General features: G+C 74.6%; 49 protein-coding genes. 24 read left to right on the top strand and 25 right to left on the bottom strand.

Annotated features, from left to right (window positions below; all coding sequences use genetic code 11):
* From ACSNN9_RS11500 to ACSNN9_RS11490, 3 genes are all read right to left on the bottom strand, one after another.
* A partial coding sequence (locus ACSNN9_RS11500; protein ID WP_436673012.1) for a cysteine desulfurase family protein occupies positions 1-1,167 on the bottom strand: 1,167 nt, incomplete at its 3' end.
* A gap of 71 nt (positions 1,168-1,238) precedes the next feature.
* Complete coding sequence (locus ACSNN9_RS11495) at positions 1,239-1,895, bottom strand: class F sortase (RefSeq protein WP_436673011.1); 657 nt, start codon at positions 1,893-1,895, stop codon at positions 1,239-1,241.
* Entirely contained in the window at positions 1,892-2,722 is an 831-nt protein-coding gene (locus ACSNN9_RS11490; RefSeq protein WP_436673009.1) for a DUF4397 domain-containing protein, read from the bottom strand. The genes ACSNN9_RS11495 and ACSNN9_RS11490 overlap by 4 nt, the downstream gene beginning before the upstream one ends.
* A 230-nt stretch (positions 2,723-2,952) precedes the next feature.
* Between ACSNN9_RS11490 and ACSNN9_RS11485 the strand changes: the two genes are divergently transcribed.
* Positions 2,953-3,555 carry an RNA polymerase sigma factor gene (locus ACSNN9_RS11485; protein ID WP_436673008.1) on the top strand — a complete coding sequence of 201 codons (603 nt, stop codon included), beginning with the start codon at positions 2,953-2,955 and terminating at the stop codon, positions 3,553-3,555.
* A complete protein-coding gene (locus ACSNN9_RS11480; protein ID WP_436673007.1) occupies positions 3,509-4,306 on the top strand; it encodes an anti-sigma factor in 798 nt (265 codons plus the stop codon). The genes ACSNN9_RS11485 and ACSNN9_RS11480 overlap by 47 nt, the downstream gene beginning before the upstream one ends.
* 72 nt (positions 4,307-4,378) lie before the next feature.
* Here ACSNN9_RS11480 and ACSNN9_RS11475 read toward each other — a convergent pair whose 3' ends face one another.
* The 5 genes from ACSNN9_RS11475 to ACSNN9_RS11455 form a co-directional block, all read right to left on the bottom strand.
* Positions 4,379-7,078: an HAD-IC family P-type ATPase gene (locus tag ACSNN9_RS11475; protein ID WP_436673006.1), complete on the bottom strand. Its 2,700-nt coding sequence runs from the start codon at positions 7,076-7,078 to the stop codon at positions 4,379-4,381.
* 220 nt (positions 7,079-7,298) lie between these two features.
* Entirely contained in the window at positions 7,299-8,258 is a 960-nt protein-coding gene (locus ACSNN9_RS11470; protein WP_358091310.1) for an electron transfer flavoprotein subunit alpha/FixB family protein, read from the bottom strand.
* An 11-nt stretch (positions 8,259-8,269) separates the two neighbouring features.
* Entirely contained in the window at positions 8,270-9,049 is a 780-nt protein-coding gene (locus ACSNN9_RS11465; RefSeq protein WP_436673005.1) for an electron transfer flavoprotein subunit beta/FixA family protein, read from the bottom strand.
* Positions 9,050-9,500: 451 nt separating this feature from the next.
* Positions 9,501-9,908, bottom strand: coding sequence for a hypothetical protein (locus tag ACSNN9_RS11460; RefSeq protein WP_436673004.1), 408 nt, complete (start codon positions 9,906-9,908; stop codon positions 9,501-9,503).
* Between the two features lie 2 nt (positions 9,909-9,910).
* Positions 9,911-10,708: a GNAT family N-acetyltransferase gene (locus tag ACSNN9_RS11455; RefSeq protein WP_436673003.1), complete on the bottom strand. Its 798-nt coding sequence runs from the start codon at positions 10,706-10,708 to the stop codon at positions 9,911-9,913.
* A gap of 41 nt (positions 10,709-10,749) precedes the next feature.
* Here ACSNN9_RS11455 and ACSNN9_RS11450 point away from each other — a divergent pair, with 41 nt between their 5' ends.
* Genes ACSNN9_RS11450 through ACSNN9_RS11440 form a run of 3 tightly spaced genes read left to right on the top strand, consistent with a single transcriptional unit; the run spans position 10,750 to position 11,948 of the window.
* Complete coding sequence (locus tag ACSNN9_RS11450; RefSeq protein ID WP_358091318.1) at positions 10,750-11,142, top strand: YidH family protein; 393 nt, start codon at positions 10,750-10,752, stop codon at positions 11,140-11,142.
* Positions 11,139-11,486, top strand: a complete 348-nt coding sequence (locus ACSNN9_RS11445) for a DUF202 domain-containing protein (protein ID WP_436673001.1) — start codon at positions 11,139-11,141, stop codon at positions 11,484-11,486. Before ACSNN9_RS11450 ends, ACSNN9_RS11445 begins: the two co-directional genes overlap by 4 nt.
* A gap of 27 nt (positions 11,487-11,513) precedes the next feature.
* Positions 11,514-11,948 carry a PLD nuclease N-terminal domain-containing protein gene (locus ACSNN9_RS11440; RefSeq protein WP_436673000.1) on the top strand — a complete coding sequence of 145 codons (435 nt, stop codon included), beginning with the start codon at positions 11,514-11,516 and terminating at the stop codon, positions 11,946-11,948.
* Positions 11,949-11,993: 45 nt separating this feature from the next.
* Here the strand turns inward: ACSNN9_RS11440 and ACSNN9_RS11435 are convergent, their stop codons facing one another.
* Together ACSNN9_RS11435 and ACSNN9_RS11430 are read right to left on the bottom strand one after the other, a co-directional pair.
* Positions 11,994-13,616 carry an acetolactate synthase gene (locus ACSNN9_RS11435; RefSeq protein ID WP_436672999.1) on the bottom strand — a complete coding sequence of 541 codons (1,623 nt, stop codon included), beginning with the start codon at positions 13,614-13,616 and terminating at the stop codon, positions 11,994-11,996.
* A 121-nt stretch (positions 13,617-13,737) separates the two neighbouring features.
* Positions 13,738-14,511, bottom strand: a complete 774-nt coding sequence (locus ACSNN9_RS11430) for an enoyl-CoA hydratase-related protein (protein ID WP_436672998.1) — start codon at positions 14,509-14,511, stop codon at positions 13,738-13,740.
* 99 nt (positions 14,512-14,610) lie between these two features.
* Here ACSNN9_RS11430 and ACSNN9_RS11425 point away from each other — a divergent pair, with 99 nt between their 5' ends.
* On the top strand, positions 14,611-15,087 hold the full coding sequence (locus tag ACSNN9_RS11425; RefSeq protein WP_436672997.1) for a DUF6232 family protein: 477 nt from the start codon (positions 14,611-14,613) through the stop codon (positions 15,085-15,087).
* Here the strand turns inward: ACSNN9_RS11425 and ACSNN9_RS11420 are convergent.
* The gene (locus ACSNN9_RS11420; RefSeq protein ID WP_436672996.1) at positions 15,084-15,485 is read right to left on the bottom strand and encodes a nuclear transport factor 2 family protein; all 402 of its coding nucleotides are present in this window, start codon (positions 15,483-15,485) and stop codon (positions 15,084-15,086) included. The genes ACSNN9_RS11425 and ACSNN9_RS11420 overlap by 4 nt on opposite strands.
* A gap of 297 nt (positions 15,486-15,782) precedes the next feature.
* Here ACSNN9_RS11420 and ACSNN9_RS11415 point away from each other — a divergent pair, with 297 nt between their 5' ends.
* Both ACSNN9_RS11415 and ACSNN9_RS11410 read left to right on the top strand, forming a co-directional pair.
* Positions 15,783-16,262, top strand: a complete 480-nt coding sequence (locus ACSNN9_RS11415; protein ID WP_358091330.1) for a DUF6232 family protein — start codon at positions 15,783-15,785, stop codon at positions 16,260-16,262.
* A gap of 59 nt (positions 16,263-16,321) precedes the next feature.
* Positions 16,322-17,071 (top strand): hypothetical protein, encoded by a 750-nt coding sequence (locus tag ACSNN9_RS11410; RefSeq protein WP_436672995.1) that lies wholly within the window; start codon positions 16,322-16,324, stop codon positions 17,069-17,071.
* A 62-nt stretch (positions 17,072-17,133) separates the two neighbouring features.
* Here ACSNN9_RS11410 and ACSNN9_RS11405 read toward each other — a convergent pair whose 3' ends face one another.
* Both ACSNN9_RS11405 and ACSNN9_RS11400 read right to left on the bottom strand, forming a co-directional pair.
* Positions 17,134-18,030: a ribokinase gene (locus ACSNN9_RS11405; protein WP_436673013.1), complete on the bottom strand. Its 897-nt coding sequence runs from the start codon at positions 18,028-18,030 to the stop codon at positions 17,134-17,136.
* Positions 18,031-18,109: 79 nt separating this feature from the next.
* A complete protein-coding gene (locus ACSNN9_RS11400) occupies positions 18,110-18,916 on the bottom strand; it encodes an ABC transporter ATP-binding protein (protein WP_436672994.1) in 807 nt (268 codons plus the stop codon).
* 119 nt (positions 18,917-19,035) lie between these two features.
* On the opposite strand from ACSNN9_RS11400, the gene ACSNN9_RS11395 reads away from it, so the two are divergent.
* Entirely contained in the window at positions 19,036-20,046 is a 1,011-nt protein-coding gene (locus ACSNN9_RS11395) for an ABC transporter ATP-binding protein (RefSeq protein WP_436672993.1), read from the top strand.
* Positions 20,043-21,056: an ABC transporter permease subunit gene (locus ACSNN9_RS11390; protein WP_436672992.1), complete on the top strand. Its 1,014-nt coding sequence runs from the start codon at positions 20,043-20,045 to the stop codon at positions 21,054-21,056. Before ACSNN9_RS11395 ends, ACSNN9_RS11390 begins: the two co-directional genes overlap by 4 nt.
* A 143-nt stretch (positions 21,057-21,199) precedes the next feature.
* Here ACSNN9_RS11390 and ACSNN9_RS11385 read toward each other — a convergent pair whose 3' ends face one another.
* Positions 21,200-22,375, bottom strand: a complete 1,176-nt coding sequence (locus tag ACSNN9_RS11385) for an ROK family transcriptional regulator (protein ID WP_357883872.1) — start codon at positions 22,373-22,375, stop codon at positions 21,200-21,202.
* 166 nt (positions 22,376-22,541) lie between these two features.
* On the opposite strand from ACSNN9_RS11385, the gene ACSNN9_RS11380 reads away from it, so the two are divergent.
* Together ACSNN9_RS11380 and ACSNN9_RS11375 are read left to right on the top strand one after the other, a co-directional pair.
* Positions 22,542-23,999 (top strand): glycoside hydrolase family 3 N-terminal domain-containing protein, encoded by a 1,458-nt coding sequence (locus ACSNN9_RS11380; protein ID WP_436672991.1) that lies wholly within the window; start codon positions 22,542-22,544, stop codon positions 23,997-23,999.
* Between the two features lie 81 nt (positions 24,000-24,080).
* Entirely contained in the window at positions 24,081-25,283 is a 1,203-nt protein-coding gene (locus tag ACSNN9_RS11375; protein ID WP_436672990.1) for a PP2C family protein-serine/threonine phosphatase, read from the top strand.
* Positions 25,284-25,288: 5 nt separating this feature from the next.
* Here the strand turns inward: ACSNN9_RS11375 and ACSNN9_RS11370 are convergent, their stop codons facing one another.
* Positions 25,289-25,645 (bottom strand): STAS domain-containing protein, encoded by a 357-nt coding sequence (locus tag ACSNN9_RS11370; protein ID WP_436672988.1) that lies wholly within the window; start codon positions 25,643-25,645, stop codon positions 25,289-25,291.
* Positions 25,646-25,815: 170 nt separating this feature from the next.
* On the opposite strand from ACSNN9_RS11370, the gene ACSNN9_RS11365 reads away from it, so the two are divergent.
* Together ACSNN9_RS11365 and ACSNN9_RS11360 are read left to right on the top strand one after the other, a co-directional pair.
* Positions 25,816-26,814, top strand: a complete 999-nt coding sequence (locus ACSNN9_RS11365) for a DCC1-like thiol-disulfide oxidoreductase family protein (RefSeq protein WP_436672987.1) — start codon at positions 25,816-25,818, stop codon at positions 26,812-26,814.
* A complete protein-coding gene (locus ACSNN9_RS11360; protein WP_436672986.1) occupies positions 26,777-27,475 on the top strand; it encodes a TetR family transcriptional regulator in 699 nt (232 codons plus the stop codon). Before ACSNN9_RS11365 ends, ACSNN9_RS11360 begins: the two co-directional genes overlap by 38 nt.
* 204 nt (positions 27,476-27,679) lie before the next feature.
* On the opposite strand, the gene ACSNN9_RS11355 is transcribed toward ACSNN9_RS11360, so the two are convergent.
* A complete protein-coding gene (locus ACSNN9_RS11355; RefSeq protein WP_436672985.1) occupies positions 27,680-28,342 on the bottom strand; it encodes a GNAT family N-acetyltransferase in 663 nt (220 codons plus the stop codon).
* A 313-nt stretch (positions 28,343-28,655) separates the two neighbouring features.
* Here ACSNN9_RS11355 and ACSNN9_RS11350 point away from each other — a divergent pair, with 313 nt between their 5' ends.
* The gene (locus ACSNN9_RS11350) at positions 28,656-28,847 is read left to right on the top strand and encodes a DNA repair protein (RefSeq protein WP_436672984.1); all 192 of its coding nucleotides are present in this window, start codon (positions 28,656-28,658) and stop codon (positions 28,845-28,847) included.
* Between the two features lie 124 nt (positions 28,848-28,971).
* Entirely contained in the window at positions 28,972-29,490 is a 519-nt protein-coding gene (locus ACSNN9_RS11345; RefSeq protein WP_436672983.1) for a hypothetical protein, read from the top strand.
* Between the two features lie 6 nt (positions 29,491-29,496).
* Here the strand turns inward: ACSNN9_RS11345 and ACSNN9_RS11340 are convergent, their stop codons facing one another.
* Positions 29,497-30,222, bottom strand: a complete 726-nt coding sequence (locus ACSNN9_RS11340; RefSeq protein WP_436672982.1) for a Clp protease N-terminal domain-containing protein — start codon at positions 30,220-30,222, stop codon at positions 29,497-29,499.
* A 209-nt stretch (positions 30,223-30,431) separates the two neighbouring features.
* Between ACSNN9_RS11340 and ACSNN9_RS11335 the strand changes: the two genes are divergently transcribed.
* Entirely contained in the window at positions 30,432-31,400 is a 969-nt protein-coding gene (locus tag ACSNN9_RS11335; protein ID WP_436672981.1) for a peptidoglycan-binding protein, read from the top strand.
* Positions 31,401-31,409: 9 nt separating this feature from the next.
* Here ACSNN9_RS11335 and ACSNN9_RS11330 read toward each other — a convergent pair whose 3' ends face one another.
* From ACSNN9_RS11330 to ACSNN9_RS11295, 8 genes are all read right to left on the bottom strand, one after another.
* On the bottom strand, positions 31,410-32,015 hold the full coding sequence (locus ACSNN9_RS11330) for a response regulator transcription factor (protein ID WP_101411373.1): 606 nt from the start codon (positions 32,013-32,015) through the stop codon (positions 31,410-31,412).
* Positions 32,012-33,202, bottom strand: a complete 1,191-nt coding sequence (locus tag ACSNN9_RS11325; RefSeq protein WP_436672980.1) for a sensor histidine kinase — start codon at positions 33,200-33,202, stop codon at positions 32,012-32,014. Before ACSNN9_RS11325 ends, ACSNN9_RS11330 begins: the two co-directional genes overlap by 4 nt.
* Positions 33,199-34,023 (bottom strand): ABC transporter permease, encoded by an 825-nt coding sequence (locus tag ACSNN9_RS11320; RefSeq protein WP_436672979.1) that lies wholly within the window; start codon positions 34,021-34,023, stop codon positions 33,199-33,201. Before ACSNN9_RS11320 ends, ACSNN9_RS11325 begins: the two co-directional genes overlap by 4 nt.
* An 8-nt stretch (positions 34,024-34,031) precedes the next feature.
* Entirely contained in the window at positions 34,032-34,964 is a 933-nt protein-coding gene (locus ACSNN9_RS11315; protein WP_436672978.1) for an ABC transporter ATP-binding protein, read from the bottom strand.
* A 184-nt stretch (positions 34,965-35,148) separates the two neighbouring features.
* Positions 35,149-35,292, bottom strand: coding sequence for a hypothetical protein (locus tag ACSNN9_RS11310; protein ID WP_436672977.1), 144 nt, complete (start codon positions 35,290-35,292; stop codon positions 35,149-35,151).
* Positions 35,274-35,429: a hypothetical protein gene (locus ACSNN9_RS11305; protein ID WP_436672976.1), complete on the bottom strand. Its 156-nt coding sequence runs from the start codon at positions 35,427-35,429 to the stop codon at positions 35,274-35,276. Before ACSNN9_RS11305 ends, ACSNN9_RS11310 begins: the two co-directional genes overlap by 19 nt.
* A complete protein-coding gene (locus ACSNN9_RS11300) occupies positions 35,429-36,898 on the bottom strand; it encodes an amidase (RefSeq protein WP_436672975.1) in 1,470 nt (489 codons plus the stop codon). Before ACSNN9_RS11300 ends, ACSNN9_RS11305 begins: the two co-directional genes overlap by 1 nt.
* Before the next feature lies 1 nt (position 36,899).
* Positions 36,900-37,130 (bottom strand): hypothetical protein, encoded by a 231-nt coding sequence (locus ACSNN9_RS11295; protein ID WP_436672974.1) that lies wholly within the window; start codon positions 37,128-37,130, stop codon positions 36,900-36,902.
* Positions 37,131-37,361: 231 nt separating this feature from the next.
* Between ACSNN9_RS11295 and ACSNN9_RS11290 the strand changes: the two genes are divergently transcribed.
* From ACSNN9_RS11290 to ACSNN9_RS11260, 7 genes are all read left to right on the top strand, one after another.
* Positions 37,362-38,306 carry an ABC transporter ATP-binding protein gene (locus ACSNN9_RS11290; RefSeq protein ID WP_436672973.1) on the top strand — a complete coding sequence of 315 codons (945 nt, stop codon included), beginning with the start codon at positions 37,362-37,364 and terminating at the stop codon, positions 38,304-38,306.
* Positions 38,306-39,043 carry an ABC transporter permease gene (locus ACSNN9_RS11285; RefSeq protein WP_436672972.1) on the top strand — a complete coding sequence of 246 codons (738 nt, stop codon included), beginning with the start codon at positions 38,306-38,308 and terminating at the stop codon, positions 39,041-39,043. Before ACSNN9_RS11290 ends, ACSNN9_RS11285 begins: the two co-directional genes overlap by 1 nt.
* 79 nt (positions 39,044-39,122) lie before the next feature.
* Positions 39,123-39,944: a hypothetical protein gene (locus ACSNN9_RS11280; RefSeq protein ID WP_436672971.1), complete on the top strand. Its 822-nt coding sequence runs from the start codon at positions 39,123-39,125 to the stop codon at positions 39,942-39,944.
* 4 nt (positions 39,945-39,948) lie between these two features.
* Positions 39,949-41,739 carry a non-ribosomal peptide synthetase gene (locus ACSNN9_RS11275; RefSeq protein ID WP_436672970.1) on the top strand — a complete coding sequence of 597 codons (1,791 nt, stop codon included), beginning with the start codon at positions 39,949-39,951 and terminating at the stop codon, positions 41,737-41,739.
* Between the two features lie 2 nt (positions 41,740-41,741).
* Positions 41,742-44,726 carry a condensation domain-containing protein gene (locus tag ACSNN9_RS11270; protein ID WP_436672969.1) on the top strand — a complete coding sequence of 995 codons (2,985 nt, stop codon included), beginning with the start codon at positions 41,742-41,744 and terminating at the stop codon, positions 44,724-44,726.
* A 51-nt stretch (positions 44,727-44,777) separates the two neighbouring features.
* Entirely contained in the window at positions 44,778-45,773 is a 996-nt protein-coding gene (locus ACSNN9_RS11265) for a TauD/TfdA family dioxygenase (protein WP_436672968.1), read from the top strand.
* A gap of 755 nt (positions 45,774-46,528) precedes the next feature.
* A partial coding sequence (locus ACSNN9_RS11260) for an AfsR/SARP family transcriptional regulator (protein WP_436672967.1) occupies positions 46,529-46,789 on the top strand: 261 nt, incomplete at its 3' end.

Below are 46,789 nucleotides of genomic sequence, written 5' to 3'. Positions count from 1 at the left end.
GGTGCGGGGGGTGGCGGCGCGGCGGGCGCGCTCGACGGCGGCCGGGAGGGCGGCGATGAGGGCGTCGACGTCGGCGGAGGTGCTGGTGTGGCCGAGGGTGAAGCGCAGCGAGGAGCGGGCGCGGTCGTCGTCGGCGCCCATGGCGAGCAGCACGTGCGAGGGCTGGGCCACCCCGGCGGAGCAGGCGGAGCCGGTCGAGCAGGCGATGCCCTGGGCGTCCAGCAGGAGCAGCAGGGCGTCGCCCTCGCAGCCGGGGAAGGAGAAGTGCGCGTTGCCCGGCAGCCTGTCGGTCGGGTCGCCGTTGAAGACGACCTCGGGCACCGCGTGACGGACCCGCTCGACCAGGTCGTCACGGAGCGCGGCGATCCGGGCCGCGTACTCCTGCTGGCCCTTGACCGCCGCCTCCACGGCGACCGCGAAGGCCACGATGCCGGCGGTGTCGAGGGTGCCGGAGCGCACGTCGCGCTCCTGGCCGCCGCCGTGCAGCACCGGGGTGGCCGACACGTCGCGGGCGAGCAGCAGGGCGCCCACCCCGGTGGGGCCGCCGAGCTTGTGCCCGGTGACGGTCAGCGCGGCGACCCCGCCGACGGAGAAGTCCACCGGCACCTGCCCCACCGCCTGGATCGCGTCGGTGTGGAACGGCACCCCGTGCTCGGCGGCGACCGCGGCCAGCTCGGCGACCGGCTGGACGGTGCCGACCTCGTTGTTGGCCCACATCGCGGTCACCACCGCGACCCGGTCGCCGTGCGCGGCCAGCTCGGCGCGCAGCTCGTCGGGGCTGAGCCGGCCGGCCGCGTCGACGGAGAGCCAGCCCACGCCGGCACCCTCGTGGTCGGCCAGCCAGTCCACCGCGTCGAGCACCGCGTGGTGCTCGACGGCGCTGGAGACCACCCGGTCCCGCCGAGGGTCGGCGGACCGGCGGGCCCAGAAGATGCCCTTCACCGCGAGGTTGTCGCTCTCGGTCCCGCCGCCGGTGAAGACGACCTCGGAGGGCCGGGCGCCCAGCGCGGCGGCCACCCGTTCCCGCGACTCCTCCACCCGCCGCCGGGCACGGCGGCCCGCCGCGTGCAGTGAGGACGCGTTGCCGACCTCGCGGGCGGTGGCGACGTACGCCTCCAGTGCCTCGTCGAGCATCGGAGTGGTCGCCGCGTGATCCAGGTAAGCCATCGCGGTCCAGCCTACGACCGGCGCCCGACCCGCCGGAGGCCGGAGTACGCGGTGCGGGGCCCGGGGTGCGGTCAGGCCGGCACGGCGGTGACCACGATGTTGTCGCGGTACCGGCGCGCCTCGGCGTCGAACGGGCCGCCGCAGGTGATCAGGGTCAGCCGGGGCCTGCCGTCCCGGGCGAAGTAGCGGTCCAGCGGGATCTTCGTCTTCCGGTACTCCTCCCGGGCGACGACCCGGTACTCCCTGCGGACGCCGTCGCCGCCGGTGGCGGTGAGGGTGTCGCCGCGGTCCAGTTCGCGGAGCCGGAAGAAGGCCCCCTCGCCCTGGGTGGCGCTGTCCACGTGGCCGGCGACGACCACCGACCCGGCCCGTGCCTCCAGCCCGGGGCCGTGGCGGTACCAGCCGATCCGGTCCACGCTGGGCGGCACCGCGAACTCGCCGCTCGCGCGGTCGATGCCCACCGCGTCGACCGTGGCGGTCACGCCGATGGCCGGGATGACCAGCCGTACGGGCGGGACGGTCCGCGTACCGGCGGGCAGGTCGCCCCGGGTCACCGGCACCGACGGGCCGGGGGCCGGCGGTGCCGGGGCGGTGCCGGCCAGGTCGGCGGCCTCCGCCGCGCCGACGTCCCCGGCCGGCCGGGAGCCGCAGGCGACCACGGTGGCGACGGTGAGCGCGGCGACGCCGGCGGCCATCGCCGCCAGCGCCCCGCGGTGGCGCACCGTCACCTGCGGGCCGTCCGGGCCGTGGCCACCCGCACCCCGCCGCCGACCAGGAGCAGCGCGCCGGCGCCGGTCAGCACGTACCACCAGGTGTCCACGCCGGTGCCGGCCCGGCCGCCGTCGCCGCTGGGCACCCCGGCCGGGGCCGAGTGCAGGCCGGTGATGGTCTGTGCCACGACGCCGAGGGTCTTCGCCTCGGCCGAGCCGATGGCGTAGACGATCGTGGCGGTGCCCTCCTTGAGGTCGAGGTCCGCCGGCCCGATCGCCACGGTGTCGGTGCCGGCGAGCACCACGTCCGCCCTGACGGCGCCCGCGTCGACGTCGCCCTTGGCCTCGTTCGGGTTGGTGAGGTCCTCGAAGACCGGGGTGCCGCCGGCGCGCACGTCCACCGCCGGGGCCGCGGCGGTGTGCCGGACGATCAGCCGGGCCTTGCCGGCGGCGACCCTGCCGGTGTCGTTGACGAACGGCGTGATCTTCGGCTTGCCGGCGGCGTCGAGGTGGGCGGCGAGGCTGATGTTCGCCCCACCCGGCACCGCGGCGTCGTCGACGCTGAGGATGGCCTGGGCGATCGGCTCGCCGGGCTTGGTGAGGGCGATGTCGTACGCGCCCTCCGCCAGGTCCAGCGGGCCGGCCACGTCGCCGGGCTTGAGGTTGTCCAGCGTCTTCTCGCCGTTGACGTACACGTCGACCGGGGTGTCGGGGATGCCGTGCACGACGGAGACCTTGGCCGAGGCGGCGTACGCGGGGGTGGCGGTGAGGGCGCCGGCTCCGGCGAACGTCAGCGCGGCGACCGCGCCCCCCGCGGCGACCCGACGGAAGTACGAGAGCTGCATGTCTGCCTCCTGGTGGCTGGTGCTGATTCGTCAGGCCTGGTGTGCAAAACGAGTTACGCCCGGTCCACCGCCGCCGGATACGGCCGGGAGCAACTTCTTTTCGTCCGTCAGAGCCGCATCCGTCCGCCGTCCGCGGAGCGAAGAGCTGCTGAGACCAGACCGACCGGAGAGGTGGGGCGATGGCTGTGGGAGCTACAGTCGGGCATGCCCCCTGGAAGGCGAGCCGCCCTGTGACAGCGGCACGGCAGGAGCCGGACCCACCCGAGGACGACCTGGCCGCCCGCTTCCGCGCCGGCGACGAGTCGGCACTGCGGGAGGCGTACGACCGGTACGGCCGGGCGGTCCTGCACCTGGCCACCAGCACGTTGGCCAACCGCAGCGACGCGGAGGACGTGACCCAGACCACCTTCGTCGCCGCCTGGCTGGGGCGGGACACCTTCGACCCGGCCAAGGGCTCGCTGGTCGGCTGGCTGCTCGGCATCGGCCGGCGCAAGGTGATCGACCGGCTGCGGGTCTCCGCCCGGGAGACCCGGGTGGTCGAGACGGTCCGGCAGCTGCCGGAGGCGGCGCGCACGGCCCCGGGTCCCGACACGGTGGTCGACCGGCTGGTGGTCGCCGACGAGCTGGCCCGGCTCCCCGACGACCAGCGGCGCATGCTGGAGTTGGCGTTCTTCGACGACCTGACCCACCAGCAGATAGCGACGGTGACCGGGGTGCCGCTCGGCACGGTCAAGAGCCACATCCGGCGCGGCATGGCGAGCTTGAAACGCAGATGGGAGGTGGACGGTGCCACACCTGGAGCACGACCGGCTGGTCTTCCTGGCGCTCGGTGAGACCGAGGCGGACGCCGGAGAGAGCACCCACCTCGACAACTGCGCGCACTGCCGGACCGAGATGGACGCCCTCCGGCACGTGGCCGGTCTCGGCGCCGACGCCCAGGGCCTGCACGCCCTGCCCGACCCGCCGGAGCACGTCTGGCAGGGCATCGTCGCGGAGATCCGGGCGGCGGAGGCCCTCCCGGCGCTGCCCGGACCGCGCGCCGAGCCCGCCCTGGACGAGCGCCCCTCCGGCGGGCAACCGTCCGACCGGCGGAGCGACGGCGAGGGCGGGGTGGTCCTCGCGCCGCCGCGCGGTCGCTGGTCGCGCTGGGCCGTGACCGCCGCCACCGCGGCGGCCGCCGCCGTGCTCGGCGTCGTCGGCACCGTCGCCGTGCTCGACGCGACCGAGCCGACGCCGGAGCCCACACCGCGGCGGGTGGTGCTGGCCAGCGCGCCGCTGAAGGCGTACGGAGCGACGCCGCCGGAGGCCAACGGCGAGGCCCGGGTGTTCGACAACGGCAGACTGCACCTGCACGTGGCGAATCTCCCGGACGTCCCGGGGTACTACGAGGTCTGGCTCATCAACCCACGGAACATGGAGATGTTCTCGGTCGGTGTGCTCGGCGACGCGGCGGACGAGCTGCTGCCGTTGCCACCGAACGTCGACCTTGAGGCATACTCGGTTGTCGACGTCTCCGCCGAGGCGTACGACAACAACACCGCCCACTCCGGCAAGAGCCTGTTGAGGGGCACCCTGACGGGCTGATCGGCGGGCCGGCTCAGCTCCCCGGCCCGCCGATCAGCTCCCATCGCCGCCCCGCCCGCCGGCTCCCGCCGCTCAGCCCAGCCGGCGGCCGAACCGCTTGTCGAGCGCGACGATGGCGGAGACCACGACGGCGATGCCCAGGATCCGCAGCCACGCCTGCCCGTCGATGGGTGCGGTGCGGAACAGGTCGTTCATCACCGGCAGGTAGGTCAGGGCGAGCTGGCCGAGGGCCTGCACCAGCACCCCGACGACCAGCCAGCGGTTGCTGAACAGGCCCAGCCGCCACGGGGAGCGGGTCAGCGAGCGGCAGCTGAACAGGTAGAACGCCATCACGGTGACGAAGAGGTTCACCGCGGCGGTGCGCGCCTGCGCCAGGTCGGCCCCGCCGGAGCGTTCCCACTCGAACAGCCACCAGGCGCCCACCACCAGCAGCGCGGAGACCAGCAGGACCCGGACCACCAGCGCGACGGTCAGCAGGGGCTGACCGGGGTCGCGCGGCGGCCGGTCCATGATCCCGGGCTCCCTCGGTTCGAAGGCGAGCGTCAGGCCGAGGAACACCGCCGTGGTCATGTTGATCCAGAGGATCTGGCTCGGCAGGATCGGTAGCGCCGAGCCGAGCACGATCGCGACGAGGATGACCAGTCCCTCCGCCGCGTTGGTGGGCAACGTCCAGGTGATGAACTTGGTCAGGTTGGCGAAGACGCCCCGCCCCTCCGCGACGGCCGTCTCGATGGTGGCGAAGTCGTCGTCGGTGAGCACGACGTCGGCGGCCTCCTTGGCCACCTCGGTGCCGCTGCGCCCCATGGCCACCCCGATGTTGGCCTGGCGCAGGGCCGGGGCGTCGTTGACCCCGTCACCGGTCATCGCGACCACCTGGCCGTCGGCCTGCAACGCCTCCACCAGCCGCAGCTTCTGCTCGGGCGAGACCCGGGCGAACACCGACGCCCGCCGTACCGCCGCGGGCAGCTCCCCGGCGGGCAGCGCCGCCAGGTCGGCGCCGGTCAGCACGTCGCCCGGGCCGGGCTCGGTACGCAGCAGCCCGAGCCGGCGCGCGATGGCGCTGGCGGTGGCCAGGTGGTCCCCCGTGATCATCTTCACCTCGATGCCCGCGCGGTGGCAGGACCGCACGGCCGCCGCGGCGGCGGCCCGGGGCGGGTCGAGCATCGCGTGCAGCCCGGTGAAGACCAGGCTGCCGGCCAGTTCCTCCTCCACGAGCCCGTCCGCCGGGCCGACGGGCCGCATCGCGGTGGCGAGCACCCGCAGCCCCTCGGCGGCCAGCTCGTGGGCGGCGGCCAGCACGACCGGGGCGTCGAGCGGTCCCGTCGCGCCGTCGGGGCGCGCCGCCGAGCCGGACCACTCGACCACCCGCTCCACCGCCCCCTTGACGAGCACGATCCGCCCGCCGTCGGGACGGTCGTGCAGGGTCGCCATGAACTGCCGCTCCGAGGTGAACGGGACGGCGGCCACCCGGGGCAGCTCGGCGGCGACCTCGTGCGCGTGCAGCCCCATCTTGGCGCCCGCCACCAGCATCGCCCCCTCGGTGGGGTCCCCCAGCACGACCCACCGGCCGTCCTGCTCGTCCAGCCGGGCGTCGTTGCAGGCCACCCCGGCCAGCAGCGACCAGCGCAGCGGGCCCTCCCCGGTCGGGGCCGGGCCACCCCCGGGGTCCCGGATCTCGCCGGTCGGGGCGTAGCCGGTCCCGCCTACGTCGTAGCGGCCCTGCGGCGTCCAGAGCACCTGGACGGTCATCTGGTTCTCGGTGAGGGTGCCGGTCTTGTCGGTGCAGATCACCGTGGTGCTGCCCAGCGTCTCCACCGCCGGCAGCCGCCGGATCACCGCCCGGCGCCGGGCCATCCGGGACACGCCGATCGCCAGGGTGATCGTCACGGCGGCGGGCAGCCCTTCGGGGATCGCGCCGACGGCCAGCGCCACGGCGGCGGTGAACGTCTCCCCCGCGTCCTGCCCCCGCACCACGCCGACGCCGAAGGTCACCGCGGCGAGCAGCAGGATCGCCACGGTGAGCAGCCGGCTGAACCGGGCGAGCTTCACCGTCAGCGGCGTGTCCAGCACCCGCGCCCCGCCGACCAGGCGGTGGATCCGGCCCAGTTCCGTCTCCGCACCGGTGGCCACCGCGACGCCGACCGCCGTGCCGCCGGTGAGCAGGGTGCCGGAGTAGAGCAGGTTGCGGCGGTCGGCCACCGGCGTCTCGACCGGCACCACCAGCTCGTCCTTGCGTACGGGCAGCGACTCGCCGGTCAGCGCCGACTCGTCGGCCCGCAGCTCGGCGGCGCGGACCAGCCGCAGGTCGGCGGGGACCTTCTCCCCCGCCTCCACCAGCACCAGGTCCCCGGGGACCACCACGTCGGACGGCACGTGGCGCTGCCGACCGCCGCGCAGCACCCGGGCCTGCGTACGCACCATGGCCCGCAGCGCGTCGAGGGCCGCCTCGGCACGGGACTCCTGGAGGAAGCCGACGACGGCGTTGACGAGCACCACCCCGAAGATCACCGCCGAGTCGACGTACTCGGCGAGCACCAGGGTGACCACGCCGGCGGCGACCAGCACGTAGATCAGCGGGTTGTGGAACTGCCGCAGCAGGCGGCGCAGGGCCCCGCCCTCGGCCGCGCTGGGCAGCACGTTGGGCCCGTACCGCTGGAGCCGGGCCGCCGCCTCCTCGTCGGTCAGCCCGTGCTCGGTGTCGGTCCCGAGCAACAGCACGACCTCGTGCACGGCGAGCGCGTGGTGATCGCCCTCGGGCGTCCTGGCCGGCATCGGCACACTCCTGTTCCGCACGGGGCGGGCGCACCCGGTCACCCCGGGGAGAGCATCCCCATCGTCGCAGGCCGGCAGGGGGGCCGTGGGTCGTTCGGGCCGCGACCGGAGAACCGGCGAGGGCCGGGAACCGCCGAGGCGGCGAGGCCGGGAACTCCGGAAACGGCGAGGGCCGGGAACCGCGTCGCGGTTCCCGGCCCTCGCTCGGACGGGCGTCAGCTCACTTGCGCTTGCGGATCTCGTCCGCGGCCTGCGGGACGATCTTGAACAGGTCGCCCACCACGCCGAAGTCGGCCAGCTCGAAGATCGGCGCCTCGCCGTCCTTGTTGACCGCGACGATGGTCTTCGAGGTCTGCATGCCGGCCCGGTGCTGGATGGCGCCGGAGATGCCGAGGGCGACGTAGAGCTGCGGGGAGACCGTCTTGCCGGTCTGTCCCACCTGGAACTGGTGCGGGTAGTAGCCGGAGTCGACGGCCGCGCGGGACGCGCCCACAGCGCCGCCGAGCAGGTCGGCCAGCTCCTCGACCAGCTTGAAGTTGTCGGCGTTGCCGACGCCGCGACCGCCGGAGACGACCACGCCGGCCTCGGTGAGCTCCGGGCGGGAGCCCTTCTGCTCGGCGACCCGGTCGACGACCCTGGCCAGCTTGTCGGTGTCGGTGACCGCGACGGTGAGCTGCTCGACGGCCGGGGTGGCCGCCGCCGGGGTCGGGTTGACCGAGTTCGGCCGGAGGGTGACCAGCGGCAGGCCGCGGGTGACCTTGGACTTGACGATCGTGGAGCCGGCGAAGGCCACCTGGGTGGCGGTGCCGTCGGCGGCCAGGCCGACCACGTCGGTCAGGATACCGTTGTCCAGCTTGACGGCCAGCCGGGCGGCGATCTCCTTGCCCTCCTGGGACGAGGCCAGCAGCACGGCGGCCGGCTGCACCCGCGAGACCAGCTCGGCCACGACGGTCGCCTTGGGCGCCACCAGGTAGCCGTCGATCTCCTCGCTCTCGGCCGCGTAGATCTTCTCCGCGCCGTACTCGCCCAGCTTGGCGCTCAGCGCCTCGGCGGCGCCGGGGCCACCGAGCACGACCGCGCTCGGGGTGCCCAGCTCGCGGGCGAGGGTGAGCATCTCCAGGGTGACCTTCTTGACGCCGAATTCCCGGGTGGCTTCGACGACGACGAGAACCTCAGACATGTCCAGACCTCTCACACGAACTTCTCGGTGGCGAGGAACTCGACCAGCTTGACGCCGCCGTCGCCCTCGTCGGTGATCTTCGCGCCGCCGGAGCGCGGCGGACGCTTGGTGTGCTCCAGCACGGCGCTGGTCGCGCCCTCGAAGCCCACCTCGGCCGGAGCGACACCGAGGTCACCCAGGGAGAGCGTCTGCACCGGCTTCTTCTTGGCGGCCATGATGCCCTTGAAGGACGGGTAGCGCGGCTCGTTGATGGTGTCCCAGACGGAGACCACGGCGGGGGTCGAGGCGGTGACCACCTCGTAGCCCTCCTCGGTCTGCCGCTCGACGGTCAGGGTCGCGCCGTCGACGGTGAGCTTGCGGGCGCCGGTCAGCGCCGCGATGCCCAGCCGCTCGGCGATCATGTGCGGCATGACCTGCACCCGGCCGTCGGTCGACTCGCTGCCGCAGAGCACCAGGTCGGCGTTCAGCTGGCCGAGCGCGGCGGCGAGCACCTTCGAGGTGGCGACGGCGCAGGAGCCGTGCAGTGCGTCGTCCAGGACGTGCACGGCCTTGTCCGGGCCCATGGAGAGCGCCTTGCGGATCGACTCGGTCGCCCGGTCCGGACCCATGGTCAGGACGGTCACCTCGCCGCCGTGCGCCTCCTTGATCTTCAACGCCTCCTCGATGGCGTACTCGTCCATCTCGTTGATGACGTTGTTCGCCGAACCGCGGTCGACGGTGTTGTCGTCAGTGCGCAGGTTGCGGTCCGCGCCCGAATCGGGCACCTGCTTGACGAGTACGACGATGTTCATCGCGCTTCGACGACCCTCCTGTTGGTGTTGCGATCGCTCGCCCGGTCTGGGGCGCAGCCTCGCGCGTCCGTTGACACCGGTCAACCGCGCAATGCTGTGCAGTTGCCCACGGCGCAATGTTACCTGCCAGTAGCATCCACCTCCGGCGACCTCAGGGTGACACAGCTCACCGAGGGCCCCGCGGGCGGGTAATCTGACGAATCGGGAGGTGTCACGAAATGTCAGAAAACACCAGTAGCGCCCACCCCGACGTCCCCCGGCACCTCTGTCGCCGGACGCGACCCGAGGCGTACCGGTGCGCCTGCGGTCGGCTCCGCGACCGGTGCGTCCGGGCCACCGTCCGGGCGCTCTGGTCGCCGGCCCGGCGGGCCCACGGCGAGCCCACCCGTCCCGACGCGCCCCGCGCCGTCGCGCCCGAGGGCGGCCACCGGCACCGGGCCGCCGGTGCGGCTCACGCCGGCTGATCCAGCGCGCCCCTGATCCGCTCGATGACCGCCGCCTCGGCCGGGGCCACCCCCCGGTGCGCGCCGGCGACCCGCTCGGCCGCGGACAGCACCACCTCGCGGTAGCCAGCCACGTCCCGGGGCGACTTCTCGCGCAGGATCCGCACGGAGCGGCCCAGCGCCGGCAGCACCACCGACTCGATCTCCAGCGCCGAGTCCCGGGGCAGCTTCGGCAGCGGGCCGCTGGTCAGCGCCTCCTTCACCACCCCGCTGCTGTCGGCCATCGCACCGGAGGCGGCGAAGCTCTCCCGGAACAGCGCGAGCATCCCCGGGTCGGCGTTGGCCACCAGGAACACCGCCCCGAACGCGCCTGTCTTGAGGGTCAGCCGCTCCTCGGCCGTCAACCGCTGCTCCATGATCACGGAGTGTAGACGTAGGCGGTGGCCGTGGTGACCGCTACGAGCCCCAGCCGCTGAAGGATCGGCCGGCTGTCCGGCGAGCAGTCCACCTGGAGCAGCGTCCTGCCGCGCTGCTGGGCCAGGCGCGCCCGGTACGCGACCAGCGCCCGGTAGACGCCCCGCCGCCGCCACCGGGGCAGGGTCGAGCCGCCCCAGAGGGTGGCGAAGCTGCTGTTCGCCTGGTATCGCACCCAACCCGCGCTGACCACCTCGTCGCCCGCCTCGGCCACCACCACGGTGATCGACTGCGGATCGGCCTCGATCTCCTTCGCCAGGCCGGTCGCCAGGTGGCCGCGGTCGTCGTGCCAGACCGCCTCCTCCATCGCGGCGATGCGCTCCAGGTCCTCCCGGGCGCTGACCTCGCGCAGGCGTACCCCCTCGGGCAGGACGGGGACGGCGGCGGCCAGCGCCGCGACCGGACCGACCACGACGGTTTCCTCGTCCTCCGCGACGAATCCGGCGGCGCGCAGCCGATCGGGCAGGTCGGCCGGCTGGTCGTGGCCGTTGAGCTTCCACTCCACCGCCTCGCCGCGCCGGCGGAAGAACTCCACCTGCCGGGCGATCAACGCGTCCAGCTCGGCGCCGGCGAGCCCGTCCAGCGTGCGGTACGTGAGGAAGCCGCGCCGGTCGAGGCCGAGGACGCGGACCAGCGGGCCGTCCCGTTCCACGCTGACCCCGGCCGGCAACGGGTCCGGGATCTCCGGGCGGACCTGGGCGTCGTAGGCGTCCCGCAGCGTGCGGGCGTCAAGATCGGTCATCACCTCAGGCTACGGCCGGAAGGAAGCGGATAATCGGCGGCATGTGGCAGGTGATCAGGCGGTGGTTCGACCCGCGCGAACTCCGCGCGGTCGGCAGCACCCCCGACTACCGCTTCTCGCTGGCCAACGAGCGGACCTTCCTGGCCTGGCTGCGTACCGGGCTGGCGCTGGTCGCGGGTGGGCTGGCCGCCGCGCAGTTCCTGCCGCCGCTGCCGCTGGCGCACCTGCGCGAGGTGATCGCCGTCGCGCTGCTGCTGCTCGGCGGCACGGTCGCCGTGCGGGCGGTCGACCACTGGGCGCGTACCGAGCGGGCCATCCGGCTCGGCGAGGAGCTGCCCGCCTCCCGCTTCCCGGCGGTGCTCGCCCTCGCCGTCGGCCTCGGCGCGCTGCTGCTGGTGGTGGCGGTGCTGGCCCGGGCGGTCGGCGGCGCGTGAGCCACGGGGCGGAGCCGCCACGGCGGGACCGGCCGGCGCGCGACCCCGGGCTGCAACCCGAGCGGACCCGGCTGGCCTGGCGGCGGACGGCGCTGGCGCTCACCGTGATCATCGTGCTGACCGTGCGGCTCGCGCTCACCGGCCCGCCGGCCGGCCGGACGCTCGGCGCGCTGGTCGCCGGGGCCGCCGTGCTGGGCTGGGTTGCGGCGCTGGCGGTCTGCTGGCGGCGGGCCACCGGCGTCAGCCCGAGCCCCGGCTACGGACGGTCGCTGCCCCTGGTCGCCCTCGCCGCCGCCGGCTTCGCGCTGCTCGGCACCCTCCTGGCGGCGCGCGGACTGGGTTGACGGGAGCCGGTGCGCCATCATTGACCCATGGCCCGGCTCTACGTCCTCCTCTTCGTGGTGCAGATCGTGCTAGCCGTCTGCGCGCTGATCAGCTGCCTCTCCGCCGAGGAGGGCGAGATCAAGGCCCTGCCCCGGCTCGCCTGGGTGCTGATCATCCTGTTCTTCCCGCTGCTCGGCTCCCTCGCCTGGTTCGCCGCGGGGCGCGAGCGCGTCCCCGGGCGGCCCACGGGCGAGACGCCGAAGGGGCGGATCCTGCCGTCCCGGGGGCGGCCCCGCCCGGTCGCCCCCGACGACGATCCCGAGTTCCTCAGCTCGCTCGGCGAGCGCTCCCGCCGCGAGGACCAGGAGCTGTTCCGTCGCTGGGAGGAGGACCTGCGCCGCCGCGAGGACGACATGCGGCGGCGCGACGGCGAGCCACCGCGCGAGGAGGACCGCCCCGAGGGCTCCACGCCCGGCGCCTGAGTCCGGCGCCGTCGCCGGCCTCCCGGCGACGGCGGCGGGCCCGGCTCAGGCCAGGTTCGACGAACGGGGGTACGCGTCGGCCGGGTCGGTGAGCACGTTGACCAGGTACGGCACTCCGGCGTCGAACGCCCGCCGCAGGGCCGGCCCGAGGTCGCCGGCCTTCGCCACCGTCTCGCCGGCCCCGCCGAGGGCGCTCACCACGTGGTCGTAGCGCAGCTCCGGCTGGAGGTCGGCGGCGACGTCGTAGCCGTACATGGCGCGCATGGGGTGCTTCTCCAGGCCCCAGATGCCGTTGTTGCCGACCACGATCACCACCGGCAGCTTCTGCCGGGCGAGCGACTCGACGTCCATCAGCGAGAAGCCGGCCGCGCCGTCGCCCATGAGGACGCAGATCTGCCGGTCGGGGTGGCTGACCCGGGCGCCCATCGCGTAGCCCATGCCGGTGCCGAGGCAGCCGTACGGGCCGGGGTCGAGCCAGGTGCCGGGCTGCGCGGGCTCCAGGTAGCGGCCGGCGTACGAGACGAAGTCGCCGCCGTCGCCGATGGTGATGGCGTCGCGGGCGAGGACCCGGCGCAGCTCGCCGTAGACCCGGGCGGGCCGGATCGGGTCCGTCTCGGCGGACATCTCCTCGGCGTCGCGGGCCTTCGCGGCGTCCTCGGCGGTACGCAGGTCGGCGATCCAGTCGGCGTGCTCGGCCCGGTCGCCGCGGTGGTCGGCCAGCGTGGTGAGGATCAGCCGGAGGTCCCCGGCGGGGGCGGCGGCCGGCTGGACGTGCCCGGCCCGCTGGCTGGGCGCGTCGACGATGTGCACCACCGTGGCGTCGCCGAAGTCGCCGAAGCTGAGCCGGAAGTCGAGCGGGGTGCCGATCACCACGACCACGTCGGCGCCCTTCAGCGCCACGCGACGGGCCTTGGCGAAGGCGAGCGGGTGCTCCGGCGGCAGCGCGCCCCGGCCCATCCCGTTGGTGAAGACCGGCACCTGGAGCGACTCGGCGGCGGCCCGCAGGGCGTCGACCGCGTCCCCGGCGTAGACGTCGGAGCCGGCGATGATCACCGGACGGCGGGCGGCAGCGATCAGGCCGGCCGCCTTCGTCACCTCGTCGGGGTCGGGCTCGACCGGCGCGATGCCCGGCAGTGTGGGCAGCTCGGCGTCGGCGACCGAGAAGACCGCCTCCAGAGGGAAGTCGAGGAAGACCGGGCCCCGGTGGGGGGTGAGCGCGGTGGTCAGCGCCGCGGTCACCGCGCGCGGGATGTCGTCGGGGCTGAACACCGTCTCGGCGTGCTTGGTGACCGGGGCGACCAGGGGCAGGTGGTCCATCTCCTGGAGGCTGCCCGAGCCCCAGCGGAACTGCGGGGCCCGGCCGCCCAGCACCAGCACCGGCGAGGCGTTGAAGTACGCGCTGGTCAGCCCGGAGATGCCGTTGGTGACGCCCGGGCCGGCGGTGAGCACGGCGAGGCCGGGGCGGCGCTGGAGCTTGGCCACCGCCTCGGCGGCGAAGACCGCCGACTGCTCGTGCCGCACGTCGTAGATGGGGAAGCCGGTGGAGTGCGCGGCGTCGTAGAGCGGGAAGACGTGCCCGCCGGAGAGGGTGAACATCTCCCGCACCCCGTACGCGCGCAGCGCCGCGAGCGCGAGCTCCCCGCCGTGACCTTCGATCCGCTCCGTCATCGCCGCTTTCCCTTCGTCCGCATGGCCGGAGTCACACGCTACTCACCGGTAGGCGGAATGTGAACAGTTCTCGATTCGGCGCGCCGGAGGGCCGGCGGGTCGCCCCGCCGGCCCGGGCCGCTCAGCGGCCGGTGAAGTCCGGCTTGCGCTTCGCCACGAAGGCCGCCATGCCCTCGCGCCGGTCGTCGGTGGCGAACAGCGCCGCGAACAGCTGGCTCTCCCAGGCCAGGCCGGAGTTCAGGTCCATGTCCAGGCCGCCGTCGACGGCGAGCTTGGCCGCGCGCAGGGCCTGCACCGGGCCGGTCAGGTACGGGCGGACCAGCTCGACCGCGGTGTCGTAGACCTCGGCCGCCGGGGCGACCCGGTCGGCCAGGCCGATCCGCAGGGCCTCCTGGGCGTCGACCATCCGGCCGGACATGATCAGGTCCTTGGCGCGGGCCGGGCCGATGAGGCGGGCCAGCCGCTGGGTGCCGCCCGCGCCGGGGATGATGCCGAGCTTGATCTCCGGCTGCCCGAGCTTGGCGTCCTCGGCCACCACCCGCCAGTCGCACGCCAGTGCCAGCTCGCAGCCGCCGCCGAGGGCGTAGCCGGTGATCGCGGCGACGACCGGCTTCGGGATCCGGGCGATCGCGCCGAGGGCGCTGGACAGGTCGGCCGCCCGGTCCGCCATGTCCACGTAGGACATGTCGGCCATCTCCTTGATGTCCGCGCCGGCCGCGAAGACCTTCTCCCCGCCGTACACGATGACGGCGCGGACGCCCGGGTCGGCGGTGGCCGCCGCGGCGGCGGCGCGCAACTCCTCCTGCACCTGGGTGTTCAGGGCGTTCATCGGCGGCCGCTCCAGCCGGATGGTGCCGATGCCGTCCTTGGTCTCCAACCGCACGAACTCGCCCACGCTGGCCCTCACTTCCTCGTCGAAGTCGCGTGCCAACCTTACGGCCCGGATCGTTGGGGTAAGTAGTGTGGTGTCAGGCCCGCCACCGGGAGTATCGCCATGATCACGTACTACGACGACAGGTCCGTGCAGGTCACCTCGACCGCCGTCCGGGTGGACGGCCGGACCTTCCGGCTGGCCGACATCAGCATGGTCTGGCACCAACGCGGCAGCCGGTCCTGGCGGGTGCTCGCGGGACGCGGCGCGATCGGCGCGGCGCTCGCCGGTCCCCTGGTCGCCGCCGCCCTCGGCATCGCGCTCGCGCTCTGGCTGGACCGCTCCCTCACCGTGACCATCGCCGTCGTCGGCGCCTCGGTGCTGGTCGGGCTCGCGGTCGGCCCGGTCGCCGACTTCCTCTTCGAGCACCTCGACCGCTCGTACGCCCGGGGCAGCCGGCAGCTGGAGATCTGGGCCCGCTGGCGCGGCCAGCCGGTGCGGCTGCTGTGCACCGGCGACGCACTGCGCTTCGGCCAGATCTACCGGGCGGTGCAGCGGGCCGTCGAGGCGGGACAGCCGGTGTCGCCCCGCCGCCGCTAGAACTCGATCGGCCCGTCGGGCAGCATGCCCAGGCCGCGCAGCAGGCCGAACAGGTCCTGCTCGCCCCAGAACTGCACGATCCGGCCGCCGGCCAACCGGTACATCTTGCACGCGCTTTGCACCGCCGTCGCGCCGGTGGCGTCCCGGCGGTAGGTCTGCGCCAGCGACACCACCACGCGGTCGTCGGCGGCGAAGATCTCGACGATCTCCTGGTCGAGCACGGTCAGCCCCGGCGAGGCCACGGCCCCCTCGACGTGGTGCCGCCCCCGGACCCCGGCGCCGGAGCCGTAGATCAGCACGTCCTCGTCGACCACCGCGCGCAACTCCGCCAGGTCCTTGGTCACGAAGGTCCGCAGGTAGCGGCGGACCACCTCGACGTTGCGCTCCTGCTCCGTCATGACCGGTCACGGTACCCGCCCGCCGTCCCGGAACCCCCGGGACGACGCGCGGGCGAGCGGGGCCTGACCTCGCGCGCCCTTTGGAGCTGATGACGTGGCCGACTCACCCGACCGGCCCCCTCGACGAACGCTGGCGACCCCGGCGGCGATGTCGTAGACGATTCAGCTCCAAAGGGCCGACGCGACACCACCTCCGCCCGGCACCCGCCTCGCTCGGCAGAACCTCGCGCGGCACCGCCACCGACGGCGCGGACCGCGCGACCGGCGCAGCCCGCCCGGCAGTGGTTAGGCTTAGTGATGACCATCTATTACCGGGACGACGCGGTGCAGGTGACCTCGGAGTCGATCCGGATGGGCGGCCACGCCGTGGCGATCGCCGACGTGACGTACGTCTGGCACGCGCAGGGGCCGAAGACACTGGCGGTACGGGGGCGCGTGCTGGGTCGCGGCGTCCTGGTCCTGCTCCTGTCGCTGCCCCCGCTGATCGCGGTGGTCTGCGTGCTCTCGCTGGCCTGGTCGGCGCAGGACCGGGGCGAGTGGCAACTGGCGCTGATCATCCTCGCCGCGTGCGCGGTCGGCGCGCTGGCCCTGACCCCCTTCCTGGAGATCCCGCTCGGCTGGCTCGACCGCTCCTACGAGCGGGGCAGCAAGGTGCACGAGCTATGGGTCCAGCACCACGGCCGGGAGGTGCTGCTGCTGCGCACGCCGGACGCGCTGCGGTTCGGGCAGATCTACCGGGCGGTGCAGCGCGCGGTCGAGCAGCACACGGACTCCTGACCTCGGGGGCCCGCCGCGCTGTCCGGCGGTACGGGCGCGGGCGACGCACACTTGGTGCCATGGTGATTCCCCTCCCCCGGCCCGCCGCGGTCGTCGGTCTGACCCGCTCCGCCCTCGACCAGGCCCTCGGCTCGGCCGCCTCGTTCGCCGCCGTGCCGGCCCGCGCGTTCGCCGTGCTGGACTCGGTGGAGGCCCTGCTGCACCGGGTCGACGGCATGGTGGACCGGATCGGTGGCGTGGTGGACCGGATCGAGCAGACCCTCGACCGCACCGACCGGGTGCTCGCCGACGCCGAGGGCGCGGTCCGGGAGGTGGCCGTCATCAGCGCCGCCGCGACCACCGCGATCGAGACCGCCACCGAGGTGGCCGCCGCCGTGGCCGTCGTGGTCGGGGAGGCGGAGAAGGTGGCCCGCACCGCCGGTGCGGTGGTCGCCGAGGCCGACGCGGTGGCCGGCCGGGCCGCCGGCACCGTGGGCACGGCGGCGGAGGCGGCGGCCACCGCCGCCGAGCTGCTGACGGCGTACGAGCCGGCGCTGCGCCGGGCCGCCCCGATGGCGACCCGGTTCGTCGAACAGCTCAGCCACGAGGAGGTGACCGCCGCGATCCGCCTCGTCGACGAGCTGCCCAAGCTCAAGCAGCACCTGACGGCGGACATCCTGCCGATCCTGGCCACCCTGGACCGGGTCGGCCCGGACCTGCACGACCTGCTCGACGTCACCCGCGACCTGAAGCTCGCCGTCGCCGGCATCCCCGGGCTGGGCATGCTCCGCCGCCGGGGCGAGAAGCTCACCGACGACGTCGAGGCGTGACCGGCGACGTCGCAGCGGGCCCCGGCGGGCGTCAGGGGAGCGGCCGGCGTGGCCGATCCGGATCAGGCGGGAACGTACAGCTCGTCGATCTCGGCCCGGCTGGGCAGCGCCACGGAGGCGCCGAGCCGGCGGGCGCAGGCCGCCCCGGCCGCCGCCGCCCAGCGCACCGCGTCGACCACGTCGCGGCCCTCGCCCCAGGCCACCGCGAGCGCGGCGGTGAAGGCGTCCCCGGCGGCCGTGGAGTCCACCACGTCGACCTTGACCGCCGGCACGTGCACGGCGGTGCCGTCGCGGTCGCCGTACCAGGCGCCCTCCGCGCCGAGGGTCAGCACGGCCCGGGGCGCCAGGTCGAGCAGAGCCGACGGCTCGTCCCGGCCGCGCCCGGTCAGCGCCTGCGCCTCGGTCTCGTTGACCACCAGCAGGTCCGTAGCCGCCAACAGCTCCGGCGGCACCGGCACCGCCGGGGCGGCGTTGAGCACCACCCGGGTGCCGGCCGCCCGGGCGACGACGGCCGCCTCGGTCACCGTCCCGACCGGGATCTCCAGCTGCGCGAGCAGCACGTCCGCCCCGCGTACGGCGGTCAGCTCGGACTCGGTCAGGCTGCTCATCGAACCGTTGGCGCCCGGGCTGACCAGGATCGCGTTCTCGCCCTCGGCGTTGACCATCACCAGCGCCACCCCCGACGTGCCGTACGTCGTGCGGAGCTGCCCGGTGTCGACCCCGGCGGCGGTGATCCGCGCCCGCAGGGTGACGCCGAACGAGTCGGAACCGATCGCCCCGAGGAAGGCGCAGGAGGCACCGGCCTTGGCCGCGGCGATGGCCTGGTTGGCGCCCTTGCCGCCGGGCACCATGACGAAGTCGGTGCCGAGCAGGGTCTCCCCCGGCCGGGGCAGGGCGGGGGCGGTGCCCACCAGATCCATGTTGGCGCTGCCCACCACGACGACCCGGGTCTGCCGCATCGCCACCTCCTCGCCGCCGGACACTGCGGCGAAGTCTAGGACCCCGCCGGCGGCCGGCGCCCGGCCCGGGGAGCCCGGGTCAGGCGGCGCGGGCGGTGAACCGGTCGCCGGAGCGCTGCACGACCAGCGGCAGCCCGAAGGTCTTGGAGAGGTTGTCCCCGGTCAGCGTGTCGTCGAGGAGCCCCTGCGCCACCACCCCGCCCTCACGCAGCAGCAGCGCGTGCGTGAAGCCGGGCGGGATCTCCTCCACGTGGTGGGTCACCAGCACCAGCGCGGGGGCGTCCGGGTCGTGGGCCAGCTCGGCCAGCCGGGCGACCAGGTCCTCCCGGCCGCCCAGGTCGAGCCCGGCGGCGGGCTCGTCGAGCAGCAGGAGTTCCGGGTCCGTCATCAGCGCGCGGGCGATCTGCACCCGCTTGCGCTCCCCCTCGGAGAGGGTGCCGTAGGTGCGCTCGGCGAGGCCGCCGATGCCGAGCTGGCCCAGCAGGGCGCGGGCCCGGGCCTCGTCGCTGCTGTCGTAGCTCTCCCGCCAGCGCCCGAGCACCGACCAGGCGGCCGTGACGACGACGTCGCTGACCCGCTCGTCGGCGGGCACCCGCTCGGCGAGCGCGGCGGTGGAGAGCCCGATGCGGGTGCGCAGCTCGTTGACGTCGGTGCGGCCGATCCGCTCGCCGAGCACGTGGGCGGTGCCGGTGGTCGGGTGCAGCCGCCCGGCGGCGAGGTTGAGCAGGGTCGTCTTCCCGGCGCCGTTGGGCCCGAGCACCACCCAGCGCTCGTCCAGCTCGACCCGCCAGTCGACGTCGTGCAGCAGTGCCGTGCCAGCCCGGCGTACGCCGACGCCGTCGAGGCTGACCACCAGATCCTCGTCCCCAGTCACCCGCCCATCCAACCACGCAACGCCGGGGCGCCCCCCACGGGCGGCGCCCCGGCCATAGGGTGGGGCGCCGTGTCGTTGGTCACCACAACCGGAGGACGATCCATGCCCGGTCGGAGCACGGAGCCGCGCGGATGAGCGGGGTCATCGAGATCGAGGGTCTGCGCAAGACCTTCCACAGCGTGCGGCAGGGCCGCCGGGTGGCGGTCGACGGCTTCGACCTGCTGGTCGAGGGCGGCCAGATCCACGGTTTCCTCGGCCCCAACGGGTCGGGCAAGACCACCACGCTTCGCGCCCTGCTCGGGCTGGTGCGGGCCGACGCGGGCCGGATGACGGTGCTGGGCGTCCCCTCGCCGGACGGGCTGCCCCTGGTGGCCGGGCGGGTCGGGGCGATCGTGGAGAGCCCGCAGTTCTTCGGCAACTTCACCGGCCACCGCACGCTGCGCCTGCTCGCCCGTGCCGGCGGCGTGCCGACCGCCCGGGTCGACGAGGTGCTGGAGCAGGTGGGCCTGCGGGACCGGGGCGACGAGCGGGTGAAGGGCTACTCGCTGGGCATGAAGCAGCGGCTGGCCGTGGCCTCGGCCCTGCTCAAGGACCCGGAGCTGCTGATCCTGGACGAGCCGGCGAACGGGCTGGACCCGGCCGGCATCCGGGAGATGCGGGACTTGATGCGCTCGCTCTCGGAGGCCGGCGTGACCGTGCTGGTCTCCAGCCACATCCTCGCCGAGATCCAGCTGATCTGCGACCACGTGACGATCATCTCGCGGGGCCGGCGGGTGGCGGCCGGGCGCGTCGACGAGGTGCTGGCCGGCTTCGACCGGCACGAGCTGCTGGTGCGGGTGGACGACCCGGCGCGGGCCGTGGAGCTGCTGACGGCGGCCGGGCTGGTGGCGACCGGGCACGACGACCACCTGGTGGTGGGCGACGTGGACGACCCGACCACGGTCAGCCGCACGCTGGGCGAGGCCGGCCTCTGGGTCCGCGAGCTGACCCCGCTGCGGCCCGACCTGGAGAGCGTCTTCCTCGAACTGACCGGCGCGGCGGGGCACCCGGCGCTGCCCCGGCAGGTGGACGACTCGGTGCTGCCCGACGGTGGGCCCCGGGAACCGGTGATCGACCTCGACGTGCGGGGAGTGGACGCGTGAACCTGGTCCGTGCCGAGCTGGAGCGTCTCGGCGCCCGGCGCTTCGTGCAGCTCATGCTCGTCCTGCTGGTGCTCGCCTTCGGCGTCACCGCGGCGACCACCCTGGCGAGTTCCCACCGGCCCTCCGCCGAGGAACTCGTCCAGGCTCAGAACGCCGCCGCCGCGGCGCGCGCCGACCTGGAGCGCACCCACCAGCTCTGCCTGGACCGGCAGCGCGGCGCCGTGCTGGCGGACGACGTGGAGGAGTACGTCCCCGAGGACTGCGGCGAGGTCGACCCGGCGCAGATGGAGCGGGCGCCCGTGGCGGCCGACTTCCTCCACGGGGTGTTCACCTTCGCCGACGAGGCCGGCCCGCTGCTCTACTTCCTGATCGCCTTCCTCGCGCTCTTCGGGTTTTTGGTCGGCGCCTCCTACATCGGCGCCGACCTGAACTCGGGCGGCGTGGTCAACCTGTTGCTCTGGCGCCCCCGGCGGATGACCGTGCTCGGCACCAAGCTGGGCACCCTGCTCGGCGGGATGGCGCTGCTGTCGGTGGCCGCCTCGGCGGCGTACCTCGGGACGTTCTGGCTGATCGGCCGGGTCGCCGGGCGGCCGGGGCGGCTCGACGGGGAGTTCTGGGTCTCGCTGGGCGCGACCTGGGGGCGCGGTCTGCTGCTGGTGCTGCTGCTCACCGCGGTCGGGTTCGCCGTCGCCACCCTGGGCCGGCACACCTCGGCGGCGCTCGGCGCGGTCGCCGGATACCTGGTGGTGTGGGAGTTGGGCGCCCGGCTGGTGATGGAGATCCTGGACGTCGTCAAGGTGGACCGGTACATGCTCTCCAGCTACGCGGCCGCCTGGCTGAACGGCCGGGTCGAGTTCTGGGACTACCGGGCGTGCGGCAACGGGGTGGACGTCTCCTGCAACGGCCTCTACGTCATCACCTGGCAGTCCTCGCTGGTCCTGCTTCTCGGGCTGGCCGGCGTGTTGACCGCCGCCGCCTTCGTGGCGTTCCGCCGCCGTGACCTGATGTGACGCCCGCCCGGGATGTGGCAAGACCTTGCAGCACCCCGGGCAACGATGAAATATTCCTTCACATGACGCCCGCCCGCCGCCGACCCCGCCGCCGCGGGGCGGCGGCCGGCGCGCGCCCCGCACCGGCGGCCGGCCGGCCCTGGTCAGCCGACCGTCGAGCCGAAGACCTCGTCGCGGACGGCGTCCAGCGCGGTGCGCAGCGCGCCCCGCAGGATCGGCTCCTCGGGCAGCCCCGTGGGCACCACCCGGGGGCGGACCAGCGTGATCGCCGCGACCTCGTGCTGCACGCGCTCGGCCAGCGCCGCCCCGCCGGCCTGGCCGACCTCGCCGGCGAGCACCACCAGCGGCGGATCCAGCACCACGCAGGTGCTCGCCACGCCCAGCGCCAACCGGCGGGCCACCTCGTCGAGCATGGGGCCGCCGGCCGTGCCGTCGGCCACCGCCGCGCGCACCGCGTCGGCGCCGCTGTCGTCCGGGTAGCCGTGCGCGCGGGCCAGTTCGCGGACCGCGTCCGCGCCGACCAACTGCTGGAACGCCGGCTTCGCCCGGCGGGACACGTCACGCGGGATGGGCGCGCCGGGCACCGGCAGGTAGCCGATCTCGCCGGCGGCACCGCTGCTGCCGTGGTGCAGCCGGCCGCCCAGCACGATCGCCAGGCCGACGCCGGCGCCGACCCAGACCAGCACGAAGTCGGTCAGCCCCTGGGCCGCGCCCGACTGCGCCTCGGCGACGGCGGCCAGGTTGACGTCGTTCTCGAAGACCACCGGGGTGTGCAGGTCGTCCCGGAGCGCGGCGAGCAGACCGGTGTGCCAGCGGGGCAGGTTGAAGGCGAACGTGATGTCGCCGGTGCCGGGGTCGACGAGGCCGGGGGTGCCCAGCACGATCCGCCGTACGCTCGACAGCTGGGCCCCGGCGCTGCTCGCGGCCTGGACCACCGCGTTGTGCACGACCCCGACGGGGTCGTCGGTGTCGCGGGTCGACTGCTCGACGCGGCCGATCACCGTCCCGGTGATGTCCGCGCAGGCGGCGACCACCCGATCGGCGCCCACGTCCACCCCGACCACGTGCGCGCTGCCGGGCCGCACGGCGTAGAGCTGGGCGTTCGGCCCGCGCCCGCCGGCCTGCTCGCCGACCCGGGCGACCAGCCCCCGCTCCTCCAGCCGCTCGACGAGCTGGGAGGCGGTGACCTTGGACAGCCCGGTCAGCTCGCCGAGCCGGGCCCGGGTCAGCGGCCCCTGCTCCAGCAGCAGCTCCAGCGCCGCGCGGTCGTTGAGCGCCCGCAACAGGCGGGGGGTGCCGGGCAGCCGGGTCGCACTCATGCCACGTCCTCTAGTTTTGGTAAACCTTGCTAACTGTAAACCGACCTGCGAGCGGGTAGCCGACAGCGTATCGGCCGCCCGGGAGCGGGGTGCTCGGCCGACCCGGTACGTCACCGACCCCCGCCGGTACGAAATCGTGCCGACGGGGACGAAAGGGGAAGATCACGTGGGGCTGGATCCAGGACTGCGCCGGCTCGCGCTCGGCACGCTGCTCGCCGCGTACCCGGGGCCGGTTCCCCCGGGCTGGGCGGTCGACCTGGTCGCCGAGGGGCTCGCGGGGCACACCCTGTTCGGCACCAACGTCCACGACCCGGGGCAGGTGGCGGCGAGCACCGCCGCCCTGCGGGCCGGCCGCCCGGACGTGCTGGTCGCGATCGACGAGGAGGGCGGCGACGTCACCCGGCTGGCGCACGCCACCGGCAGCCCGTACCCCGGCAACGCGGCGCTCGGCGCGATCGACGAGGTGGCGCTGACCCGCCGGGTCTACGAGGCCATCGGCGCGGAGCTGGCCGCCCTCGGCGTCACCGTCAACCTCGCGCCGACGGTGGACGTGAACACCGCCGACGAGAACCCGGTGATCGGCACCCGCTCGTTCGGCGCCGACCCCGCCCGCGTCGCCGCGCACTCCGCCGCCGCCGTGGCCGGCCTCCAGGCCGCCGGGGTCGCCGCCTGCGCCAAGCACTTCCCGGGGCACGGCGCGACGGTCGCCGACTCCCACCACGAGCTGCCCACGGTGGACGTGCCGCTCGACGTGCTGCGCCGGCGCGACCTGCCGCCGTTCGCCGCGGTCGTCGCGGCCGGCGCACGGGCCGTGATGACCGCGCACATCCGGGTGCCGGCGCTGACCGGCGACGGCCCCGCCACGTTCAGCCGGGCCGTCCTGGTCGACCTGCTCCGCGGCGAGTACGGCTTCACCGGCACCGTCATCACCGACGCGCTGGAGATGAAGGGCGCCGCGGTGGCGGCCGGCGGGATCGGCCCGGCCGCCGTCCGGGCCCTCGCCGCCGGGGCAGACCTGCTGTGCATCGGCGCCGAGGTCGACGCCGAACTGGTCGAGCGGGTGGTCGCGGAGATCGTCGGTGCGCTGGCCGACGGCCGCCTGGACCGGGCACGGGTGGAGGAGGCGGCCGGCCGCGCCGCCGCGCTCGCCGCCTGGACCGGGGCCGCCGGCACGACGTCCGCCGCCTCCACCCCCGACAGGCTCGGGTACGCCGCGGCACGGCGCGCCGTGCGGGTGGAGGGGGAACTGGCCGGCCTGGACCGCCCGCTGGTCGTCCAGCTGCACGCCACGTCGACCCTCGCCGAGGGGCGGGTGCCGTGGGGCCTCGGCCCGCACCTGGCCGGCGCGGAGGAGCTGCGCGTGGTCGCCACCGAGACCGGGCCGGCCGCCCTGCGCCAGCTCGCCGGGGACCGGCCGATCGTGCTGGTCGGCCGCCATCTGCACCGGTTGCCGGGCGGCGCCGACCTGGTGACCGCCCTGGCCGCCGAGCATCCGGTGACCGTGGTCGAGATGGGCTGGCCCTCCGGGTGGCGTCCGGCGGGCGTACGGGCGTTCGTCACCACGTACGGCGCGAGCCACGCCTGCGGGCGCGCGGCCGCCGAGGTGCTCGGCCTGGCCGGCTGACGCGCGCCCGGCTGCGGGCGGCGGTTCGCCCCGGCCGGGCCCGGCCGGCTTCGACCGGGCCCGGCCGGGGTATGCGACAGCATGACCGCCACCCATCCGTGGCACCGGGCGCTGGCCGACCTCGTGTCCCGGTCCCACCGGCTGCCCCCGGACGAGCTCGCGGCCACGGTCGGCGCCGTGCTCCGGCCGCTGGGCGTGGCGGCGACCGTGTACCTGGTCGACGCCGAGCAGCGCGGCCTGCGCCCGCTGCCGGGATCGGACCGGCCCGCGCCGGACGTGCTGCCGATCGACACCAGCCTGGCCGGCCGCGCCTTCACCCAGGTCGAGGTGCACGCGGGCCAGGGGCCACCGCCCCGGCTGTGGGTGCCGATCGTCAACGGCACCGACCGGCTGGGGCTGCTGGAGGTGTTCCCGCCGACCGACGCCGACCTCGCCGACGAGGCGCTGCGCGACGGCTGCCGGCTCATCTCGGGGCTGGTCGGCCACCTGGTCACCAGCAAGCGGGACTACGGCGACGTCCTGCACCGGACGCGCCGGAGCCGGCCCATGGGGGACTCCGCCGAGTTGCTCTGGCACCTGCTTCCGCCGCTGACCTTCGCCACCCCGGAAGCGACGGTCAGCGCCCTGCTCGAACCCTGCTACGAGGTCGGCGGGGACGCCTTCGACTACGCGGTGCACGGGGGGACCCTGACGCTGGCGATCCTCGACGGGGTCGGTCACGGCCTGCCGGCGGTGCTCACCACCTCGGTGGCGTTGGCCGCGCTGCGGGCGGCCCGGCGCGCCGGCTCGGACCTGCCCGGCCTGGCGCGGGCGGTGGACGCCGCGATCGTCGCCCAGTGGCGGGACGCGCGGTTCGTCACCGGGGTGCTCGCCGAGCTGGACACCGGCTCCGGGCTGCTGCGGTACGTCAACGCCGGGCACCCGCCGCCGGTGCTGCTGCGCCGGGGACGGGCCGTGCAGGAACTGGCCGGGGGCCGCCGGCTCCCGCTCGGCCTGCCCGACGACGGCGGAGAGGTCGCCCAGGCCCGGCTTGAGCCCGGCGACCGGCTGCTGCTGCACACCGACGGGGTGACCGAGGCGCGCGACCCGGCGGGCGGGATGTTCGGGCTGTCCCGGCTGGCCGACCTCGCCGAGCGGCACATCGGGTCCGGGCTGCCGGCCGCGGAGACGCTGCGCCGGCTCAGTCACGCGGTGACCGAGCACCAGGGCGGGGCGCACCAGGACGACGCGACCCTGATGCTGGTCGAGTGGTCCACGACCGCGTCGGCGAACGCGGAGCCCTGAGCCGGTCAGTCCAGCCCGCGCCACCCCCGCGCGACGGGCCGGCCGGTGGCCTCGTCGGCGAGCCCGAGCAGGGCGTCGACCCCGGTGATCCGCAGGACCCGCGCCACCCCCGGCTGCGGGCCGGTCACCCGCAGCGTCACGTCGCCCTCGCGGCCCACGGCGACGCCGTGCACCAGGACGCGCACGCCACTGGAATCGAGGAAGCGCACGTCGGCGAGGTCGACCACGACCTCCCGGACGCCGGGCCGGCGCAGTGCCTCGGTGAGCGTCGCCTCGAACTCGCCGGCGGTGGCCATGTCGATCTCACCAGCCGGGTGCAGGACCACCCGCCCCGGCTCCGTGTCCCACGTACCCCGGTCCATGGCCCGCCTCATCGTCGAAAGGACGCGCCCGGCAGCGGCGCGCCTCGACCATACCGACCCCCCGGCCGGCCGGGCCACGCCGCCGGCCGCGAGAGCCCACTTGAACGCGTTCAAGAATTCGCCTACGCTGAGGCGACAACATTTGAACATGTTCAAGAGGGGCGTCGGCGATGGACACGAAGGTCTGGATGTACCTGGTCTACCTGGCGATCAGCATCGGGCTGACCGTCTGGGTGGCCCGGGCGCTGTCGCGCAACGGGCTGGTCTTCCTGGAGGAGGTGTTCGCCAACGAGCGGCTGGCGAGGGCCGTCAACAGTCTGCTCGTCGTCGGCTTCTACCTGCTCAACCTCGGCTACGTCACGGTGGCCATGAAGCACCCCGACCCGGTCGGCTCGACCGCCCAGGCCATGGAGGAGCTCTCCCTCAAGATCGGACTGGTGCTGCTGGTGCTCGGCGCGCTGCACTTCTTCAACGTCTTCGCCCTCGGCCGGTACCGCCGCGGCCGGCTACGCCAGTTCGCCACCCACCCGCCGCTCGCCCCGGCCGGCCGGCTGCCCATGCCACCCGCGCCGCGCGGCCCGCACGCCAACCCCGCCGGCCCGCACCCCGCCGGTCCGCACGCCAATCCGGCCGGCCCGCACGCCAACCCGGCCGGCCCGCACCCCGCCGGCCCGATGACCACCGGGTACTCCGGCGGGCCGGACGGCCTCCCGGACGCCACCGCGCACGGGGGTGGTGGCGTCCGGGGGTTCACCGTCCTCTACGACGCGCACTGCCCACTCTGCCGGTCCGCGCGGCGCTGGCTGGCGTCCCGCGCCCAGCTCGTACCCCTGGAGTTCGTGCCGGCCGGCTCGACCGAGGCCCGGCGGCGCTTCCCCGGCCTGGACCACGACGCGACGCTGCGCGACCTCACCGTGGTCGCGGACACCGGCGAGGTGTACGTGGGGGACGGCGCCTGGCTCGCCTGCCTCTGGGCCCTGGCCGGCCACCGGGCCACCGCCGAGCGGCTGGCCCGACCGCACCTGCTCCCGCTCGCCCGCCGGGTGGTCGCCGCCGCCTCCTCGGTGCGCGAACGCGTCCGCGACCCGTGGGCGGAGCCGGCCGACGACCTGGCGGGATACGGTGGCCCCGATGACCGAGCAGACTGCGCCGACGACCGCTGCGGGTGAGCCGGCGACCGCGCGCGGCGAGCAGACCCGGCAGCTCATCCTGGACACCGCCATGCGGCTGTTCCGCGAGCGCGGGTACGCCCGGACCACCATGCGCGCCATCGCCCAGGAGGCCGGGGTGGCGGTGGGCAACGCCTACTACTACTTCGGCTCCAAGGAACACCTGATCCAGGAGTTCTACGCCCGCGCCCAGGCGGAACACCGGGCGGCGGCCGGGCCGGCGCTCGACCGGGAGCCCGACTTCGCCGCCCGGTTGGCCGGGGTGCTGCACGCCGGGATCGACGTGCTCACCCCGTCACACTCCTTCGCCGCCAGCTTCTTCAAGACGGCGGCGGAGCCCACCTCCCCGCTGAGCCCCTTCTCGGCGGAGTCGTCCGGCCCCCGCGAGGCGGCGATCGCCCTCTTCGCCGAGGTGCTGGACGGCTCCACCGCCCGGGTCGACCCGGAGTTGCGCCCGCACCTGCCGGAGCTGCTCTGGCTGGCGTACATGGGGGTGGTGCTCTACTGGGTCTACGACCGCTCGCCCGGCCAGGCCCGCACCCGGCAGCTGATCGACGGCGCGGTGCCGTTGGTCGACCGGCTGGTGGGGCTGTCCCGATTGCGCGTGCTGCGCCCGGTGACCCGGCAGGTGCTCGACCTCATTCGCACGCTGCGTCACTGAACCCCGCCCCGCCATCCCCCGAATAGCCGCAGGTCAGGTCCGCTACTTGACACCCGAATAGGACCTGCGGCATCTTGCCTTCGCCCTCACGGTTACGTAGCGTGATCGGTGCGCACACCACCCGCGGGGCCCTGGGGAGCGAGACTGCGGACCGTGGATCCGGCCCGGGAACCACGGTCCGCGCCCCACCGCCCGCGGGAGCGCTCAGCGCGGGTAGACGCCGAAGGACCGCCAGCCCCGGTCGGGGAAGCCGGCGGCGGCCGCCACCCGGGCGGAGGCGGTGTTGGCGGGGTCGTGCAGGTACGTCGGGACGGCCCCCTCGTCGAGCACCCGGCGCGCCGCCTGGGCGACCAGCCGCCGGGCCAGCCCCCGCCCCCGGGCCGCCGGCACGGTGCCGACCGCCAGCTCGTGGCCGTACGCGTCGTGCCGCTTGATCCCGACCCCGGACAGGTAGCGCCCCCGGGCGTCGCGCGCCACCAGCACCGGCCGGTCGAACAGGCGCAGCCAGGACGGCAGCCCGGCGGCGGTCGGGGCCGTCCACTCCCCCGCGTCCGGCAGCGGGGCCGGTGCCACGCTCCACCGGAACACGTCGTCGTGCACCGCCCAGCCGGGTCGCCCGACCGCGGCGGGCAACGCCGCGAGCGGTGGCCCGCCCGGCCGCCGGGCCAGCTCGCGGACCGCCGCGACCCGGTCGGGGGCCACGGAGAGCACGGTGCTCACGCCGGCGGTCACCGCGACGGCCGGCCGGAGCCGGCCGTCCCAGGCCGGTCGGGCGCGCCGGTGCGAGCCGACCACGTGCAGCCCGGGCCCGGCCGGCCACTGGCCGAGCCAGCTCGCCAGGTGCAGGTGCAGCCGCCGGTCGAGCATCGCGCTCACCTCCCCGCGGCCGTCGGTGGGCACCGGAGGCCGGGCCGCCGACGCCCGGCCCGCCTCGCCGACGATCACCGTACGCGGGCGCTTCGGCCCCGCGCGACGGAACCCGTCGGGGCGGGCCGCCGGTGCCCGGCCGCGTCGGGTCCGGCCGGCGCGAGGGTTGGGCGGCGGGGCGGGCGGGTAGACCTACCGGCACGCCGATGGCCGGGGATTCGTGGGGAGACGGCCGATCACGGGAACCAGACGCATCGATCGGTCGTCATATTCACTTTCATACATGGACAACTTTGTTTGGGACGGTATGGTCATGCCGAATCAGCCGAACGACCGGTACCACCAGGACCCCGAGCGACTCTGGCGGGCCACCGAGGCCGCCGGGCGGTTCCCGGCCCAGTCGGCGTACCGGGGTCACCGCGCCGGGACCGAGGCGCTCTCGTGGAGCGAGGTGAACAAGCAGCCCGCCGGCGCCTCCTCGCGCGGCGGCCTGAACACCCGCTGACCGCCCCGCGCGCGGCCGGGCGACTCCGCGACACACCCGGACGGTCCACCGGCGGCTTTCGCACACCTGTCGGGTAATTTCTTCTGGTCCGGCATCCCGGCCTACGACAGGAGAAGCTCCGCGCATGGGCAAGAAGACGATCCACGTCTCCGACTTCAGCGGCACGGTCATCCAGCCCGACGACGAGGTGGTCCGCGTCGTCGTCCTGGAGCACCCTGACCTGGTCGCGGGGCCCGTGCGGCTGGACGCCACCCCGGTCGAGGTGGAGGGCATCGACGACGCCGCGCTGGACGTCGCGGTGGTCGAGATCCACGACCGGCACGGCGACGGCGAGCCGCGCCGGGTGGTGCTCACCGCGAGCGAGTTCGACGCGATGGCGACCGACGTGCCGATGGCGCAGCTGCTGAAGACGGCCGAGCGGGTCCGCCCGCCGAAGGCCCGCAAGGGCGCGGAGCGGGTCGACTACGGCACGATCGAGCACGCCGGCCGGCCGCACCGGGGCCGGGTCACCGAGGAGGAGGCCCGGTTGGTGCGCGAGCGGCTCGACGAGGTCAACAAGCGACTCGCCGACGCCGGGATCCGCCAGGTCGACCCGACGGATCCCGAGCACGCCACCCGCTACGGCTTCCCCACCGCGCCCTGAGGCGGATCATTCCCGCAGCTGGACGGCCCGCAGCGCCGCCGCCACCCACTCCTCGGCCGCGGCCTTGGTCACGCCGAGCCCGCTGAGGGCCCCGGCCCCGTTCTCGTGCTCCAGGAGCGCGAGCAGGATGTGCTCGGTGCCGATGTAGTTGTGCCCGAGCCGCAGGGCCTCGCGGAAGGTCAGCTCCAGCGCCTTCTTGCCCTGGGCGTCGTACGGGATCAGGTCGGGCACCTCGGCGGCCGGGGGCGGCAGCGCGGCCGTCGCCGCCTCGCGTACCCGCTCCAGCGACACGCCCTGGGCGACGATCGCCTTCGCGGCCAGCGCCTCCGGCTCGCTGAGCAGCCCCAGCACCAGGTGCTCGGGGCGGATCTCGGCGTGCCCGGTGGCCCGGGCCTCGTTCTGCGAGGCCATCACCACGTTGCGGGCGCGGGGGGTGAAGCGGGCGAAGCCCTGCTGCGGGTCCAGCGGCGTCTCGTCGGCCTTCGGCACGAAGCGCTTCTGCGCCGCCTGCTTGCTGACGCCCATGCTGCGGCCGATCTCGGTCCAGGACGCGCCCGAGCGGCGGGCCTGGTCGACGAAGTGGCCGATCAGGTGGTCGGCGACGTCGCCGAGGTGGTCGGCCGCGATGACCGCGTCGGTGAGCTGGTCGAGCGCGTCCGGGTGCGCCTTCTTGATCGCCTGGATCAGGTCGTCGAGTCGTACGGGGTTGCTCATCTGCACTGGTTCCGTCATGCGTCAACCATAGGTTGACGGGTGCCTCGCGTCAACCAGAAGTTGACGCGAGGCACCCGTGGCGCGCCCGCCCGCCGCCCGCACCGAACCGGCGGCCCCGGCGGGCGGCGCGTAGGAAAGTTCCACCATTGCCCCGTCCCGCATAGAAGATTTACGATCCGATCTTCATTGTCGAACCGCCCCTTCGGAGCGGACATCGGAGGCAACAGATGTGTGACGCACCGGAGACAGCCAGCCTGATCCACGCGCCGGCCCGGCGCCGCGCCCTCCTCACGGCGCTCGGCGTCGGCGTGGGGATCGGGGTCGTCGGCCTGCCCAGCCCCGCGCAGGCCGCCACCGGCACCTGGAGCAACCCGACGCGCGGCACGCTGACCTCCGGTTACAAAAGCCCCAGCCGGCCCGGGCACCTGGGGTGGGACGTGGCCAACAGCCAGGGCACCCCGGTCTACGCCACGGCCGCCGGAACCGTCCGGGACATCAGGACCAACTCGTACCCGGGCGACACGACGAGCGGGCCCCTGGCCGGTCGCACCGGCAACAGCGTCCACATCGACCACGCCGACAACTACTTCTCCTACTACGGCCACCTCTACCGCGTGCTGGTCAGCGACGGCCAGCAGATCAGCTGCGGCCAGCTGATCGGCCTGATGGGCACCACCGGCAACTCGACCGGCCCCCACCTGCACTTCGAGATCCACCACCCGCGGCTGACCACGCTCGACCCCCGGGTCTTCCTGGCCAACCGGGGCATCACCCTCGGCTCGACGGCTCCCGTCGGCAGCACCGGCTACCCGAGCGTCGGCCAGGGCGCCTCGGGGTGGGTGCCCCGGGTGATCCAGTACCTGGTGCGGGCGCGCGGCATCTCCGTCGTGGTGGACGGCGTCTACGGGGCCGCAACCACCAGCGCCGTCCGCAGCTTCCAGAGCAGCCGGGGACTCTACGCCGACGGCATGGTCGGCCCGATCACCTGGACCGCGCTCGTCCTGCCCCTGCGGGAGGGCAACTCCGGCGACCTGGTGCGCGGCCTCCAGACCGCCCTGAACGCCCGGGGCGCCAGCCTCCTCGTCGACGGCGGTTTCGGTTCGGTCACCACCAGCGCGGTACGCAGCTTCCAGAGCCGCAACGGCCTCGTCGCCGACGGCCTCGTCGGCCCGGTCACCTGGAGCGTGCTCATCTGAGCGGCGCCGTCAGAGCCAGCCGTTGTCCCGGGCGGTACGGAAGGCCTCCGCCCGGTTGGCGACGCCGAGCTTGCTGACCGCCGCGGAGAGGTGGTTGCGGACCGTGCCGGCGGAGAGATGGGTACGCCGGGCCACCTCCGCCACCGGCGTGTCGTACTCGGCCAGCCGGAGCACGTCCAGCTCGCGCGGCGTCAGCGGGCACTCCGGCGCGGTGAGCGCGTCCGCGGCCAGCGCCGGGTCGACGTACCGGCCGCCGGCGTGCACCCGGCGGATGACGTCGGCGAGCGTGCCGCCCGGCGCGCCCTTGGGCAGGAACCCCTTCGCCCCGGCGGCCAGCGCGCGTTGCAGGTGCGGCGGCCGGCCGTGCCCGGTCAGGATCACCACCTTGCAGGCGGGCAGGACGCGCGCCAGCTCCGCGGTCACCTCCAGCCCGTCCAGGGCCGGCATCTGGAGGTCCACCACGGCGACGTCCGGCCGGTGGGCGAGCGCGGCGGTCACGGCGGCCCGCCCGTCCGGCGCCTCGGTCACCACCTCCAGGTCGGACTCCAGACCGAGCAGGGCGGCCAGCGCCGCCCGGATCAGGTCCTCGTCGTCGGCGAGCAGCACCCTGATCACGGGCGGGTCCGTACCGTCACGTCGAGGCGGAACACCCCGTCGTCGATCCGGTGGCGCAGCGTCCCCCCGGCCTCGGCCAGCCGCTCGGCCAGCCCGCGCAGCCCGAAGCTGTGCCGGTCCGGCGTCGCCCCCTCGGCGCCGTCGTTCGTCATGGTCATCCGTACCTCGTCCTCGTCCTGGCCGATCTCGATGGTGCACCAGGTGGCCCGGCTGTGCCGCAGCACGTTGGTGCTGGCCTCCCGCAGCACCGCGACGAACTGCCGGGCGATGTCCGGCGGCACGGCGTCCGGGGGCAGCGCGACCGCGCAGCGGATGCCGGAGGAACGCAGCACCTGCTCCACCGCGGCGATCTGGTCCCCGAGGTCCACCGCACGATACCCGTGCACCACCTCGCGCAGTTCGACGAGCGCCGACGCCGCCAGCCGCTGCACCTCGGCCGCCTCCCGGCTGGCCCGCCCAGCGTCCGTGGCCGCCAGCCGGGACGCCAGCTCGGCCTTGAGCGCGATGACCGAGAGGCTGTGCCCGAGCAGGTCGTGCACGTCGCGGGCGAACCGCAGCCGCTCCTCGGTGGCGGCGAGGCGCCCCTGGGCGGCCCGCCCCCGCTGCGCCTCGACGAGGAGCCCCCACAGCCAGAGCTGGAGGGCGTTCCACGCGGCCATGGAGAGGCCGGCGACCAGCACGATGGTGACCTGGCCGCGGACCGGGGCCCCGTTCCAGGCCGCCACCCCGGCGGCCGTCGCCACGGACAGCAGCACCGCCGGACCGGCGACCCACCACTGCCGCAGCAGGGACACCGAGCCGATCACCGACGCCCCCAGGAACCCCCAGGTCGCCCACTCCGGCCCGCCCACTGGCCCGACCAGCGGTACGGAGAGCACGGCGGCCCAGACGAACCCGGCGAGCAGGCGCCGCCGCGTCGACTCGGCCAGCCACGGGGTGATCGCCCCGTACAGCGCTCCGCTCTGCGCGACGACGAACAGGACGACCCCCACCGTTCCGGCCACCGCCCAGCGGGGGTCCTCCTCCCGCGTCAGTCCGACGGCGGCCAGCAGCAACGTGCCCAGGACGCCGCTGCCGACGGTGCTCAGCGTGACGGCACGGGCGCGGCGCAGGCCGACGTCGCGCTCGACCTGCGCCCGCTCCATCCGCACGCTCCCGATGCCAGGTGGTGCGATGACCTCGATCATCCGTGCCGGGGCTCCCATCGGAAGTACCGGGCGGCCATGAACAGCGACACCGCCAGCCAGACCAGCAGCACCCCGAAGGAGGGCAGCGTCTCGGCCAGCGTCCCGGCGAAGCTCAGGGCCTGACCCTCGTCGGTGCGGGCGAGCCAGCCGACGCGCATGATCTCGGTGAACGGCCCCATGGGCAGGAACCAGAGGATCCGTTCCAGCGACTCCGGCAGCGCGCCGAGCGGCAGCAGCGCACCCGGCGTGGCCAGGAAGATCACCACGGTCGGCAGGGTGGTCAGCATGGCCGCCTCGGAGCTGCGGGTGATGGCGGAGAGCGCCGCCGAGAACGCCGCCATGATCGCGGAGCCGAACAGCAGTGCCACCGCCATCACCAGCGGGTTCTTCGGCATCGGCAGGCCGAGCACCAGCATGGCGTAGCCGGCCAGCACGACGAACTGGGCGAGGAAGATCGCCACGGTGCTGCTGGCCGTGCCGAGCAGGATGGTGCGGTCCGAGGCGAGCCCGGCCCGCAGCCGCTTGAGCACCAGCTCCTGGCGGCGCGACGCGTACACGGTGGTCAGGTGGTGGTGCACCAGGAAGACCATGATCAGGGTGGTGATGCTGACGACCCGGCGGACGCCGGCGACCGCCTCGCCCCCGTACTCGCTGACGAGCAGGATGGCGATCATCAGCGGGGTCACCACGGACATGGCCGTGGCCGTCCAGTTGCGACGCAGCGCCAGCAGCTCCATCTTGAGCATCGCGGCCATCTGCCAGAACGGCCGAGTCGCCCGGTCGCGCGAGGCGGCGGTGGTGGTGGGGCTCGGCGTCGTCATCGTCCCGCTCATCGGGCGGCCTCCGGTTCCGCGTGCTGGTCGGTCAGGTCGTGGTCGGCGGCGATGTCCAGGAAGACATCCTCCAGGGTGGCCGGTCGGGCCGACAGGGACGCCAGCCGGATGTCGCCCGCGTTGGCCCATTCGAGCAGCCGGGTGAGATCGGTCTGGAGCTGGCGGGACTCGTACGTGACCCGGTCGCCCTCGACCAGGCGGGCCGCGTGCGGCAGGTCGGGCAGCGCGTCCGTCGCCGGCAGCCGGAAGCTGATCCGGGCGGGCAGGGTGCGCACGACGTCCTCCGGGGCCCCGGTGGCGACGATGCTGCCACCCCGCATGATCGCCACCCGGTCGGCGAGGACCTCGGCCTCCTCCAGGTAGTGCGTGGTGAGCAGGACGGTGGTCCCGCCCTTCTGGAGCTCGCGGACGACGTCCCAGGTGCGGCGCCGGGAGGCCGGGTCCATGCCGGTGGTCGGCTCGTCGAGGAAGAGCACCTCCGGCCGGCCGAGCACGGCGAGCGCCAGCTCCAGCCGCCGGCCCTCGCCGCCGGAGAGCTGCTCGACCGCCACGTTCATCCGGTCGGCGAGGTCGACGAGCTCCAGCACCTCCCTGACGGTCTGCGGCCGGACGGTGAGGGACCGCCAGATCTCCACCGTCTCCCGGACGGTCAGCGCACCGGTGAACCCCCCGTGCTGGAGCATCACGCCCGTCCGGGGACGCACCGTGGCCCGGTCCCGCACCGGATCCAGCCCGAGCACCCGGACGCGGCCGGACGTGGCCGGTTGCAGCCCCTCCAGCACCTCGATGGTGGTGGTCTTGCCGGCACCGTTGGTGCCCAGCAGGGCGAACAGCTCGCCCCGACGGATCCGCAGGGAGATGCCCCGCACCGCCTCGAACTCCCCGTAGCCGCGGCGCAGCCCGTCCACTTCGATCACGACGTCATCCATGCTTCTCAGGCTGCCGTCGACCGGCGACGGATCCAACCCCCGCCGCGTCATGTTCCGACCGTGTCGTACGCATGCCCCACCCGTGCGTCCCCCACGCCCGCGGCACGCGCGAGGCGGCGGTGCGGTCGCGCCCGGGCGGCCGACCCCGCGCGGGCCGGGCCGGGGCGACGCGCCGCCACACCCGCTACCGGGCGGCCGCCCGCGCCGGCACGCGGGCCGTCATCCGCGCGGGCACCGGGCCCGCCGGGCGGAGCGTCGACAGGGGCGTGAGCGTCAGCTCGTAGCCGGTCGTGTCCACCCGGAAGCGCGTCAGCAAGGCCTTGAGCACCACGCCGGACCGAAGCGGTAGGCCACGCAGTCGCCGTACGCCGCGAAGGACTCCTCGGGGGTGCCCAGCATGTCGCGCTCGAACGCCGGCACGACGCCGAGCAGCCGGTGGCCCGGCGGCCCCGGGATGGCGCCCATCAGTCCGGCGCGGCGGCGAACGGCGTCACGTCCACCGGAAGTTCCGGCAGCACCCCGGCGAGAGCCTCGACCTTCGTCCACGTCATGGTCACCTGGTCGAGGTCCCCGTCCCCCAGCGGGACGCCCAGCTCGCCGAACGCCCGGGCCAGCCGCTCCCGCCGCACGGGGTCGACGCCGTCGGTGGGCACCTCGGGGGCGCAGACGGGCGCGAGGTCCGTCACGACGTCCAGCTTCGGCTCGCGCTCGTGCCAGCCCGTGCGCCGCTGGTAGACGTCGGCGACGGCGGCCAGCTCGAAGTCGCGGCCGGGGGCCGCGGCCAGTTGCAGCGACAGCGGCAGCCCGTCGCCGTCGGCCCCCATCGGCAGCGCCAGCGCGGGGAACCCGACCGCGCTCCAGATGCTGGGCAGGAAGGAGATCGTCTGGAGGCTGGCCTGGTCGTCGTAGCGGGGGGCGGCGGACGGCCAGGCGGGCGTGGCGATGACGTCGACGTCGCGCAACCGCGCCCGCAGGGCGTCGGCGCCCCACCCGCGCACCCGCTGGGCCCGCAGGTACGTCTCCGCCGGCAGCACGCCGCCGAGCGCGACGTTCCACCGGAACGGCCGGCCGTAGTCGCTCCAGCGCGCCCGGAACTGCGCCCCGTGCACCTCGAACGCCTCCACCAGCATCGTGACGAGCTGCGCGGCGAAGAGCGGGAACGCCTCGTCGAACGGCACGTCGACGACCTCCGCCCCGGCGGCGCGCAGCTCGTCGAGCGCGGCGTCGAAGGCGGCGGCGGTGTCGTCGGTCAGCGCGGCGGCGTACCGCACGAGGTCGCCCGGGACGCCGACGCGTACGCCCGCGAGGTCGGCGAGCGGCGGCCGGGACAGCTCCGCGGGCCGGTCCGCCATCACGGCGAGCAGCCGCGCGCACTCCCGGGCCGTACGCGCCAGCGGGCCCGCCGTCTCGACGGACCGCGCCAGCGGGCGGACGCCGGCGGCCGGCAGCAGACCCTGCGTGGGCTTCAGCCCGGTCACGCCGCACAGCGCGGCCGGGATCCGGATGCTGCCGTTGCTGTCGGTGCCGACACCCGCGTCGAAGAACCCGGCGGGAATGCCGTTGGCGCTGCCGCAGCTCGACCCGCCGGTCCACCGGTGGGGATCCCACGGGTTGCGGGGCACCGGGAACGTCGCGGCCGGGTCCGGCCGGGACAGCGCGTGCTCGGCCATCGTGGTCTTGCCCACGATCACCGCGCCGGCCGCGCGCAGCCGCGCCACCACGGTCGCGTCGCGGTCGGCCCACCAGCTCGCGTCGTGCACGACGCTCTGGCAGGTGCTCGGCGCGCCGGCGACGGCGACGACGTCCTTGACGCCGATCAGCGTGCCGCGCAGCGGCCCGTCGGTGCCCGGGTCGTCGATCGGGAAGCGGTGCAGGAAGGTGCCGAGCATCGGCCCGAGCCGGTCGGCCCGCTCGGCGGCGGCGAGGCGGTCCATGTCAGCTCACCACCGGCTGCTCGTGCCGGCCGGTCGCGACGGCCCGCGGCGGGGACGGCGGCGCGGGACGATTACCGGCCAATTCCGGTTCCGTTCCCGTTCCGGTGTCCCGGAAAAAGTCGCTGTGCGGAAAGGCGAACAGCTCAGCCGTGATGTCGTCTCGGACCATGACGTCCGCCTTCCCGTCGCCGTTCGACGAATGACGGTCACCGTTCCGCTCCTGGCGTGCCACGAACACCTCCCCGCACGGGCCGCGGATTTACGCAGCCCAGGACCACGACAGGTCCGACGATGGCGGGTACGGCCGTCGCGGGGTAACCCCTACGGTCACCCCTCACCACCCCGGAATAAGGCGCCTCGGACGCCAATTCTCGCGGCGCCGGCCCCGGAATTCCTGGCTCCCCGCTGTGTGGCGCTGCTAAATACTATTCGCATGCCCGCACCGATCTAAATGGGGAAATCAATGAGCAACGCAATTGCGAACCTCGTGGCCACACCCACGCTCGGTGCGGTGGATCCACAGGCGATCGACCTGTCGGACGTGCACAAGAGATACGGCGACGTGCGGGCCGTCAACGGCATCGACCTGCGGATCGCCCCCGGCGAGGTGGTCGCGTTGCTCGGGCCCAACGGCGCGGGCAAGTCCACGCTCGTCGACATGATCCTCGGGCTCACCCGCCCCGACCGCGGCGAGATCCGCGTCTTCGGGCACACCCCCCGGGAGGCCATCACCCGGGGCGTCATCGGGGCGACACTCCAGGACGGCGCGCTGCTCGACGACGTGTCGATCCGCGAGCTGCTCACGATGGTGGCGTCGCTGCACGCCGCCCCGCTCCCCGTCGCCGAGGTGCTGCGCCGCACCGACCTCACCGACATCGCCGACCGCCGGGGCCGACTCTCCGGCGGCCAGCGCCAGCGGCTGCGCCTGGCGATGACCCTCGTGTCCGACCCGAAGCTGCTGGTGCTCGACGAGCCGACGGTGGCGATGGACGTCGAGTCGCGCCACGTGTTCTGGGCCGCCATGCGGGAGTTCACCGACTCCGGGCGCACCGTGGTGTTCGCCTCCCACTACCTGGAGGAGGCCGAGGAGTTCGCCGACCGGGTGGTGCTCGTCCAGGCCGGGACGGTCATCGCCGACGGCACGGTCGCCGAGATCCGCTCCGTGGTGGCGGGGCGCTCGCTGTCGGCCACCGTCCCGGACGCGACGGTGGAGCAGCTGCGCCTGCTGCCCGGCGTGCAGAGCGTCGAGTCCCGCGGCCAGCGCTTCGAACTCGTCTGCTCCGACTCCGACGCCGCCGCCCGGGAGCTGTTCGCGCGCCATCCGGGGGCGTACGACGTCGAGATCGGCGCCCTCGGCCTGGAACAGGCGTTCCTGGCCCTCACCTCCACGAAGGGCGGGGCCGCCTGATGAGCACGGGCTTCCTCAAGATCGAAGTGAAGCGGGTGATCCGGGCCCGCAAGTTCTGGATCGCCGCGTTCCTGTTCCCGACGCTGCTCTACCTGATGCAGGCCAACCTGTTCCGCGGTGAGGTCGTCGAACGCACCGGCATCGACTTCAGCGAGCACCTGCTGGGCGGTCTCGCCGCCTTCGGCGCGCTCTTCGTCGCGCTGAACGTCGGCACCCGGGTGGCGATCGAGCGGTCGACGGGCTGGCAGCGTCAGCTGCGCATCACCCCGCTGTCGCCGACGTCCTACCTGACCGCGAAGCTGGCCGCGGCGATGGTGGTGGCGCTGCCGGCGATCACGGCGGTCGCGCTCACCGGCGCGCTGTTGCAGGGCGTCCAACTGCCGCTGACCGGCTGGCTCCAGCTGGTGCTCGGAGTCTGGCTCGGCACGCTGCCGTTCGCGCTGCTGGGCGTTTTCATCGGCCAGGTCGCCACGGCCGAGAGCGTGCAGGTCCTCACCTCCGTCTCGCACATGCTGCTCGGCGTGCTCGGCGGCGCGCTGTTCCCGTCGGTCGCGTTCCCCGAGTGGCTCCAGAAGGTGTCCGCGGTCATGCCGAGCCACTGGCTGGCCGAGGTCGGCCACAGCCCGTTCGAGGACGACTCCCGGCTCGGGCTCGCCACCCTGGTGCTCGTCGGGTGGACCGTCGTGCTCGGCGCCGCCGTGACCCTGCGGTACCTGCGGGACAGCGCCCGCGTCTGATTGCCCGCGACCGGGAGCGGACGGCCGCCCGACCCCCTGCACGACGAACGTACGCATCGCTACGACGAGGGATTCCATCGTGAAGAAGAACTCCTGGCAGATACTGCGCAAGGGCGGGCAGGGCGGCCTCACGCTCACCGTCGACTTCACCAGCACCGGCCGCACCCAGGCGTGCTTCCGCGACCTGGTCCCCATGTTGAGCGCGCCCGGCGAGATCTGGGAGACCGTGGCACCGGCCTCCGGCGCCGAGGACACGATGTCCGGCGCCGACTACGTCGAGCGGTGGGCGAAGGCCGTCCGCCGGCGGGAGCGCACCGTCGACACCGTGATCGGCTACTGCGTGGGCGCGGTCTTCGCCGCCCCCCTCGCGTCCCGGCTGGCCGAGTCGCAGGACGAGGCGCCCAGGCTGGTCCTGCTGGACCCGGAGCTGCCGAACATCGTCGGGCTCTACCGGGACTTCCACGCCGCCGCCGACGCGCTGCGGACCATCCTCTCCCCGGAGGAGATCGCCGCGTTCCACGCCGACGGCCAGGCCGTCCAGGAGAAGTACGGGCTGGAGGACCTCACCCTCATCGGCCCCGCGCTCGCCGGGATCTTCCGCGACGCGATCGACGTGGCGGGCCGCCGGCTCGGGCTGGACGACGACGTCCGGGGCGAACTGGGCGGCAGCTTCGCGTCGTTCGTCGGCTACCTGCGGGCGGCGGCGGAGATCGACCCGACCCCGCAGTGGGCCACGGCGACGGCGATCACCTCCGCGCACTCCACCCAGCGGGGACAGGTCTTCGGGCGCACCATCCCGCTCGACGTCGACCACGAACAGATGCTGCGCCACCCCGACGTCGCCGCGGCGGTCTCCGGCCTGATGACCGGCGCGGACGCCGGTCTGCGGACGGCGGGGTAGCGCGATGGCACCGGGCCGGGCGGGCCGCGAGCCCGCGCTCTTCACCGACCTGTTCGCGGAGCAGGTGCGGCGCACCCCGGACGCCACCGCCGTCGTGTGGGGCGAGCACCGGAAGACGTACGCCGAGCTGGACGCCGAGGCGAACCGGCTCGCGCACCGGCTGGTGTCGCTCGGCGCGGGTCCGGAGCGGCTCGTCGCGATCGGGATCCGGTCCGCGCACCTGGTGGTGGCCGCGCTCGCCACCCTCAAGGCCGGGGCGGCCTACCTGCCGCTGGACCTGAGCTACCCGCCGCAGCGGCTGGAGCACATGCTCACCGACGCGCGGCCCATGCTGCTGCTGACCACCGGCGACGACCAGCACGCGCTGCCGGCGTCCGACACGCCGCGGGTCCTCCTCGACGAGCCGGCCGCGTACGCCGACCAGCCGGACACCGACGTCACCGACGCCGACCGGCTCGCCCCGCTGCGGCCCGCCAACACGGCGTACGTCATCTACACCTCCGGCTCCACCGGCAGCCCGAAGGGCGTGGTGATCGAGCACCGCCAGCTCGGCACGTACCTGCGCCACGTCGTGGCGGCCTACCCGGGCGTACGCGGCCGGGCGCTGCTGCACTCCTCGTTCGCGTTCGACCTGACGGTCACCGCGTTCTACGCGCCGCTCATGACGGGCGGCTGCGTGCACGTCGGCGCCCTGGAGGAGATGGGCACCCCCGCCGCGGGACCGTCCGGGCAGCAGCGGCCCACGTTCGTGAAGGTGACGCCGTCGCACATCCCGCTGCTCACCGCGCTGCCCGCCGAGGCGTCCCCGACCGGGGAGCTGATGGCCGGTGGCGAGTTGCTGCTCGGCGAGACCGTCGACGCCTGGCGCCGCCGGCACCCCGGCGCGCGGGTGGTCAACGAGTACGGCCCGACGGAGACGACGGTCGGGTGCAGCACGGTGGTCATCGAGCCCGACCAGCCGGTGCCGCCGGGGCCGCTGCCCATCGGCCAGCCCATGCCCGACGTGCGCTTCCACGTGCTGGACGAGGAGCTGCGCCCGGTCACGCCCGGCGAGATCGGCGAACTGCACATCGCGGGGGCCCAGCTGGCCCGGGGCTACCTGGGCAGGCCGGCGCTGACCGCCGAGCGCTTCCTGCCCGACCCGTTCGGCCCACCCGGCTCGCGCATGTACCGCTCGGGCGACCGGGTCCGGCCCACCGAGAACGGCGAGTACGAGTTCTGCGGGCGGGTCGACAACCAGGCCAAGATCCGCGGCTACCGCATCGAGCTCGGGGAGATCGAGGCGGCGCTGCTGCGCCGCCCGGAGGTGCGGCACGCGGCGGTGGTCATCCGCACGGACACCCCGGAGGTCAAGCAGCTCGTCGCGTACGTGGTGCCCGGGGCGGACGGGAAGGTCGATCCGCAGCAGGTGCGCAAGGACCTCGCGGAGACCCTGCCGGACTACATGGTGCCGAGCGCCGTGGTGAGCCTCGCGGCGCTGCCGCTGACCGTGAACGGCAAGCTCGACACGGCGGCCCTGCCGGCGCCGGAGGTCGCGGCGGCCCCGGGCGGGCGGGCGCCGGCCGACGAGTTGCAGGCCCTGCTGTGCGAGCTCTTCGCCACCTACACCGCCGTCTCCTCGATCGGCGTCGACGACGACTTCTTCGTCCGGGGCGGCACCAGCCTCGGCGCCGCCCAACTGGTCAACGAGGCACGCAGGCGCGGGCTCACGCTGTCGCTGCGCGACGTGCTGGAAAACCGGACCGTGGCGCGACTCGCCGAGGTCTGCGCCGACACCGACCGAGGGGACGAGTGAGCATGACCATCGCAGCCAGCAGGAAGGAAGCAGCCATGTGGCTGCTCGAGCGGCTGGTGCCGGACACCGGGGTCAACAACGTGGCGGTCGCCTTCGAGGTGGCCGGCAGGATCGACCGCGAGCTGTTCACGGCGGCGCTGCGGGCGGTCCTGGCCCGTCACGAGGTGTTGCGCACCGTGTTCCGCTCCGACGACGCGACGCTCACCCGGGAGGTGCTCGACCAGGTCGACGTGCCCCTGGTGGACGTCGCGGTGGGCGACGACGGGATGGACGCCGATCTGACCGCGTTCGCCGCCGAGCCCTTCGCGATCGACGGCCGCCCCCTGCTGCGGGCGGGCGTCCGCGCGGGAGCGGACGGCGACGTGTGCTGCGTCGTCGTGCACCACCTGATCTTCGACGCCATGTCGACCACGATCCTGCTGCGCGAGCTGCTCGCCGCGTACGAGACCGTCGCGGCGGGACGCCGGCCGGACGACGCCCCGGTGGCCGCGCTCGCGGAACGCGCGCCGGACGAGCGCAGCGTCGCGTACTGGCGCAAGAACCTCGACGGGCTGCGGCCCGCCGAGGCGGGTCTGTGGTGCGCCCGGCCGCCCGTCGGGGCGCCGTCCCTGCGCGCCCGGACGGTCCACCACGAACTCTCCGCACCGGCCCGCGACGTGGTGCGCCGCTTCCAGCGCGAACTGCGCGCCTCCGAGGCGGTCGTGCTGCTCGCGGCGTACTCGGTGCTGCTCGCCCAGCACGGCGCGGGATCCGACGTGGTCATCGGCACCCCGGTGAACGTCCGCGACCAGCGCAGCATGAACGCCATCGGCTACCACGCGAACCTGGTGCCGCTGCGGGTCCGGGTCGATTCGGACGCCGACTTCCGCGCCGTCGTCAAGCAGACGCGCAGCACCTTCCTGGAGGCGATCAGCCACGCCGACGTACCGCTGGAGCACGTGTCCCCCGCCGTGCTCGGCGACGCGCCGTCGTCGTGGCGCAGCTCGTTCTTCCGGCACCTGTTCAACTACGTGCCCGGCACCGTCGACGCCTCCGCCACGCTGACCGGGATGCCGGTGCGCCACGTCATGGTGGAGAACGGCTACAGCCGCTTCGACCTGGAGTTCTTCATCATGCCGGGCGCGGAGGCGACCACCGTCCGCGCGGCGTTCTGCGTCGACGCCTTCGACGCGGCCGACGTCGCGCTGCTGCTGGAGCGGTACGACGCGCTGCTCGTGCGGCTGGGCGACGACCTGGACCGGCCGGTGGCGCAGCTGTCCCGCCGGGGCGCGAGCGACCTCGCCCTGTCGGCGCCGCCGCCGCGGGCGGCCGCCACGGCGTCCGTGCTGGACGCGGTGCACGCGACGGTCGCCGCGGACCCGGACCGCGTCGCCGTGCAGGACGGCGCGGACGCCGTCACGTACGGCCAGCTGTGGTCGGCGGCGATCGCCACCCGGGACCTGGTCGCGGCCTCGGGCGCGAGCACGGTCGCCGTGCTGGCGCCGCGCGGCGCGGAGCTGGCCGCCGCGTGGCTCGGCGGGTGGCTGGCGGGCGCGCGCTGCGTCCTGCTCGACCCGACCCAGCCGATCCCCGACCTCGCCGCGCGGCTGGCCGACTCGGGCGCCGCGCCGGTGCTGGCGGCCGAGGGCCTCCCCGTGCCCGGCGCGGTGCGCATCCCCGCCGCCGACGCGGCCCGCACCGACGCGCCGGCCGGGCCCGACCTCGACGCGGCGGCCTACCTGGCGTACCAGGTCGACGCGCCCGCGCCGCTCGCGGTGACGGTCACCCACCGGGCCCTGGCCGGCGCGGTCGCGCAGCTCGCGGACCGGGTCGCCACCGGGCCGGCCGTCACCTCCTGGCTGAGCAGCGTCGCCACCGACGCGGCGCTGACGGAGCTGCTGGTCGCGCTGACCACCGGCGGCCGGGTCGTCGTCGCCCCCGACCGGGCCCGCACCGACGGTCACGCGCTCGGCGAGCTGGTGGAGCGGCACGGGGTGGGCGTGGTGCAGGCGCCGCCGGCGGTGTGGCGCCAGGTGGTCGAGCACGCCGGTGCCCGGCTCGCGGGCCGCGCCGTCCTGGTGTCGCACGAACCGCTTTCCCGCCCGCTGGCCGCGCAGCTGCGCGCCACCGGCGGCACGCCGCACCACGGCTACACCACGCCCGGCGTCGCCGGGTACGCCGCGCTCGACGGCGGACGGGACTCCACGGGGGTCCTCCCGGCGGCCCGCGTGTTCGTCACCGAGCCCGGCACCGGGCACGAGCTGGGCATCGGCGTACGCGGCGAGCTGTGCGTCGCGGGCGACACCCTGGCCGCCGGCTACCACGGCCGGCCGGAGCTGACCGCCGTCCGGTTCGGCGAGCACCCGACGCACGGGCGGTTCCACCGCACCGGAGACCTCGCGCGCCTGCTGCCGGACGGCCGGGTCGAGGTCGTCGGCCCGCTGTCGGCCCAGGTACGGGTCGCCGGCCAGCGGATCCACCTCTCCGACATCGAGTCCGTCCTCGCCGCCCACCCGGACGTGGAGGCGGTCGCCGCCGTGGGGGCCGGCGGCGACGCGCAGGACGTCACGGTCGTCGCGTTCGTCGAGTCCCGCAAGCCCGACGTGGCGGAGCGGCTGCGCGAGCACGCCCGCGCCCTGCCGGGCACGCCCGAACTGGTCGTGCTGAACCAGCTGCCGGTGACCGTGGCGGGCACCGTGGACCGCGCGGCCCTCGTCGCGCTCGCCGCGGCGCGGGCATCGGCCGAGGCCGACCCGCCGGACGAGACGACCGCCGCCCTCGTCGGGATCTGGACCGAGATGCTCGACCGGCCGGGCCTGCACGCGGACTCGAACTTCTTCGCCAGCGGTGGCCACTCGCTGCTGGGCGCCCAGCTCGTGCAGCGGGTGCGGACCGAACTGGCGATGCCGGTCCAGCTCGCCGACCTGTTCGCCAACCCGACGCCACGGCAGCTCGCGGAGCACCTGCAGGACGCGTTCTGGGACGACGACGACGAGGACGACGACTGACCGATCGCTCCACCCCCACACCGTCTCGAACCTCAGCAGAGGAGGCTCGGCGTGACCGTAGACGTCCAGCCCACACGCAGTACCGACCGTTCGATCGTCCTGACCCGCGAGGAGAACATCGAGGTCGACACGATCGCCCGCTACCTGGCGGGCCGACCGCCGCGCCTGGTGGACTCGGCCGCCTGGCTCGGCTCGGCCCGCGAGCTGTCCAGCAACCTGCCCGTACGACTGCGCCAGATGGTGCGGCGCTTCGCCTGGGATCCCGGGCCCGACGCCGTGCTGCTGGTGCGCAACCTGCCCGTGGACGCCGACGAACTGCCCGCCACGCCCACCGTGGCCGGCTCGGCGCAGCGGGAGTCCACCGTGCCCGCCGCCGCGCAGGTGCTGCTCGGGTTGCAACTCGGGGAGCTCATCGCCTTCAAGGAGGAGAAGAGCGGCGCGCTGGTGCAGGACGTCGTGCCGGTGCCGGGGATGGAGAAGTTCCAGGGCAACGCGGGCTCGGTGATGCTCTCCATGCACGTGGAGAACGCCTTCCACGTCTACCGTCCGGACTACGTCGGGCTGCACTGCCTGCGCAACGACCACGACAACGTGGCCGGGTTGCAGGTCACGTCGATCCGCAACGCGCTGCCCCTGCTGTCCGAGCAGGCCCGCGAGGTGCTGCACGAGCCACGGTTCGTCACCGAGCCGCCGGCGTCGTTCGGTGACCTGCGCAGCGCGCCGGAGCCGCACGGCATCCTCAGCGGCAGCCCCGAGGACCCGGACGTCCAGGTCGACTTCGAGAGCTCGTTCCCCCTCGACCCCGAGGCCGCGCAGGCGCTGTCGCTGCTGGGCGACGCGCTGCGCACCGTGCGCAGGACGTTCATCCTGGAACCCGGCGACCTCGCGTTCGTCGACAACCGGCTGGCCCTGCACGGCCGCACCGAGTTCACGCCCCGCTACGACGGCCGCGACCGGTGGCTGCAGCGGATCTTCGTGCACCGCGACTTCCGGCGCTCCCGGGCCCTGCGCCCGGGCGACGGGAACGTGCTCAACAGCGGCAGCTGACGGCCCGGCTCCGAGCCGGCGGGTCGGCGCCGGTCCGTACGCGACGGACCGGCTGGTCGACGACGGACCGTGGACGCGGTGGTGTTCGGCTCCGGAATCCGGCAGCCGCACCACCGCGTCCCCTTTCGCGCGCCCCGCCCGCCGGAGTTCTCTTTTCGGCCGCGGTGTCCCGCCCCGCGGCCGCGCCCGCGGCCCATTTCGCCCGGGGGTGTGTCCTCCCCCCGAGGCCGCCATTTCGCCCGGGGTGCGTCTCCCCCGAGGCCGCCATTCCGCATTCGTGCGCCGGGGCCGACCGCCGCGCGCCCCGTCGACCGCACTCCGCCGCATTCGCCGCCGATCGGCGACTCGCGTCAATGCCTCATACGGGCCGCGGAATCGTCGCGGCGCGCCGGCGCGCGGCCTCGTCCGGCACGCGATCCTCGTGGCGCCCCGGGGGTCGGGAGCGAGGGCGGCCGGCGAGCGGGGCGCGACGGGGAGAGCCGTCCCGGTCCATCCCGTTACCGATCCGCACGAGCTCACGGGCACCGTTCCCACGCCACACGTGCGCCGTTCACCTGGCCCGGATGAGGAACTCACGCCCCACCACCACCCGACAATGCCTGACCAGCAACTCCACACTGACGACCCGATAACCCACACCATGCACCCCCACCTCCTGCGGGGTGCCCTAGGGGTGCCTCGCCAATGACCACCGATGGGAAACTCCAACCCCGCCGGAAACGCACCACCCACGCCACAACCCACCGGAGGAACCCATGCAATTCTCCGTACTCGGCAGCACCGAAGTCACCAACAACGGCCACCAACTCGAACTCGGCGGCATCAGACAACGCGCAATCCTCGGCTACCTCCTCCTCAACGCCAACAAAGTCGTCGCCACCAGCCAAATCCTCAACGCCATGTGGGACGGCAACCCACCCCCCACCGCCCGCAAAATGGTCCAAAACGCCGTCTCCGGCATCCGCCGCATGCTCACCCACAACACCGACCCCACCACCAACCCCACCCTCCACACC

It is taken from the genome of Micromonospora sp. URMC 107, from assembly GCF_051386315.1.
Classification (GTDB): domain Bacteria; phylum Actinomycetota; class Actinomycetes; order Mycobacteriales; family Micromonosporaceae; genus Micromonospora.
Note: the sequence above shows the minus strand (reverse complement) of the source record. Positions and strands in the feature narration are given on the sequence as shown.

Coding starts and splice junctions, on each gene's coding strand:
- ACSNN9_RS11490 (WP_436673009.1), bottom strand. CDS start 2,722: ATGCAGCTCTCGTACTTCCGTCGGGTCGCCGCGGGGGGCGCGGTCGCC.
- ACSNN9_RS11475 (WP_436673006.1), bottom strand. CDS start 7,078: ATGCCGGCCAGGACGCCCGAGGGCGATCACCACGCGCTCGCCGTGCAC.
- ACSNN9_RS11470 (WP_358091310.1), bottom strand. CDS start 8,258: ATGTCTGAGGTTCTCGTCGTCGTCGAAGCCACCCGGGAATTCGGCGTC.
- ACSNN9_RS11465 (WP_436673005.1), bottom strand. CDS start 9,049: ATGAACATCGTCGTACTCGTCAAGCAGGTGCCCGATTCGGGCGCGGAC.
- ACSNN9_RS11460 (WP_436673004.1), bottom strand. CDS start 9,908: ATGGAGCAGCGGTTGACGGCCGAGGAGCGGCTGACCCTCAAGACAGGC.
- ACSNN9_RS11455 (WP_436673003.1), bottom strand. CDS start 10,708: ATGACCGATCTTGACGCCCGCACGCTGCGGGACGCCTACGACGCCCAG.
- ACSNN9_RS11450 (WP_358091318.1), top strand. CDS start 10,750: ATGTGGCAGGTGATCAGGCGGTGGTTCGACCCGCGCGAACTCCGCGCG.
- ACSNN9_RS11440 (WP_436673000.1), top strand. CDS start 11,514: ATGGCCCGGCTCTACGTCCTCCTCTTCGTGGTGCAGATCGTGCTAGCC.
- ACSNN9_RS11435 (WP_436672999.1), bottom strand. CDS start 13,616: ATGACGGAGCGGATCGAAGGTCACGGCGGGGAGCTCGCGCTCGCGGCG.
- ACSNN9_RS11425 (WP_436672997.1), top strand. CDS start 14,611: ATGATCACGTACTACGACGACAGGTCCGTGCAGGTCACCTCGACCGCC.
- ACSNN9_RS11420 (WP_436672996.1), bottom strand. CDS start 15,485: ATGACGGAGCAGGAGCGCAACGTCGAGGTGGTCCGCCGCTACCTGCGG.
- ACSNN9_RS11415 (WP_358091330.1), top strand. CDS start 15,783: ATGACCATCTATTACCGGGACGACGCGGTGCAGGTGACCTCGGAGTCG.
- ACSNN9_RS11410 (WP_436672995.1), top strand. CDS start 16,322: ATGGTGATTCCCCTCCCCCGGCCCGCCGCGGTCGTCGGTCTGACCCGC.
- ACSNN9_RS11405 (WP_436673013.1), bottom strand. CDS start 18,030: ATGCGGCAGACCCGGGTCGTCGTGGTGGGCAGCGCCAACATGGATCTG.
- ACSNN9_RS11395 (WP_436672993.1), top strand. CDS start 19,036: ATGAGCGGGGTCATCGAGATCGAGGGTCTGCGCAAGACCTTCCACAGC.
- ACSNN9_RS11385 (WP_357883872.1), bottom strand. CDS start 22,375: ATGAGTGCGACCCGGCTGCCCGGCACCCCCCGCCTGTTGCGGGCGCTC.
- ACSNN9_RS11375 (WP_436672990.1), top strand. CDS start 24,081: ATGACCGCCACCCATCCGTGGCACCGGGCGCTGGCCGACCTCGTGTCC.
- ACSNN9_RS11370 (WP_436672988.1), bottom strand. CDS start 25,645: ATGGACCGGGGTACGTGGGACACGGAGCCGGGGCGGGTGGTCCTGCAC.
- ACSNN9_RS11365 (WP_436672987.1), top strand. CDS start 25,816: ATGGACACGAAGGTCTGGATGTACCTGGTCTACCTGGCGATCAGCATC.
- ACSNN9_RS11360 (WP_436672986.1), top strand. CDS start 26,777: ATGACCGAGCAGACTGCGCCGACGACCGCTGCGGGTGAGCCGGCGACC.
- ACSNN9_RS11355 (WP_436672985.1), bottom strand. CDS start 28,342: ATGCTCGACCGGCGGCTGCACCTGCACCTGGCGAGCTGGCTCGGCCAG.
- ACSNN9_RS11350 (WP_436672984.1), top strand. CDS start 28,656: ATGCCGAATCAGCCGAACGACCGGTACCACCAGGACCCCGAGCGACTC.
- ACSNN9_RS11345 (WP_436672983.1), top strand. CDS start 28,972: ATGGGCAAGAAGACGATCCACGTCTCCGACTTCAGCGGCACGGTCATC.
- ACSNN9_RS11340 (WP_436672982.1), bottom strand. CDS start 30,222: ATGACGGAACCAGTGCAGATGAGCAACCCCGTACGACTCGACGACCTG.
- ACSNN9_RS11335 (WP_436672981.1), top strand. CDS start 30,432: ATGTGTGACGCACCGGAGACAGCCAGCCTGATCCACGCGCCGGCCCGG.
- ACSNN9_RS11325 (WP_436672980.1), bottom strand. CDS start 33,202: ATGATCGAGGTCATCGCACCACCTGGCATCGGGAGCGTGCGGATGGAG.
- ACSNN9_RS11320 (WP_436672979.1), bottom strand. CDS start 34,023: ATGACGACGCCGAGCCCCACCACCACCGCCGCCTCGCGCGACCGGGCG.
- ACSNN9_RS11315 (WP_436672978.1), bottom strand. CDS start 34,964: ATGGATGACGTCGTGATCGAAGTGGACGGGCTGCGCCGCGGCTACGGG.
- ACSNN9_RS11305 (WP_436672976.1), bottom strand. CDS start 35,429: ATGGGCGCCATCCCGGGGCCGCCGGGCCACCGGCTGCTCGGCGTCGTG.
- ACSNN9_RS11300 (WP_436672975.1), bottom strand. CDS start 36,898: ATGGACCGCCTCGCCGCCGCCGAGCGGGCCGACCGGCTCGGGCCGATG.
- ACSNN9_RS11290 (WP_436672973.1), top strand. CDS start 37,362: ATGAGCAACGCAATTGCGAACCTCGTGGCCACACCCACGCTCGGTGCG.
- ACSNN9_RS11285 (WP_436672972.1), top strand. CDS start 38,306: ATGAGCACGGGCTTCCTCAAGATCGAAGTGAAGCGGGTGATCCGGGCC.
- ACSNN9_RS11275 (WP_436672970.1), top strand. CDS start 39,949: ATGGCACCGGGCCGGGCGGGCCGCGAGCCCGCGCTCTTCACCGACCTG.
- ACSNN9_RS11270 (WP_436672969.1), top strand. CDS start 41,742: ATGACCATCGCAGCCAGCAGGAAGGAAGCAGCCATGTGGCTGCTCGAG.